The 54,423-nt window shown below is 70.7% G+C and carries 58 protein-coding genes and 1 riboswitch (1 of these 59 only partly in view); of the genes, 21 read left to right on the plus strand and 37 right to left on the minus strand.

Going from position 1 to position 54,423, the window contains the following annotated elements; translation table 11 throughout:
- Positions 1–181: 181 nt before the first annotated feature.
- Positions 182–1,426 (minus strand): IS4 family transposase, encoded by a 1,245-nt coding sequence (locus tag AC5YDV_RS12650; RefSeq protein ID WP_496182899.1) that lies wholly within the window; start codon positions 1,424–1,426, stop codon positions 182–184.
- 133 nt (positions 1,427–1,559) lie between these two features.
- Here AC5YDV_RS12650 and AC5YDV_RS12655 point away from each other — a divergent pair, with 133 nt between their 5' ends.
- A complete protein-coding gene (locus AC5YDV_RS12655; RefSeq protein WP_496183606.1) occupies positions 1,560–1,823 on the plus strand; it encodes an HNH endonuclease in 264 nt (87 codons plus the stop codon).
- Positions 1,824–1,827: 4 nt separating this feature from the next.
- Here the strand turns inward: AC5YDV_RS12655 and AC5YDV_RS12660 are convergent, their stop codons facing one another.
- Genes AC5YDV_RS12660 through AC5YDV_RS12670 form a run of 3 tightly spaced genes read right to left on the minus strand, consistent with a single transcriptional unit; the run spans position 1,828 to position 3,716 of the window.
- Positions 1,828–2,979 carry a class I SAM-dependent methyltransferase gene (locus AC5YDV_RS12660; RefSeq protein ID WP_496183607.1) on the minus strand — a complete coding sequence of 384 codons (1,152 nt, stop codon included), beginning with the start codon at positions 2,977–2,979 and terminating at the stop codon, positions 1,828–1,830.
- A 3-nt stretch (positions 2,980–2,982) separates the two neighbouring features.
- Positions 2,983–3,372 carry a PNPOx family protein gene (locus AC5YDV_RS12665; RefSeq protein ID WP_496183608.1) on the minus strand — a complete coding sequence of 130 codons (390 nt, stop codon included), beginning with the start codon at positions 3,370–3,372 and terminating at the stop codon, positions 2,983–2,985.
- On the minus strand, positions 3,369–3,716 hold the full coding sequence (locus AC5YDV_RS12670; RefSeq protein ID WP_496183609.1) for a hypothetical protein: 348 nt from the start codon (positions 3,714–3,716) through the stop codon (positions 3,369–3,371). The genes AC5YDV_RS12665 and AC5YDV_RS12670 overlap by 4 nt, the downstream gene beginning before the upstream one ends.
- A gap of 87 nt (positions 3,717–3,803) precedes the next feature.
- Between AC5YDV_RS12670 and galE the strand changes: the two genes are divergently transcribed.
- On the plus strand, positions 3,804–4,820 hold the full coding sequence (galE, locus tag AC5YDV_RS12675; RefSeq protein WP_496183610.1) for a UDP-glucose 4-epimerase GalE: 1,017 nt from the start codon (positions 3,804–3,806) through the stop codon (positions 4,818–4,820).
- Positions 4,821–4,940: 120 nt separating this feature from the next.
- A complete protein-coding gene (locus AC5YDV_RS12680) occupies positions 4,941–7,766 on the plus strand; it encodes an aconitate hydratase (protein ID WP_496183611.1) in 2,826 nt (941 codons plus the stop codon).
- Here AC5YDV_RS12680 and pdxT read toward each other — a convergent pair.
- Positions 7,735–8,355, minus strand: a complete 621-nt coding sequence (gene pdxT, locus AC5YDV_RS12685) for a pyridoxal 5'-phosphate synthase glutaminase subunit PdxT (RefSeq protein ID WP_496183612.1) — start codon at positions 8,353–8,355, stop codon at positions 7,735–7,737. The two genes, AC5YDV_RS12680 and pdxT, sit on opposite strands and share 32 nt — an antisense overlap.
- Positions 8,352–9,260 carry a pyridoxal 5'-phosphate synthase lyase subunit PdxS gene (gene pdxS / locus AC5YDV_RS12690; RefSeq protein WP_496183613.1) on the minus strand — a complete coding sequence of 303 codons (909 nt, stop codon included), beginning with the start codon at positions 9,258–9,260 and terminating at the stop codon, positions 8,352–8,354. The genes pdxT and pdxS overlap by 4 nt, the downstream gene beginning before the upstream one ends.
- A gap of 94 nt (positions 9,261–9,354) precedes the next feature.
- Between pdxS and pdxR the strand changes: the two genes are divergently transcribed.
- A complete protein-coding gene (gene pdxR, locus AC5YDV_RS12695) occupies positions 9,355–10,776 on the plus strand; it encodes a MocR-like pyridoxine biosynthesis transcription factor PdxR (protein ID WP_496183614.1) in 1,422 nt (473 codons plus the stop codon).
- On the opposite strand, the gene AC5YDV_RS12700 is transcribed toward pdxR, so the two are convergent.
- The 7 genes from AC5YDV_RS12700 to tsaE are packed head-to-tail and all read right to left on the minus strand — an operon-like array spanning position 10,766 to position 17,125.
- Positions 10,766–12,481 (minus strand): NAD-dependent malic enzyme, encoded by a 1,716-nt coding sequence (locus tag AC5YDV_RS12700; RefSeq protein ID WP_496183615.1) that lies wholly within the window; start codon positions 12,479–12,481, stop codon positions 10,766–10,768. The two genes, pdxR and AC5YDV_RS12700, sit on opposite strands and share 11 nt — an antisense overlap.
- A gap of 28 nt (positions 12,482–12,509) precedes the next feature.
- Entirely contained in the window at positions 12,510–13,007 is a 498-nt protein-coding gene (locus AC5YDV_RS12705) for an NUDIX hydrolase (protein WP_496183616.1), read from the minus strand.
- Entirely contained in the window at positions 13,007–13,975 is a 969-nt protein-coding gene (locus AC5YDV_RS12710) for a DMT family transporter (RefSeq protein ID WP_496183617.1), read from the minus strand. The genes AC5YDV_RS12705 and AC5YDV_RS12710 overlap by 1 nt, the downstream gene beginning before the upstream one ends.
- Positions 13,976–13,981: 6 nt before the next feature.
- Positions 13,982–15,025, minus strand: a complete 1,044-nt coding sequence (gene tsaD / locus AC5YDV_RS12715; protein WP_496183618.1) for a tRNA (adenosine(37)-N6)-threonylcarbamoyltransferase complex transferase subunit TsaD — start codon at positions 15,023–15,025, stop codon at positions 13,982–13,984.
- The gene (locus AC5YDV_RS12720; RefSeq protein ID WP_496183619.1) at positions 15,022–15,468 is read right to left on the minus strand and encodes a GNAT family N-acetyltransferase; all 447 of its coding nucleotides are present in this window, start codon (positions 15,466–15,468) and stop codon (positions 15,022–15,024) included. Before AC5YDV_RS12720 ends, tsaD begins: the two co-directional genes overlap by 4 nt.
- The gene (tsaB, locus tag AC5YDV_RS12725) at positions 15,465–16,109 is read right to left on the minus strand and encodes a tRNA (adenosine(37)-N6)-threonylcarbamoyltransferase complex dimerization subunit type 1 TsaB (protein ID WP_496183620.1); all 645 of its coding nucleotides are present in this window, start codon (positions 16,107–16,109) and stop codon (positions 15,465–15,467) included. Before tsaB ends, AC5YDV_RS12720 begins: the two co-directional genes overlap by 4 nt.
- Positions 16,106–17,125, minus strand: coding sequence for a tRNA (adenosine(37)-N6)-threonylcarbamoyltransferase complex ATPase subunit type 1 TsaE (tsaE, locus tag AC5YDV_RS12730; RefSeq protein ID WP_496183621.1), 1,020 nt, complete (start codon positions 17,123–17,125; stop codon positions 16,106–16,108). Before tsaE ends, tsaB begins: the two co-directional genes overlap by 4 nt.
- 155 nt (positions 17,126–17,280) lie before the next feature.
- On the opposite strand from tsaE, the gene AC5YDV_RS12735 reads away from it, so the two are divergent.
- The gene (locus AC5YDV_RS12735; RefSeq protein ID WP_496183622.1) at positions 17,281–18,456 is read left to right on the plus strand and encodes a glycosyltransferase family 4 protein; all 1,176 of its coding nucleotides are present in this window, start codon (positions 17,281–17,283) and stop codon (positions 18,454–18,456) included.
- On the opposite strand, the gene AC5YDV_RS12740 is transcribed toward AC5YDV_RS12735, so the two are convergent.
- The gene (locus AC5YDV_RS12740; protein WP_496183623.1) at positions 18,453–18,800 is read right to left on the minus strand and encodes a holo-ACP synthase; all 348 of its coding nucleotides are present in this window, start codon (positions 18,798–18,800) and stop codon (positions 18,453–18,455) included. The two genes, AC5YDV_RS12735 and AC5YDV_RS12740, sit on opposite strands and share 4 nt — an antisense overlap.
- Before the next feature lie 4 nt (positions 18,801–18,804).
- Positions 18,805–20,649, minus strand: a complete 1,845-nt coding sequence (glmS, locus tag AC5YDV_RS12745; RefSeq protein ID WP_496183624.1) for a glutamine--fructose-6-phosphate transaminase (isomerizing) — start codon at positions 20,647–20,649, stop codon at positions 18,805–18,807.
- Between the two features lie 4 nt (positions 20,650–20,653).
- On the opposite strand from glmS, the gene coaA reads away from it, so the two are divergent.
- The gene (gene coaA, locus AC5YDV_RS12750) at positions 20,654–21,640 is read left to right on the plus strand and encodes a type I pantothenate kinase (protein WP_496183694.1); all 987 of its coding nucleotides are present in this window, start codon (positions 20,654–20,656) and stop codon (positions 21,638–21,640) included.
- Between the two features lie 148 nt (positions 21,641–21,788).
- Here the strand turns inward: coaA and AC5YDV_RS12755 are convergent, their stop codons facing one another.
- From AC5YDV_RS12755 to rplM, 4 genes are all read right to left on the minus strand, one after another.
- The gene (locus AC5YDV_RS12755; RefSeq protein ID WP_496183625.1) at positions 21,789–22,769 is read right to left on the minus strand and encodes a hypothetical protein; all 981 of its coding nucleotides are present in this window, start codon (positions 22,767–22,769) and stop codon (positions 21,789–21,791) included.
- Between the two features lie 194 nt (positions 22,770–22,963).
- Positions 22,964–24,316: a phosphoglucosamine mutase gene (glmM, locus tag AC5YDV_RS12760; protein WP_496183626.1), complete on the minus strand. Its 1,353-nt coding sequence runs from the start codon at positions 24,314–24,316 to the stop codon at positions 22,964–22,966.
- A 5-nt stretch (positions 24,317–24,321) separates the two neighbouring features.
- Positions 24,322–24,840 carry a 30S ribosomal protein S9 gene (gene rpsI / locus AC5YDV_RS12765; protein WP_496183627.1) on the minus strand — a complete coding sequence of 173 codons (519 nt, stop codon included), beginning with the start codon at positions 24,838–24,840 and terminating at the stop codon, positions 24,322–24,324.
- 14 nt (positions 24,841–24,854) lie between these two features.
- Positions 24,855–25,298, minus strand: a complete 444-nt coding sequence (rplM, locus tag AC5YDV_RS12770; RefSeq protein WP_496183628.1) for a 50S ribosomal protein L13 — start codon at positions 25,296–25,298, stop codon at positions 24,855–24,857.
- Between the two features lie 233 nt (positions 25,299–25,531).
- Between rplM and AC5YDV_RS12775 the strand changes: the two genes are divergently transcribed.
- A complete protein-coding gene (locus tag AC5YDV_RS12775) occupies positions 25,532–27,616 on the plus strand; it encodes an elongation factor G-like protein EF-G2 (protein WP_496192502.1) in 2,085 nt (694 codons plus the stop codon).
- 60 nt (positions 27,617–27,676) lie between these two features.
- On the opposite strand, the gene AC5YDV_RS12780 is transcribed toward AC5YDV_RS12775, so the two are convergent.
- The 3 genes from AC5YDV_RS12780 to AC5YDV_RS12790 all read right to left on the minus strand — a co-directional run bounded on the left by AC5YDV_RS12780 (position 27,677) and on the right by AC5YDV_RS12790 (position 29,339).
- Positions 27,677–28,174: a GtrA family protein gene (locus AC5YDV_RS12780; RefSeq protein ID WP_496183695.1), complete on the minus strand. Its 498-nt coding sequence runs from the start codon at positions 28,172–28,174 to the stop codon at positions 27,677–27,679.
- Between the two features lie 110 nt (positions 28,175–28,284).
- Positions 28,285–28,896, minus strand: coding sequence for a MarC family protein (locus AC5YDV_RS12785; RefSeq protein ID WP_496183630.1), 612 nt, complete (start codon positions 28,894–28,896; stop codon positions 28,285–28,287).
- A 32-nt stretch (positions 28,897–28,928) separates the two neighbouring features.
- A complete protein-coding gene (locus AC5YDV_RS12790; protein ID WP_496183631.1) occupies positions 28,929–29,339 on the minus strand; it encodes a YccF domain-containing protein in 411 nt (136 codons plus the stop codon).
- A 120-nt stretch (positions 29,340–29,459) separates the two neighbouring features.
- On the opposite strand from AC5YDV_RS12790, the gene trmB reads away from it, so the two are divergent.
- The 11 genes from trmB (at position 29,460) to AC5YDV_RS12845 (ending at position 39,565) form a co-directional block, all read left to right on the plus strand.
- The gene (gene trmB / locus AC5YDV_RS12795; protein WP_496192503.1) at positions 29,460–30,197 is read left to right on the plus strand and encodes a tRNA (guanosine(46)-N7)-methyltransferase TrmB; all 738 of its coding nucleotides are present in this window, start codon (positions 29,460–29,462) and stop codon (positions 30,195–30,197) included.
- Positions 30,194–31,003 carry a tRNA pseudouridine(38-40) synthase TruA gene (truA, locus tag AC5YDV_RS12800; protein WP_496183633.1) on the plus strand — a complete coding sequence of 270 codons (810 nt, stop codon included), beginning with the start codon at positions 30,194–30,196 and terminating at the stop codon, positions 31,001–31,003. Before trmB ends, truA begins: the two co-directional genes overlap by 4 nt.
- Positions 31,000–31,614 (plus strand): class I SAM-dependent methyltransferase, encoded by a 615-nt coding sequence (locus tag AC5YDV_RS12805; RefSeq protein WP_496183634.1) that lies wholly within the window; start codon positions 31,000–31,002, stop codon positions 31,612–31,614. Before truA ends, AC5YDV_RS12805 begins: the two co-directional genes overlap by 4 nt.
- Before the next feature lie 49 nt (positions 31,615–31,663).
- Positions 31,664–31,867 (plus strand): CsbD family protein, encoded by a 204-nt coding sequence (locus AC5YDV_RS12810; protein WP_496183635.1) that lies wholly within the window; start codon positions 31,664–31,666, stop codon positions 31,865–31,867.
- A 62-nt stretch (positions 31,868–31,929) separates the two neighbouring features.
- A riboswitch (cobalamin riboswitch) is annotated at positions 31,930–32,085 on the plus strand.
- A 79-nt stretch (positions 32,086–32,164) separates the two neighbouring features.
- Entirely contained in the window at positions 32,165–33,391 is a 1,227-nt protein-coding gene (locus tag AC5YDV_RS12815; RefSeq protein WP_496183636.1) for an LPXTG cell wall anchor domain-containing protein, read from the plus strand.
- Positions 33,388–34,281 (plus strand): hypothetical protein, encoded by an 894-nt coding sequence (locus AC5YDV_RS12820; RefSeq protein WP_496183637.1) that lies wholly within the window; start codon positions 33,388–33,390, stop codon positions 34,279–34,281. The genes AC5YDV_RS12815 and AC5YDV_RS12820 overlap by 4 nt, the downstream gene beginning before the upstream one ends.
- An 8-nt stretch (positions 34,282–34,289) precedes the next feature.
- Positions 34,290–35,399 carry a CbiQ family ECF transporter T component gene (locus AC5YDV_RS12825; protein WP_496183696.1) on the plus strand — a complete coding sequence of 370 codons (1,110 nt, stop codon included), beginning with the start codon at positions 34,290–34,292 and terminating at the stop codon, positions 35,397–35,399.
- Positions 35,396–36,976 carry an ABC transporter ATP-binding protein gene (locus AC5YDV_RS12830; RefSeq protein WP_496183638.1) on the plus strand — a complete coding sequence of 527 codons (1,581 nt, stop codon included), beginning with the start codon at positions 35,396–35,398 and terminating at the stop codon, positions 36,974–36,976. Before AC5YDV_RS12825 ends, AC5YDV_RS12830 begins: the two co-directional genes overlap by 4 nt.
- 80 nt (positions 36,977–37,056) lie before the next feature.
- Positions 37,057–37,788 carry an ECF transporter S component gene (locus AC5YDV_RS12835; protein WP_496183697.1) on the plus strand — a complete coding sequence of 244 codons (732 nt, stop codon included), beginning with the start codon at positions 37,057–37,059 and terminating at the stop codon, positions 37,786–37,788.
- A 102-nt stretch (positions 37,789–37,890) separates the two neighbouring features.
- Positions 37,891–38,502: a superoxide dismutase gene (locus AC5YDV_RS12840; RefSeq protein WP_496183639.1), complete on the plus strand. Its 612-nt coding sequence runs from the start codon at positions 37,891–37,893 to the stop codon at positions 38,500–38,502.
- 178 nt (positions 38,503–38,680) lie between these two features.
- Positions 38,681–39,565, plus strand: coding sequence for a resuscitation-promoting factor (locus AC5YDV_RS12845; RefSeq protein WP_496183640.1), 885 nt, complete (start codon positions 38,681–38,683; stop codon positions 39,563–39,565).
- 492 nt (positions 39,566–40,057) lie between these two features.
- Here the strand turns inward: AC5YDV_RS12845 and rplQ are convergent, their stop codons facing one another.
- The 8 genes from rplQ to AC5YDV_RS12885 all read right to left on the minus strand — a co-directional run bounded on the left by rplQ (position 40,058) and on the right by AC5YDV_RS12885 (position 44,480).
- Entirely contained in the window at positions 40,058–40,714 is a 657-nt protein-coding gene (rplQ, locus tag AC5YDV_RS12850) for a 50S ribosomal protein L17 (protein ID WP_496183641.1), read from the minus strand.
- Between the two features lie 20 nt (positions 40,715–40,734).
- Complete coding sequence (locus tag AC5YDV_RS12855; protein ID WP_496183642.1) at positions 40,735–41,748, minus strand: DNA-directed RNA polymerase subunit alpha; 1,014 nt, start codon at positions 41,746–41,748, stop codon at positions 40,735–40,737.
- Between the two features lie 128 nt (positions 41,749–41,876).
- On the minus strand, positions 41,877–42,482 hold the full coding sequence (gene rpsD, locus AC5YDV_RS12860; protein ID WP_496183643.1) for a 30S ribosomal protein S4: 606 nt from the start codon (positions 42,480–42,482) through the stop codon (positions 41,877–41,879).
- 32 nt (positions 42,483–42,514) lie between these two features.
- On the minus strand, positions 42,515–42,937 hold the full coding sequence (gene rpsK / locus AC5YDV_RS12865) for a 30S ribosomal protein S11 (RefSeq protein ID WP_496183644.1): 423 nt from the start codon (positions 42,935–42,937) through the stop codon (positions 42,515–42,517).
- A gap of 35 nt (positions 42,938–42,972) precedes the next feature.
- Positions 42,973–43,347 (minus strand): 30S ribosomal protein S13, encoded by a 375-nt coding sequence (gene rpsM, locus AC5YDV_RS12870; RefSeq protein ID WP_496183645.1) that lies wholly within the window; start codon positions 43,345–43,347, stop codon positions 42,973–42,975.
- Positions 43,348–43,577: 230 nt separating this feature from the next.
- Positions 43,578–43,691: a 50S ribosomal protein L36 gene (rpmJ, locus tag AC5YDV_RS12875; RefSeq protein ID WP_020575560.1), complete on the minus strand. Its 114-nt coding sequence runs from the start codon at positions 43,689–43,691 to the stop codon at positions 43,578–43,580.
- Positions 43,692–43,767: 76 nt separating this feature from the next.
- Positions 43,768–43,989, minus strand: coding sequence for a translation initiation factor IF-1 (gene infA / locus AC5YDV_RS12880; RefSeq protein ID WP_131167419.1), 222 nt, complete (start codon positions 43,987–43,989; stop codon positions 43,768–43,770).
- A 119-nt stretch (positions 43,990–44,108) separates the two neighbouring features.
- Positions 44,109–44,480, minus strand: a complete 372-nt coding sequence (locus AC5YDV_RS12885; protein WP_496183646.1) for a hypothetical protein — start codon at positions 44,478–44,480, stop codon at positions 44,109–44,111.
- A 137-nt stretch (positions 44,481–44,617) separates the two neighbouring features.
- Here AC5YDV_RS12885 and AC5YDV_RS12890 point away from each other — a divergent pair, with 137 nt between their 5' ends.
- The 3 genes from AC5YDV_RS12890 to AC5YDV_RS12900 are packed head-to-tail and all read left to right on the plus strand — an operon-like array spanning position 44,618 to position 47,309.
- Entirely contained in the window at positions 44,618–45,616 is a 999-nt protein-coding gene (locus AC5YDV_RS12890) for an ABC transporter substrate-binding protein (protein WP_496183647.1), read from the plus strand.
- Positions 45,617–45,619: 3 nt separating this feature from the next.
- Positions 45,620–46,531 carry an ABC transporter permease gene (locus AC5YDV_RS12895; protein ID WP_496183648.1) on the plus strand — a complete coding sequence of 304 codons (912 nt, stop codon included), beginning with the start codon at positions 45,620–45,622 and terminating at the stop codon, positions 46,529–46,531.
- Positions 46,524–47,309, plus strand: a complete 786-nt coding sequence (locus tag AC5YDV_RS12900; protein WP_496183649.1) for an ABC transporter ATP-binding protein — start codon at positions 46,524–46,526, stop codon at positions 47,307–47,309. The genes AC5YDV_RS12895 and AC5YDV_RS12900 overlap by 8 nt, the downstream gene beginning before the upstream one ends.
- Positions 47,310–47,322: 13 nt before the next feature.
- Here AC5YDV_RS12900 and AC5YDV_RS12905 read toward each other — a convergent pair whose 3' ends face one another.
- The 7 genes from AC5YDV_RS12905 to AC5YDV_RS12935 form a co-directional block, all read right to left on the minus strand.
- A complete protein-coding gene (locus AC5YDV_RS12905) occupies positions 47,323–49,008 on the minus strand; it encodes a formate--tetrahydrofolate ligase (RefSeq protein WP_496183650.1) in 1,686 nt (561 codons plus the stop codon).
- Positions 49,009–49,104: 96 nt separating this feature from the next.
- On the minus strand, positions 49,105–49,941 hold the full coding sequence (gene map, locus AC5YDV_RS12910; RefSeq protein ID WP_496183651.1) for a type I methionyl aminopeptidase: 837 nt from the start codon (positions 49,939–49,941) through the stop codon (positions 49,105–49,107).
- Complete coding sequence (locus tag AC5YDV_RS12915; RefSeq protein WP_496183652.1) at positions 49,938–50,525, minus strand: adenylate kinase; 588 nt, start codon at positions 50,523–50,525, stop codon at positions 49,938–49,940. The genes map and AC5YDV_RS12915 overlap by 4 nt, the downstream gene beginning before the upstream one ends.
- Positions 50,522–51,859 carry a preprotein translocase subunit SecY gene (secY, locus tag AC5YDV_RS12920; RefSeq protein ID WP_496183653.1) on the minus strand — a complete coding sequence of 446 codons (1,338 nt, stop codon included), beginning with the start codon at positions 51,857–51,859 and terminating at the stop codon, positions 50,522–50,524. The genes AC5YDV_RS12915 and secY overlap by 4 nt, the downstream gene beginning before the upstream one ends.
- Positions 51,860–51,979: 120 nt before the next feature.
- Positions 51,980–52,693 (minus strand): SOS response-associated peptidase, encoded by a 714-nt coding sequence (locus tag AC5YDV_RS12925; protein WP_496183654.1) that lies wholly within the window; start codon positions 52,691–52,693, stop codon positions 51,980–51,982.
- 43 nt (positions 52,694–52,736) lie between these two features.
- Complete coding sequence (locus AC5YDV_RS12930; RefSeq protein WP_496183655.1) at positions 52,737–53,414, minus strand: potassium channel family protein; 678 nt, start codon at positions 53,412–53,414, stop codon at positions 52,737–52,739.
- Positions 53,407–54,423: the 3' portion of a TrkH family potassium uptake protein gene (locus AC5YDV_RS12935; RefSeq protein WP_496183656.1), read on the minus strand. Its footprint extends 330 nt past the window's final position; the window shows 1,017 of its 1,347 coding nt (coding positions 331–1,347); its start codon lies off the right edge, out of view — the gene reads right to left on this strand; its stop codon occupies positions 53,407–53,409. Before AC5YDV_RS12935 ends, AC5YDV_RS12930 begins: the two co-directional genes overlap by 8 nt.

Consider the following 54,423-nt stretch of genomic DNA (forward strand, 5'->3'; position numbering starts at 1 on the left):
GCAATGCCGTTAAGTTAGCTGGGGCTGGCGAGTGTGGATTCGTGGTAGGTGTTCCTGCTTTATTCCGCGGTGTTGTGCACGTTTTGTGTTGTGGTAGGCGGCGAAGTGTCGCTTGACGACCCGCGGGTAGCTCCTGTGTCGTCGGGGAGGATTCGGGTGCGTTACGAGTTCGTCGACTATTTCATTCAGGATCGAGGGGGGAAAGTTCCGCGCCGCTGGAAATGTGGCGTCGGATGATTCTGAGAGCGCGAACGAACGATAATCGGTCGGGGTCGATCTCGGCGAGGTCGGAAGCGTTATGCACAAGTTTTCGGATCGCGTAGTGCGCCAGGAGGAGTCCCCAGATCTCTTGTTTGACAAGTTCGGGTGAGCGAGACCGTAGGACCCGGCCATGCGCGATCTGGTGGACCTCGATCTCATCAAAGACGTTCTCGATTTCCCAACGTTCGTGATAGAGGGCGGCGATTTCATCGGCGGGATAGCGGTCGTGGTCCAAGAGAGTGGTGATAATGCGGTACGTCGCCGAAGACCCCTCGATTGTGTATTCGACGACCCGGCAAGCGGTACCGTTATCGAGTAGCCACTGATGCTCGGCCCGCTTGTTATCGCGCCCATGGACGCGGGAGGATTGCCTCACTGCGCTTTGACGTGCGGGCGCCAAAAGGACGGACAGATACGATCCGTCGGGGTATTCGGTGATGGGGGGAAGGTTCAGGGTGCTCGCGACACGAAACGCGGCGTCCACCTTGCCCGCGATCAGCAATTCCCAGATCTTGTACGAGTAGAAGCCACGATCGGCAAGCAGGAGCGTTCCTTGCTCTAGCCGGCCGACCAGCCGCTCAGCCAGCGGCCGTTCGCTGGAGCCGAGGTCACCGATCACCGCGTGCGTAATGGCGTGAGTCCCACACTCGGCAACCGCTACCACCTGCACGCGCGGGAACACGCTGGCCCCACGTCCTCCCACGCTATAGCCGAACGTGGCGGCGTTGCCCGGCGACTCAGGAGCGTCCAGCACCACTCCATCAATAGCCATCACGCGTTGCCCGTGGAACCACGCCGACGGCGTCGCTGAGGAAGCCAAAGGCTGGGCAACACGCTCGAAAAGTAACTTCATGGGTTCTTCACCCAGGCGGGCCCGGGCCTGCGTGATTGCACTGGGCGTGGGAACATGCCAACTGGATAACCATCCACCGATGAATCTCAGACCGTTGACGAGCCTTCGCATGACTTCGTCATAGCTCTCCCCGAAGAACAGTCCCAACGCGATCACGTAGTAGACCACGACTCGGGCCGGAAGGAGACGCGAACGTTGCTCCCGCCGATTAGCCAGATCAATTGCCGTCTCGACCTCGTCCCGCGGAATACACTCCGCCAACACGCCCACAGGAAGATGATCCGTGAATTTCCGCGAAACGGATTCGTTCATAGCCCCACACTAGAAGAATCACCCCGGAGCGTCACGAACATAATCCCGCGAGTCGCACAAACCTCCGCAGACCACACCAACAAATCTCGAAAAATGCCGCAAGCATCCTCAAAGACCACTCACCCGCGAAGCAGTGCCAGCGGCTAACTTAACGGCATTGCACCACATCGTCCCGTGGTGGGACGGCGGCGAGACCGCGCTCTCAAACATGGTGACCTTGTGTCCTCACCACCACGCCCTCGTGGAGCCGCCCCGCTTCTGGAACGGGCCGCCGCCGGACCGATGGGAGGTCCGGCTCGATCACGCTGGGTTCCCCGAGTTCCTCCCGCCTCGACGGCAGGATCGGCTCCGCACTCCCCTGCCCGGCAACCGGCCGCCGCCGGGCTTGGTGGCTTGACGTGTCAGGGCATCCGTTCGCAGACGATCGCCACGGCCCCGCGGGGGGTGGGCGTCAGCACGAGGGTCGCCGATGCCTTCCCTTTGGGCTTGAGACGCCGCCGCAGCTCGGCCGGGTCGACGTCGAGGCCGCGCTTCTTGATCTCGAGCGTGCCGATCCCCCGGTCGCGCACCCAGGCGCGCAGCACCTTCTCGTCGTAGGGCAGCACCTCACGGACGGCGAAGACGGACGCGAACGGGGTCGGCATGTGCCACGGCGCGCTCAGGTAGGCGATTCCCTCGGCGACCCGGTGGGCGCGGACGAGCCCGGCGAACCGATCGACCAGGCCGGCCCGGACGACGGCGCCGTCGGGCTCGTACAGGTACTCGGCGATGGGGCCCACGCCCGCCTCCTCGCGACGGGTGCCGGTCAGCTCGGCGCCGTCCACGACAGCGCTGCGGCGTCCGGGCGTGGCGCCCGGCCCGGCCCACAAAGCGCACTCGACCACGGTGCCGGCGTCGGAGACCCACTCGGCCTCCACGTGGTCACCGATGAGGACGTGTGGCACGCCCGGCCCCAGCTTCACGCACGCCGGGCGGTCCCCCGCCAACAGGGACGACACGAACTCCCACGACGGGGAGAGGTCCTCGACCCGCCACGTCCGGCCGGACGCCGTGCGCCGGGCCGGGTCGGCGAACACCGCCACGCCGTCGGACGCCAGCGCCGGCCACTCCTGCTCGGCGTCCCCCACCACGACCGGACGCCCGAGGTTCGCCGAGGCCAGCACGGCGGTGACGGGGTCGCGCTCGACGGCGGTCACCGTCAGGCCCGCGTCCTGCAGGGCCAGGGCGTCCGCGCCGATGCCGCACCCGAGGTCGACGACGGCCTCGGCGACGCGGGCGAACCGGGCCGCGCGGCGGGCGGCGACGCCGGAGCGCGTCGCCTGCTCCAAGGTGTCGGCGGTGAGGAAAAGGTCAGCCGCGCGGGGGCCGAACTTGCCGACGGCCCGGCGGCGCAGGGCCACCTGGTCCAGTACGGCGGCCGCTTGGTCGGGTGCGACGAGGGAGCGCAGGCGCGTGGCTGCGCCGAGCGAGTCGGGATCGGGCTCCGCCGAGGCCGCGGCGAGGGCCCGGGCGGCATCCGGCGAGGTGAGCCAGTGCGCGGTGGTGAGGTCCACGAGCTAGCCCACGATGTGGATGACGACGACCCCGTCGGGGGTGTGCGTGCCGCCCACCTCCCACGCCCAGTCGACCGCACGGACGACATCAGCCGCCAGCCCGTACTTCTCGCGGGTGCGGGTGGCCGCCGCCTCGAGCTCGGGCCCCTCGGTGCGCAGTTCGGCGCGTCCCTCGAAGACGGGCTCGGTGCGCAGCGCCTTGCCGGACGCGGACGCCGCCTGCACCGACACCACCGGGCTCAACCTGAGCCGCTCGACCCAGGGGGAACTGTGGGGCGTCCAGACGCCGACGGTGTCCTCGCCCAGGGCCACGACGAACTCCGACGACGCCGTGCCGTTGCCCGCCGCGTCGAACGTGGTGACGACGATGCGGTCGGCGTCGGCCAGCCTCATGCCCGGTCCTCGGGGCCCTCCGGCAGCGCGGTGCGCTCGGCGGCCTTGTCGGCGATGGCCTTGCTGCGGCCGGCGTTGACGTCGTCCAGAGCCGAGCGACGGATCTGGCCCGAGGTGCGGACGGGCAGGCCCAGGCCGAGGCCGAGCAACAGGCCCGCTGCGAGCGCGACGCCCGCGATCGACGCCGTGGTGGTGACCGGGTTGGCGATCACCCGGGCGCTGTCATACCGCTGGGCGGCGCCGATGATCTCCTGCATGTCCCAGCCGAAGCGGAACAGCCAGAAGCCGGCGACAGCGACGGCTGCGACGCCCAGGAGGGCCAGGATCCACTTGAGTGGCTTCATGTGAAGCAGCGTAGCGTTGCACGGCGCGGCGCCTCACCCGCACCCGAGACCGGCTAACGTGGGGGCGACCCCCGGAAAGGACTCTTCATGCGCGTTCTCGTGACCGGCGGAGCCGGCTACATCGGCTCCCACACGACGCTGGCCCTGCTGGAGGCCGGCCACGAGGTGTTGGTCGTCGACGACCTCTCCAACAGCTCGGAGGAGTCGCTGCGTCGCGTCGCGGAGCTGACCGGGCGCGAGGCTCGGTTCGTGGAGGCGAACGTGCGGGACGCGGAGGCCCTCGACGCCGCGTTCGCGTCGTTCGAGCCCGAGGCCGTCATCCACTTCGCGGGCTGGAAGGCGGTGGGCGAGTCGACCCAGATCCCGCTGACCTACTACCGCGAGAACCTGGGCTCCACCTTCACGCTGCTGGAGGTGATGGCCAACCACGGATGCCACCGCATCGTGTTCTCGTCCTCGGCGACCGTCTACGGCGAGGAGTCCGAGCCGCCGTTCACCGAGGACGCTCCCACCGGGGCCACCAACCCGTACGGCCGCACCAAGCACATGATCGAGCAGATCCTGGCCGACGTCGCGGTCGCCGACCCGGAGCTCGCCGTCGGTGTCCTGCGGTACTTCAACCCCATCGGCGCCCACGAGTCGGGCCGGATCGGCGAGGATCCGAAGGGCATCCCGAACAACCTGCTCCCCTTCGTGGCGCAGGTGGCGTCCGGACGCCGCGAGAAGCTGATGGTCTTCGGCGACGACTACGACACGGCGGACGGGACGGGCGAGCGCGACTACATCCACGTCGTCGACCTCGCCGCGGGCCACCTGGCCGCCCTCGACTTCCTGGCGGACAAGGCCGGGTACCACGTGTGGAACCTCGGCACCGGCAACCCGACGTCCGTGCTCGCGATCGTGAAGGCCTTCGAGAAGGCGTCGGGGGTCGCGATCCCGTACGAGGTCGTCGCCCGCCGCCCCGGCGACGTCGCGGCGTCCTTCGCGGACCCGACGAAGGCCCACGAGGAGCTCGGCTGGCGAGCCGAGTTGTCGGTCGAGCGTGCCTGCGCGGACACCTTCCGCTGGCAGTCCGCCAACCCGAACGGCTACGCGGACGCCTGATCGGGCCCTCGCCTGAGCGTCGGGCGACCACTGGTCCATCCGCCTGAAGTGTCTTAGGCTGCCTGAACCGAGTGCGGCCTGCAGGCCGAGTGGGCCGCCCCCCGTCGAGGGAGTGAGCCCATGAGCACCACGAACGACACGCTGAGGGTGGCCGGAGCCACGTACGACATCGTCCGGCTCGACCGGGTCAGCGGTGCGGAACACCTGCCGTTCAGCCTGAAGATCCTGCTCGAGAACGTGCTGCGCGGGGCCGGTGAGGCCGGGGCCGAGGCGGACGCCGTCCGCGCCATCGCCGACTGGGACCCGACCGCGGTCCACGGCGCCGAGGTCCCCTTCTCCCCGTCGCGGGTGCTGCTGCAGGACTTCACGGGCGTCCCCTGCGTGGTCGACCTGGTCGCCATGCGCGACGCGATGGCCGAGCTGGGTGGGGACGCGGCGTCCATCAACCCGCACATCCCGGTGGAACTCGTGATCGACCACTCGGTGATCGTCGACGTCTTCGGCCGTCCGGACGCCTTCGCCCGCAACGTGGAATTCGAGTACCAGCGCAACCGCGAGCGCTACCAGCTGCTGCGCTGGGGGCAGGCCGCCTTCGACCGCTTCAGCGTGGTGCCGCCCGGCACCGGCATCTGCCACCAGGTGAACCTGGAGTACCTCGCGCGCGTCGTCGACACCACCGAGCGTGACGGACGCCGCATCGCGCACCCCGACACCCTGGTCGGCACCGACTCCCACACCCCGATGGTGAACGGGCTCGGGGTCCTGGGCTGGGGCGTCGGGGGCATCGAGGCCGAGGCCGCGATGCTCGGACAGCCGGTCAGCCTCCTCGTCCCCCGCGTGGTGGGCGTGAAGCTGGTCGGCGAGCTCGTCGAGGGCACCACCGCCACGGACCTCGTGCTCACCGTTGCCGAACTGCTGCGCAGCGTCGGCGTGGTCGGCAGCTTCGTGGAGTTCTTCGGCCCCGGCATCGGAGCCGTCCCCCTCGCCGACCGGGCCACGCTGGGCAACATGTCCCCCGAGTACGGCTCGACGGTGTCGATCTTCCCGATCGACCGGGTCACGCTCGACTACCTGCGCCTGACCGGACGCCCCGACGAGCGGATCGCGCTGGTCGAGGCGTACGCCAAGGAACAGGGGCTGTGGCACGAACCCGACCACGAGGCGCGGTACTCCCAGGTGGTCGAACTGGACCTCTCCACCGTGGTCCCGTCCATCGCCGGACCCAAGCGGCCCCAGGACCGCATCGCGCTGGCCGACGCCCAACGCGAACTGGGCGAGCTCCTCGCGGCGGGGTTGGAGGGCGACCAGCCGCTGACCTTCCTCGACCGCGCCTCCGAGCACTCGTTCCCCGCGAGCGATCCCATCGCTCTGGACGGGCTGGACCCGGCCAACGCGCCGGTCCCGATGCGTCCCCACGGGCGCCCCCACCCCGAGACGGCGGAGGGCGACGACCGGGTCGTCTGGGCGTCGGCGTCCGTCCCCATCACGCTGGCCGACGGCACCGAGTCCCACGTCGACCACGGCGACGTCGTGATCGCGGCGATCACCTCGTGCACCAACACGTCCAACCCGTCGGTGATGGTGGCGGCGGGGCTCGTCGCCCAGAAGGCGGTCGAGCGTGGCCTGACCACCCCGCCGTGGGTGAAGACCTCGCTGGCGCCCGGATCCCGGATCGTCACCGACTACCTGGAGGCGTCCGGCCTGACCCCGTCCCTGGACAAGCTGGGCTTCGAGCTGGTCGGCTACGGGTGCACCACCTGCATCGGCAACTCCGGCCCGCTCATCCCGGCCGTGGAGAAGGCGGTGACGGACCACGACCTCACCGTGTGCGCCGTGCTCTCGGGCAACCGCAACTTCGAGGGGCGCATCCACTCCTCGACCGCGATGAACTTCCTGGCCTCCCCGCCGCTGGTGGTGGCGTACGCGCTGGCCGGGACGATGAACATCGACCTCACCGCCGACCCCATCGGCAACGACCCCGACGGCCGGCCCGTGTACCTGCGCGACCTGTGGCCCACGGCGTCCGAGGTGGCCGACGTGGTCGGCCGGCACCTCCAGGCGTCCCTGTTCACCCAGGGCTACAGCGACGTGTTCGCGGGTGACGACAACTGGCGGGCCCTGCCGGTGCCCGACGGGAAGCGCTTCGCGTGGGACGACGACTCCACCTACGTGCGCAACCCGCCGTACTTCGTCGACCTGGCCCCGGAGCCCGCTCCGCTGCGGGACATCGAGGGCGCGCGCGTCCTGGCGCTCCTGGGCGACTCGGTGACGACGGACCACATCTCCCCCGCCGGCTCGATCCGGGCCGACTCCCCCGCGGGCCGGTACCTGCAGGGGCTCGGCGTGCAGCCCGCCGATTTCAACTCGTACGGCTCACGGCGCGGCAACCACGAGGTGATGGTCCGCGGCACGTTCGCCAACACGCGCCTGCGCAACCGGCTGGTCGACGTGACCGGCGGCATGACACGGGTGTTCCTGCCCGGGGCAACAGCCGACCCGGTCAGCATCTTCGACGCCGCGATGGCCTACCAGGAGGCGGGCACTCCCCTGGTGGTGGTCGCCGGCAAGGAGTACGGCTCGGGCTCGTCGCGGGACTGGGCCGCCAAGGGCACCCTGCTGCTCGGCGTCCGTGCCGTGCTCGCCGTGTCGTACGAGCGGATCCACCGGTCCAACCTCATCGGCATGGGGGTCCTCCCCCTGCAGTTCGCCGAGGGCGAGGACGCGGGCACGCTCGGCCTGACCGGTGCGGAGACCTTCACGATCCGCGGCCTCGCCGGGGAGGGCCCGCTGCCGAAGCAGGTCACCGTGATCGCCGACGACCGCGAGTTCACCGCCGTGGTGCGGCTCGACACCGCCACCGAGCAGGAGTACTACCGGCACGGCGGCATCCTGCCGTACGTGCTGCGGGGCAGGCTCACGGGTTCCGGCGGCCGCCCCCCACGCTGAGGCGTGACGCGTCCACCAGCAACCGCCGGTGGAACAGCGGCTCCCCGGTGAGCTCGGGGTGGAACGACAGGCCCGTGATGCGGCCCTGGCGGACGCCGACGACGCGGCCGTCGTGCCGGGCGATGACCTCCACGCCCGGCCCGACGCGCTCCACCGCGGGAGCGCGCACGAAGGCGACGTCGGCCGGTCCCCACGCCGTGTCGAGGTGCACCTCGGCGGAGTCGAGTTGCCGGCCGAACGCGTTGCGGCGGACGGCGACGTCGAGCACGCCGAGCGACCTCTGACCGGGAGCCGGGTCGAGCACCTCGGTCGCCAGCAGGATGAGGCCCGCGCACGTCCCCAGGGTGGGCAGGCCGTCCGCGATCGCCGCCCGCAGCGGCTCCCCCAGGCCGAACACGCGCAGCAGCCGGTCGATGGCCGAGGACTCCCCGCCCGGCAGGACCACGGCGTCCACCCGCGGGCCGTCCGGGCCGCTGAGGTCGTCCGGACGCCGCAGGGGGACGGGGGTGGCGCCCAGCGCGTCCAGCAGTCGGACGTGCTCGCGGACGCCGCCCTGCAGGGCCACGACGCCGACGCGCGGCGGGGTCACCAGCCGCGCTCGGCGAGGCGGTGCGGTGCGGGCAGGTCGGCCACGTTGATGCCGACCATCGCCTCGCCGAGCCCGCGGGAGACCTCGGCGATGACCTCGGGGTCGGAGTACATCGCGGTGGCCTTGACGATGGCGGCGGCGCGGCGAGCCGGGTCCCCGGACTTGAAGATCCCCGAGCCGACGAACACACCGTCGGCGCCGAGCTGCATCATCATCGCGGCGTCCGCGGGGGTGGCGACGCCACCGGCGACGAACAGCACGACGGGCAGGGCGCCCCGCTTCGCGACGTCGAGCACCAGCTCATACGGGGCCTGCAACTCCTTGGCCGCGACGTGCAGCTCCTCGGGATTCGCCTCCAACGTCGCCCTGAGCACCGCGATCTCCTTGCGGATCGTGCGGATGTGGCGCGTCGCCTCGGACACGTCGCCCGTGCCGGCCTCCCCCTTCGAGCGGATCATCGCCGCGCCCTCGCTGATGCGTCGCAGCGCCTCACCGAGGTTGGTCGCGCCGCACACGAACGGGACGGTGAACCGGTGCTTCTCGATGTGGTGGGCGTAGTCGGCCGGCGACAGCACCTCGGACTCGTCGATGTAGTCGACGCCGAGGTGCTGCAGCACCTGCGCCTCGACGAAGTGGCCGATGCGCGCCTTGGCCATGACCGGGATCGACACTGTCTCCATGATCGCGGTGACGAGGTCGGGGTCGCTCATGCGCGCCACACCACCCTGGGCGCGGATGTCGGCGGGCACCCGCTCGAGCGCCATGACGGCGATGGCGCCGGCGTCCTCGGCGATGCGGGCCTGCTCGGGCGTGACGACGTCCATGATGACGCCACCCTTGAGCATGTCGGCGAGGCCGGTCTTGACGAGGTGGGTGCCCGTACGGGGCGCGATGGTGTCAGTCATGGGACGAGTGTGGCTTGCAGAGTGGTCCCCAACAAGATCCACTAGTGGGCCACTTCACTGGACCGCTTTGCGGAGTCGTGCGAAGCTGGACGCCGTGCGCACCACGACCCAGGTGACCCTGCCCCTCACCCTCGACCGTGGCGACACGCGCCCGCTCCCGACCCAGGTGGCCGACGGCCTGCGGGCGCTCGTGGCCCGAGGCGTCCTCGCCCCCCACGACACGCTGCCCTCGACCCGCGCGCTGGCCGCCCACCTGGGCGTCGCGCGCGGCACGGTCGTCGTGGCGTACGAGCAACTGATCGCCGAGGGCTACCTCCGGGCGGCGTCCGGGAGTGCCACCCGGGTCGACCCGGGCGCCGGCGCCCTCCACCCGCGGACGCCCTCCCCGCCTTCGGCGTCCACGACCCCTGCCCGGAGCGAGACGCCGGCGTCCGGGCTGCTCGACCTGCGGCCGGGGCAACCCTGGTTGGGCTCCCTCGCCACCCCGGCGTGGCGGCGGTCGTGGCGGGACGCCGCTGCCCACCCGGACGCCCGGGGCGCGCAGGGCCTGGGCCTGCCCGACCTGCGGGCACAACTCGCCGACCACCTGCGGCAGATGCGCGGCGTGGTCCGCTCCCCGGAGCACGTCGTGGTCACGGCCGGGGCGCGCGAGGGGCTCGCCCTGCTGCTCACGGCCCTGGGGCTGCCCCCGCGGGTGGGTGTCGAGGTGCCGGGTTATCCGTCGCTGCGTCGCGTCCCGGAACGGTTGGGCGCCCAAGTCGTCGGGCTGCGCGTGGACGACCAGGGGCTCGTCACCGACGACCTGCCCTCCCACGACGTCCCGCCCGTCGTGCTGGTGACCCCCAGCCACCAGCACCCGCTGGGCGGCTCCCTGCCGGTCGGGCGTCGCCGGGCCCTGCTCGCGTGGGCCCGGGCGCACGGCGTGTGGGTGGTGGAGGACGACTACGACTCCGAACTGCGCTACACCTCCGAGCCCCTCCCCGCGCTCGCCGCCCTCGACGACCCGCTCCAGGGCTGCGTCGTGACCCTCGGCACCTTCGCCACAACGCTCACGCCGGGATTGGGCGCGGGGTTCCTCGTCGCCCCGGAACCCCTGCTGCCCCGGCTGGCGGCCACCCGTGCCGACCTCGGACAGCCCGTGTCGGCGGTGACGCAGCGGGCCCTGGCGGGCTACCTCGCCTCCGGCGAGCTCCGACGCCACACCCAACGGATGCGCACCCTGTACCGGCGCCGGCGACGCTGGGTCGCCGAAACCCTGTCCGGGCTCCCCGGCGTCCGGGTCTCACCCATGGACGGCGGCCTCCACGCCGTGGTGCAGACCGAGCGGCCCGAGGCCGACGTGCTGACGGACGCCGCCGCGGCGGGCGTCCTCGTCACCGGGCTGTCGGCCTACTGGGCCGGCGCCGAACCGGACGCCTCGGGCGTCGTCCTCGGCTTCGGTGCGGCCACGGACGCCGACCTCGCCCGTGGGCTGGAGGTCCTGGCCGCAGCCTGCACCGGAGGGGTCAGTCCGTGATCAGCTCGGGGTAGACGGGCTGCCACATGGCGTCGAAGACCTGGGCGACCGGGTCGTGCAGCGGCTGCTCGGCCACCCCCTCCGCCTCGGCGGCCTTGGCCACCGCGATGGCGACCGTGGCGGACACGCGACGCAGGTCGTCCAGCGCCGGCAGCAGCGACTGGCCGGGGCGCGTCATGCGCACCAGCGAGGCCAGCGCTTGGGCGGCCGCGCCGATCATGCCGTCGGTGACGCGCGTGGCCCGGCACACGGACACGCCCAGCCCGAGCCCCGGGAAGATGAAGGCGTTGTTGGCCTGCGCGATGACGTGCTGGACCCCCTCGTGGGTCACCGGCTTGAACGGCGACCCGGTCGCGATCAGGGCGCGTCCGTCCGTCCATTCCAGCAGTTGCGTCGGGGTGGCCTCGACGAGCGTGGTGGGGTTCGACAACGGCATGATGACCGGCTGCTCGGTGTGCGCGGCCATGTCGGTGACGATCTCCCGGGTGAACGACCCCGGCTGCGCCGAGGTGCCGATCAACAGGGTCGGGTGCACGTTGCGCACCACATCCGCGAGGCCGATGCGGCCCGGCTCGTCGAGCGTCCAGTCCTCCACCTCGCCGTACGGGCGGCCGTAGGGACGCTGGAAGTCGCGGAACCGGGCGCCCGGGGCGTCCGTCACGAGCCCTCGGCTGGAGGTCGCCCAGAACCGCTCGCGCGCCTGCACGGGCGACAGGCCCTCGGCCACCATCAGGTCGACCAGCAGGTCCGCGACGCCGATGCCGGCCGTTCCGGCGCCGTGGATGACGACGCGCTGGTCGGAGAGCTTCTCCCCCTTGCTGCGGACCGCAGCCAGCGCCGCCCCGGCGACGACCGCCGCGGTGCCCTGGACGTCGTCGTTGAACGTGCAGATGCGGTCGCGGTAGGTCGCAAGGATGCGGTGGGCGTTGTCCGCGCCGAAGTCCTCCCAGTGCACCATCGCGTTGGGGAACACCTTCTGGACGCCCTGGACGAACGTCTCGATGAACTCGTCGTAGCGCTCGCCGCGGACGCGGGCCTGGCGCCTCCCCAGGTAGAGGTCGTCGTTGAGGAGGTGGAGGTTGTCGGTGCCCACGTCGAGGACCACCGGCACCATCCGGTTCGGGTCGACGCCCGCCGCCGCGGTGTAGAGGCTCTTCTTGCCCAGGCAGATCTCGATGCCGCCCACGCCCTGGTCGCCGATGCCGAGGATGCCCTCGGAGTCGGTGACGATCACGATGTCGATGTCCTCGGCGTGCCGGCCGATGCTGCGCAGCGACTTCTCGACCGCCTCGGGGGCGTCGATCGAGAGGAACACGCCGTGGAGGCGCTGGAACCACAGGCTGAACTCCTGGATGGCGTCGCCGATCGTCGGCGTGTAGATGATCGGCATCATCTCCTCGAGGTGCTCGCTCACGAGCCGGTAGAACAGCACCGTGTTGCGGTCGCGTAGGCCGCGCAGGTAGGCGAACTGCTGCAGCGGGTCACCGGCTGCCAGGAACCGCTTGTAGGTGCGGTGGAGTTGGCCCTCCAGCGGTGTGCTCCCGGCCGGCAGCACCCCGACCAGTTCGAGCCGCTCGCGCTCCTCGGGGGTGAAGGCCGTGCCCCGGTTCAGCCGCGGGATCCGCAGGACGTCGGCCCCCCGCACGTTCACCTTGATGCGAGAACCGTGATTGCCCGGCAGGGTCTCATACGCGCGTTCAGCCATGCCGCCCACCCTAGTCCCGGCGACCACCTCAGGGAGCGTTCCCGATCGTGGTCACCTGCCAGCTTGCCGGCCGCCCGTCGCGGTAGGGCATGACCCCGTGGAACTGGTCGATCCGCTCGTCGAACACGAGCGGCAGCCACGTGTGGTCGCCCTCCCACAGGGGCAGGTCCCGCGACAGGAGTCGGGCGCGGGGCACCCAGTGCAGGGTGCCCTCCGCGTTCGAGGCGGGCGGCTCGCCGGTGAAGGCGTCCACGACGAAGACGAAGCCGAACCAGTCCACGCCACCCGCGCCGAAGCCGGGCCAGCTGATCGTGCCGCGCAGGCGCACCGAGGTGGCCTCGATGTCGGCCTCCTCGCGCAGTTCGCGGCGGATGCAGGCCACGACGTCCTCGCCGGGTTCGAGCTTGCCGCCGAGTCCGTTGAACTTGCCGAGGTGGGCGTCGTCGTCGCGGAACGTCCGGTGGACCAGCAGGACGTCGTCGCCGCGCAGCACGTAGGCCAGCGTGCCGATCACGGGGGTGAACATCAGTCGCCCCGCAGGGCCGTGGAGGGCGGCTCGGGCACCGGCACCGCACTCGGGCGGCCGGACGCTGCGAGCGCTGTCTCGCTGGCCCGTTCTGCGCGCGTCGGCACCTGGGCGAGCAGGATGCCCGCCATCATGAGCGTCGCCCCGAGGAAGCCCTGCGGCGTGAGCCGCTCTCCCAGGAACATCGCCCCGCCCACAGCGCCCCACATGGCCTCCAGCGACATGATCATCGCCGCGATGGACGCCCGGGCGTGCACCTGCGCTACGACCTGCAGCGTGAAGCCGACGCCCGTCGACAGCAGGCCGGCGAACAGGACTGCACCCAGGGCGGGCAGGAGCCCGGCGAAGGGGGCGTCCTCGGCGAAGGGGGCCACGAGCGCCGACAGAGTGGCCATGACCAGGAACTGGACGACCGAGAGTCGGATCGGGTCCACGTGCGGTGCGACGCGGCCCACCCCGAGGATGTGGAACGTCCAGAACAGGGTCCCCACCAGCACGAGCAGGTCGCCGGGGCCGATGCCGGTGCCCGTCCAGGTCAGCAGGAACAGGCCCGGCACGGCCAGGACGATGCCCACGGCCGTGAACACCGTGGTGTGCTGGCCGAAGAACCGGCCCGTGATGGGCACCAGCACCATGTAGAGGCCGGTCACGAACGCCGCGTTGCCCGCCGTCGTCCGCTCCACGCCGAGCTGCTGCAGCGTCTGCCCGCCGAAGAACATCAGGCCGATGAACACGCCCGGCCTCACCACACGGAGCCAAGCCTGCCGCGCCTCGGACGGGCTCAGCCGAGCACGCCGGTCCAGGAACCACACCAGGGGGAGCAGGGCCGCCGCGCCGAGGACCCCGCGGGAGGCGTTGAACGAATAGGCCCCGAGGTGCTCCGACCCCAGGCGCTGGGCCACGAACGCGAAGCCCCAGATGATGGAGCAGAGCAGGAGCAGCAGGTAGGAGCGCGTCTCCTTGGACATGCCGGCTCAGACCAGGACGGTCGAGATCGGCAGGCTGGAGTCGGCGCTGATCGACAGCGAGCTGGGCCGGTGCCCGCGCCGGACGACCTCGGCACCCAGGGCGGCCATCATCGCCCCGTTGTCGGTGCACAGGCCCGGGCGCGGACGCCGCACCGTCACCCCGTGCTCCTCGGCGCGCTCGCCCAGCAGCCCGCGCAGGCGCGAGTTCGCCGCCACGCCGCCGCCCAGCAGGATCGTGTCGAGCCCGAAGTGGTCGCACATGTCCATGGCCTTGGCGGTCAACACGTCGGCGACCGCCTCCTGGAACGAGGCCGCCACGTCGGCGTCCGCGAACGGACGCCCGGCGCGGCGCTCGGTCTCCACCCAGCGGGACACGGCGGTCTTCAGGCCCGAGAAGGAGAAGTCGAAGCGGTGCTTCTCCAGGTCGTGCTTCGCGGTCAGCCCGCGCGGGAACGCGATCGCTCTCGGGTCGCCGTCCGCGGCCGCGCGGTCGATGACCGGACCCCCCGGGTAGCCCATGCCCAGCAGGCGGGCGACCTTGTCGTAGGCCTCGCCCGCGGCGTCGTCGATCGTCGACCCGACCTCGGTGATGGCGGACGTGATGTCGTCGACGACCAGGAGCGAGGTGTGCCCACCCGAGACGAGCAGCGCCCCGAAGCGCTCGGGCAGCGGCCCGTGGTCCAGCAGGTCGACGGCCACGTGCCCGACCAGGTGGTTGAGGCCGTACAGGGGCTTGTCGAGCGCGACGGCCAGCGCCTTGGCCGCGGACAGCCCGACGACCAGCGCGCCCATCAGGCCCGGACCCGCGGTGACGCAGACGCCGTCCACCTCGGACAGGTCCACGTCGGCGGCGGCCATCGCCCGCTGCAGCGTCGGGACCATCGCCTGCAGGTGCGCGCGGGACGCCACCTCGGGGACGACCCCGCCGAAGCGGACGTGCTGCTCGACGGAACTGGCGACCTCGTTGGCCAGCAGTTCGTGGCCGCGGACGATCGCCACGCCCGTCTCGTCGCAGCTCGACTCGATGCCGATGACCAGCGGTTCGCTCATGATTCACCCTCCAGGGGCAGCGCCATGACCAGGGCGTCCAGCCCGGCGCCGTAGTAGTTCGCGCGGCGCGCCAGCACCGCGAAGCCCAACGACTCGTACAGGGTCACGGCCGGGACGTTGTCCGCCTCGACCTCCAGCAGGACGCGCTCCGCCCCCACCTGCCCGGCCCACTCGAAGCCGGCGGCGAGCAGGCGCCGGGCGATCCCGGAACGACGGTTGCGGGGGTCGACCACGACACGGTTCAGGTCCGCGACGTCCTCGACGCAGCTCAGCGTGGCCACGCCCAGGAGGCGGCCCCAGGCGTCCTTGGCCACGAGCGTGAGGCCGCGGTCGGCGACCAACTCGTCGGCCCACGACTGGGCGCTCCACCGCGCCTCGGTGAACTGCTCCTCCAGCGCCACGATCTGGGCCAGGTCGTGGCGACGGGCCAGGGTGATCGTCACCGGGCCCGTCGCAGGGCGAGCTTCGGTTGGGGCAGGGCCGACTTCACCCGGGTGGGCACCTCGGCGTCCGGACGCCGCAGGTACAGCGGCTCCAGCCCCGCGTCGACCAGGTCCGCGGCAGCGAGCCAGCCGGCGTCCAGGTGGACGGGGCCGGAGGCCGGCCCGACCAGGTGCGCGCCCGGTCCGGCCAGCGGAAGGGCCGGAAGGGTGTCGGGCGCTGAGACCTCCGGTCCGGCCAGGCGGTGGCCGCCCCCGTCGTAGCGGGCCCAGAACACCTCCTTGCGGCGCGCGTCCGACACGACGAGGAACTCCTCGGGCGCACCGTCGGCCGCCCAGGCCGCGGCCACGGCGTCCAGCGAGCAGGCGCCGGAGACGGGGACGCCCAGCACCTCGCCGAGGGTCAGCGCGGTGACGACACCGACCCGCAGGCCGGTGAAGGGGCCGGGGCCGACCCCGGCGACGATGCGGTCGACGTCCGCGAGCGTGGTGCCGGCCTCGGCGACCACGCGCTGCACGAGGGGCATCAGCTCCTCGGCGTGCGCGCGGGTGTCGTCCACGCGCGCGGACGCGATGATGCGGCCATCCACGGCGACGCCGGCTGCTACGACGGTCGAGGTGTCCAGGGCGAGCGTGGTGGTCATGGGGTCTCCCTCGATTCTTGGGGCTCCGTCCCTCCCGCCGAGGCGGTCGACGGGAGCGCGGCGGCCGCGAGCCGGGTGCGACTCCAGCGCGGCCCGATGGGGGTGAGGAACACCCAGCGGGTGTCGTCGTCGGGGTCGATGCCCCGCCGGATGTCGATCTGGAGCCGGTTCTCCGCGAGGCCCTCCGCGACGCCGACACCCCACTCGACGAGGGTGACGGCACGGTCGAGGGACTCCTCGAGGTCGATGTCCTCGAGTTCGGCGAAGGAACCGAGGCGGTAGGCGTCGACGTGGACGAGGGCGGGGCCCTCCCCCGACGGGCGGTGGACGCGCGACAGCACGAAGGTGGGCGAGAGGATCGGACCGGACACGCGCAGCCCGGCGCCGATGCCCTGGGCCAGGGTCGTCTTGCCGGCACCCAGGTCGCCGGAGGCGATGATGAGGTCGCCGGCGCGCAGGACGCCGGCGAGCCGCTCCCCCAGCGCGCGCATGGCGTCCGCGTCGGGCACCTCGACGGCGACCGGCAGCGACCGCGTCATGACGATGCAGTTGCCCTCCTCGTCGTCGGGCGCGAACCCCTGCTTGGCCCACCACGCCTGGATCTGCGGGAACTCCTTGCGCGCCAGCAGGTGCACGTGCTCCTCACCGACGGACGCGAGGTGCTCCAGCACCACCTGGACGAGGAAGCCCGCCACCCCCTGCTCGCGGTACTCGGGGAGGACCCCCACCCGGCCCAGCCGCATCGCGCCGTGCTGGCGGGCGGCCATCACCAGCCCGACGGGCACCTCCTCGATGAAGGCGAGGTACCCGGTGCCGTGCGTGATGCGGGCGCGGACCGAGGCCACGTCGTCCTGGAGTGCCTCCGCCGGCTTCCCCAGCACCGGGCGCGCCCGGAACGCGGCATGCATGAGCTCGAGCGCGACCTCGACGTCCGACAGGTCGGCCAGGCGCACGGTGAGCGCGCGGCCGTCGGGGAGCACGGCCGCGGCGAGCTCAAGGGCGGCGTCGTCTGACATGGGAACCTTCAGTGGTGGGAGAGCGGGCAAAATCCGACCCATTCTAGCCCGGCGCCCGCCCTCAACGAACCTCGCGCCCGAAGGGTAACCCTGCGTTCACCGACATGTCATGCAACTCGGGGAATGCGTGCACGTTGACACGGTGTTCTGTCAACGTGCGAGTGGCGATCATCACCGAGTCCTTCCTCCCCGAGGTCAATGGCGTGGTCAACTCCGTCCTGAAGGTGTTGGACCACCTGATCGACCACGGGCACGAGGTCCTGCTGCTGGCCCCCGAGGCCCCCGGCGCCCCGACCTCCTACCGCGGCGCCCCCGTGGTGCACATGGGGTCGCTGGGGTTCCCCGGCTTCATGCAGGTGCGGGTGTGCACGACACCGCAGATCTCCCTGGAGTGGACGCTGTCCGACTTCAACCCCGACGTCGTGCACCTGGCCTCGCCGATCAACGTCGGTTACCGCGGCGCGCTGGCCGCGCGGCGCCTCGGCATCCCGAGCGTGGGCGTGTTCCAGACGGACGTCCCCAGCTACGCCAGGCGCTACGGCATCCCCGCCCTCGAGGCGTACCTGTGGCAGCGCGTCCGCTGGACGCACCAGGCCGCCACCCTGAACCTCGTGCCGAGTTCGGCCAGCAGGGCCCAGCTCGACGCCCTCGGGGTCTCCGACCTGCACGTCTGGGGCCGCGGTGTGGACGCCGAGCTGTTCCACCCGGCCAAGCGCTCGGACGAGCTGCGCTCGGCCTGGGCGCCCCACGGCGAGCGGGTCGTCGGCTACCTCGGACGCCTCGCCCCCGAGAAGCAGGTGGAGGACCTGCACGTCCTCGCGGGCCTGCCCGACACCCGCGTCGTGATCATCGGCGAGGGTCCCTCCCGCGACGCACTCCAGCGGCGACTGCCGGACGCCGTCTTCACCGGCAAGCTCAAGGGCGAGGAACTGGCCCGCACGCTGGCCAGCTTCGACGTCTTCGTGACCCCCGGTGAGCTGGAGACCTTCGGGCAGACCATCCAGGAGGCCATGGCGTCCGGGCTGCCCGTGGTGGCCCCGGCGTCCGGTGGTCCCATCGACCTGGTCGACCCCTCGCGCACGGGCTGGCTGTACGAGCCGGGCGACCTCCTGGGCCTGCGGGACCACGTCCGCGACCTGGTGGGCGACGACGCCAAGCGCGTCGCGATGGGCCGCGCGGCCCGCGAGGCGACCGCCCCCCGCACCTGGGACGGCATCTGCACCCAGCTCATGGGCCACTACGACCACGCGATCGCCCTGAAGCGCGAACAGCTCCACACGGAGCGCCAGATGGCCCACGTCCGGCGGACGGGGCGCAGGCTGCGCGTCTAGCCCTCGCAGACCACCATCGCCACGGCGACGCCGGCGTCGTGGCTGATCGACACATGGGTGCGCGAGACGCCGAGTTCCTCGAGCCGCGTCGCCACCGTGCCGGTGACGACCAACGAGGGACGTCCGGTCTCGTCCGACAGGACCTCGCAGTCGTCCCACCGCAGGCCCCCGGGTGCGCCCAGCGCCTTGGCGAGGGCCTCCTTGGCCGCGAAGCGTCCGGCCAGCGTCTGGTCGGACCCCTTCTGCTCGGCGAGGGTGAACACGCGGTCGGTGAAGCCCGGCCGCCCGCACGCGTCGGCGATGCGTTGGACCGAGCAGACGTCGACACCGATCCCGATGATCACCGCGTCACTCGACGGTGACGGACTTGGCCAGGTTGCGCGGCTGGTCGGCGTCGTGGCCGAGCAGCGTCGCGAGTTCACAGGCGAACAGCTGGAGCGGAACCGTCGCCAGGAGCGGCTGCAGCAGCGTGGACGCCTGGGGAAGCGTGATCAGGACGTCGGCGTAGGGCTCCACCTCGGTGTCGCCCTCCTCCACGAGGACGATGGTCCGGGCGCCCCGGGCGCGCACCTCCTGGATGTTGGAGATGACCTTGTCGTGCAGTTGGTCGCGACCCTGGGGGGGCACGATGACGAACACGGGCAGGTCCTGCTCGACGAGCGCGATCGGGCCGTGCTTGAGCTCGCCGGCCGGGAAGCCCTCGGCGTGCAGGTAGGCGATCTCCTTGAGCTTCAGCGCGCCCTCGAGGGCCACCGGGTAGCCGACGTGCCGTCCGAGGAACAACACGGTGCGGGCGTCCTTCAGGTCGGCGGCCAGGTCGAGGACCTGCTGCTGGGCGTCCAGGACCCGCTGGATCTTGGCGGGCATCGACTCCAGCTCCCGCATGATGGCGGCGATCTCGTCGCCGTACTTGGTTCCGCGCACCTGGGCCAGGTAGAGGCCCAGCAGGTAGCAGGCGGCGACCTGGGTCAGGAAGCCCTTCGTCGAGGCGACGCCGATCTCGGGACCGGCGTGGGTGTACAGGACGGCGTCCGACTCGCGCGGGATGGTGGAGCCGTTGGTGTTGCAGATCGCGATGACCTTGGCACCCTGCTCGCGGGCGTGGCGGACGGCCATCAGCGTGTCGGCGGTCTCACCGGACTGCGAGATGGTGACGACCAGGGTGCGGCCGGTGATGATCGGGTCGCGGTAGCGGAACTCCGAGGCGATCTCGACCTCGCACGGGATGCGCGTCCAGTGCTCGATCGCGTACTTGGCGACCAGGCCGGCGTAGAACGCGGTGCCACAGGCCACGATGACGATCTTGTCGATCGTGCGGAGCTCGGCCTCACTGATGCGGACCTCGTCCAGCGTCAGGTGCCGCTCGGAGTCGAAGCGGCCCAGGAGCGTGTCCGCCACGGCCTGCGGCTGCTCGTGGATCTCCTTGCGCATGAACCAGTCGAAGCCGCCCTTCTCGGCGGCCGAGAGGTCCCAGTCGACGTGGTAGGGCCGGCCCTCGGTCGCGTTGCCGTCGAAGTCGGTGACCCGGTAGCCGTCGGCCGTCACCTCGACGACCTCGTCCTGGCCCATCTCGACGGCCTCGCGCGTGTGCTCGATGAAGGCGGCCACGTCGGAGGCGACGAACATCTCACCGTCGCCGACGCCCACGACGAGCGGGCTGTTGCGGCGGGAGGCCACCAAGGTGCCGGGCTCGGCGCTGTCGACGGCGACGAGGGTGAACGCACCCTCCAACCGACGCGAGACGAGGCGCAGCGCGTCAGCCAGGCCATGGCCGGCCTCGACCTCGCGGCCGAGCAACTGGGCGGCGACCTCGCTGTCGGTCTCGGAGGAGAACTCGATGCCCTCGGCGACCAGCTCGTCCCTCAGCGACGCGAAGTTCTCGATGATGCCGTTGTGGATCAGCGCCACACGGCCGTTGGCGGACAGGTGCGGGTGAGCGTTGGCGTCCGACGGGGCGCCGTGCGTGGCCCAACGGGTGTGCCCGATGCCGAGGTGCGCGTCCTCGATCGGGTTCGCCTGGAGTCCGTTCTCGAGGTTGACGAGCTTGCCGGCCTTCTTGGCCGAGGAGATCCCGTCGGGCCCGACCAGCGCGATGCCGGCCGAGTCATAGCCTCGGTACTCCATGCGCCGCAGGGCGTCCACGAGGACCTTCTGCGCACCTTGGGGGCCGACATAGCCGATAATTCCGCACATGGGAATCAGCGTAGCGCCCACCCAACCGTCGGCCGAAAGCCCGTTGGGCGGCGTCGACGAGTTCGGTCCGTACATCCTCGCCGACCGGAGGAAGTGGGCCGAGCTGGCCGAGCAGATGCCCGTCCACCTGACCGAGGAGAAGTTGCGACGGATCAGGTCGCGGCTCGACACCATCGACATGGCCCAAGTGCGCGACGTCTATGTCCCGCTGACGGAACTCGTGGCGCTCTACGTGGCCCAGACCGGCCTGCTCTACCGCAACACGCACGCCTACCTCGGCCTCTCGGAACGGAAGACCCCCTTCGTGATCGGGGTGGCCGGCTCCGTGGCCGTGGGCAAGTCGACGACGTCGCGCCTGCTGGTCGAGTTGCTGTCCCAGCTCCCCGGACACCCGCGCGTCGACCTGGTGACCACCGACGGCTTCCTTCTGCCCAACGCGGAACTCCAGCGCCGCGGCATCATGGAGCGCAAGGGCTTCCCCGAGAGCTACGACCGCGGCGCCCTGCTCGGGTTCGTGATGGACGTGAAGTCTGGCGTCCCCGAGGTGCACGCACCGCTGTACAGCCACCTCGTCTACGACATCGTGCCGGACGAGTTCATCACGGTGAACTCCCCCGACATCCTCATCGTCGAGGGCCTCAACGTCCTCCAGCCGGCGCGGCGGCGCAAGTCCGGCCAGTCATCGCTGGCGGTCAGTGACTTCTTCGACTTCTCCGTCTACGTGGACGCCGACGAGGAGGACCTGCGCTCCTGGTACCTGGAACGCTTCATGGGCCTGCGCGAGAGCGCCTTCCGGGATCCGCGCTCCTACTTCGCCCGCTTCGTCAACATGGACGCCGACACCGCCCGCGCCTACGCCGAGGGCATCTGGGACACCATCAACGGCCCCAACCTCGTCCAGAACATCCTCCCCACGCGGGGACGGGCGACCGTCATCCTGCGGAAAGACAGGTCCCACGACATCGAGTGGATCCGCATCCGCAAGGTGTGAGTCAGCCGGTGATGCCCAGCCGGGCCCCCCGCCAGTCCACCGGGTCGGCCAGGGCCCGGGGGTGAGCCTTCGACCGCCCTTCTTCGCGCCGGGGCGCGAGTTCGGGTGGTCGAGGAGTGCCGGTCGTCTCCGGTATGAGCCATTGGCGTCACCGCCCCGGGTGCTCCGACCGGAGGCGGCGCCTCCCCTCGGCCAGGGCCCGCTCGACCTGGCGCATGAACCCCTCCGGATCCACCCGCAGCCCCAGCACCGGGATCTCCAGCGCGATGCCGGCGACCCCGGCGATAGCGAGGTCGTTGGCCCGCAGCGCGTCCCGGACCGGTGCCAGCCCGTCCTCGTGGTGCGCCCCCTGGATCTCCACCCGGACGCCCTCGGCCTCCCAGAGGGCGTCGAGGTACACCGCGCCCTTGTCCCCGGTGCGCAGGACCTGCCGCGAAGGTTCAGGGAGGCCACGTTCCCGGCAGAGCCGGGCGAAGTCCAGCTCCCCCAGTGAGTGGGCACCGTTGCACAGGTCCTGAATGACCGCGTCCAGGAGCGCCCTCCGGTTGGACCTGCCCACCGCCTGCCAGCGCGCCAGCATCGCCGCGGCGGTGCACAGGCGCTGCTGCACCGTCATCGCCAGGATCGTCGCGGCCTCGGCGTCCGAGACCGCCCACTGGGCCGCCCGGATCGCGGCCACCTCCGGACGGGTGCGCCGCAGAGCCCCGCCGGTGGTCGGTGCACGCTCGCGCAGGCGATGGTGGCGGACTCCCTCGATGGCCCGCACCTTCGCCCGGTTGGGGACGGTGACATCGATGGAGCGCGGCTCCCAGCCCTTGAGACCGGCCGCGACGAGGGCCACGGCACCGTCGAGGACCGCGCCGCTCCCGGACTCCCACAGGGCCCGCCACCATGCGGCGCGTCCGTCGACGTCGGGTCCCAGCACGCTCACGGTGTGGTGGCCGACCCTGTGCCAGGCCCCGTGCTCGACGTGGGTCTGGACCTGCCCGCGGGTCAGGCCGGCGTCCAACAGCGCCGCGAGGGTGGTGACGCCGTCATGCGGAGCGGCGAGGTCGGCTCCGATGCTCAGCCGGCGTTGTCGTTCGCGTTGGGCTGCGCGGGCCCGGAGGGCGCGGGGCGTTGGTGTCATGCCGCGGACGATGGGCGCTCGGATGCGAGATCGAGCACCCCGAGCAAGGCGTCCACAGGATCGGCGTGATTCTCCACACGCCCTCGATCAGGTGACCGAAATCCTTGACCACCAAGACTCGTGCCCCGGCGGCAACTCGGGAGGTCAACAAGGGGCGGTCACCCAAGGAAGGACGACCACCCCCACGATGCCGATCAGAGCGCCAAGCGCTCCCGCACGACCGCGGCCAGACCCTCGGCCACCTCGGTGGCGCGCTCGGTGGTCTCCGCCTCGACCATGACCCGGACGACGGGCTCCGTGCCGGACGGACGCAGCAGGACGCGACCGCCGGCACCCAGTTCGCGGCTCGCCGCGGTCACGGCCGAGTTGACCTCGGGGTCGATGCCGGCGCGGGCCTTGTTGACGTTCTTGACGTTGATCATGACCTGCGGCAGGCGGGTCATGACCGAGCCGAGGTCGGCGAGCGTGCGTCCCGACGACACGACCTGCGCGGCCACGTGCAGGGCCGTCAGGACGCCGTCGCCGGTGGTCGCGAACTCGCTCATGATCACGTGGCCGGACTGCTCGCCGCCGAGGGTGAAGCCGTTGGCGTTCATGGATTCCAGCACGTAGCGGTCGCCCACCTTGGTCTGGTCCACCCGGATCCCGTTCGCGGTCATGGCTTGGACGAAGCCCAGGTTGCTCATGACCGTGGCCACCACGGTGTCGGAGTGCAGGGCGCCCGACTCCTTGAGCGCCAACGCCAGGATCGCGAGGATCTGGTCGCCGTCGACGACGTTGCCCGCGGCATCAACCGAGAGGCAGCGATCGGCGTCCCCGTCGAACGCGAAGCCGAGGTCGGCGCCGTGGTGGACGACCGCGGCGCGGAGACCCTCCATGTGCGTCGAACCGGCGTTCTCGTTGATGTTGGTGCCCGACGGCTCGGCGTTGATCGCGACGACCTCGGCGCCCTGCGCCGCGAAGGCCGCGGGACCCGTCATGAAGGCGGCACCGTTCGCGCAGTCGAGCACCACCTTGAGACCGTGCAGCGAACCCTCGTCGCCGAGCGAGCTCACCAGGTGGGCCACGTAGGCCTCGACGAGTTCGGGACGGTCGTACACCCGCCCGACGCGATCGCCGGTCGGCCGCTCCCACTCCTGGCCCAGGCGAGCCTCGATCACGTCCTCGAGGGTGTCATCGAGCTTGACGCCGCCGCGGGCGAAGAACTTGATGCCGTTGTCGGGCATGGGGTTGTGCGAGGCCGAGAGCATGACCCCGAGGTCGGCGTCCAGGTGGTTGACCAGGAAGGCCGCGCCGGGGGTCGGCACGACGCCGACGCGGATGACGTCGACTCCCGCCGAGGCGAGACCGGCCACGACGGCCGACTCGAGGAATTCGCCGGAGGCACGGGGATCACGCGCAACGAGGGCCACCGGACGGTGACCCTCGAAGGCCCCGGACTCGCCGAGGACGTGCGCGGCCGCCACCGAGAGCTCGAGAGCGAGCTCCGCGGTGAGGTCCACATTCGCCTTGCCCCGGACCCCATCGGTACCGAAGAGCCGTGGCACGACGATCAACGCTTGCTGTACTGAGGCGCCTTGCGGGCCTTCTTGAGACCAGCCTTCTTGCGCTCCTTGACGCGAGCGTCACGGGAGAGCAGACCGGCCTTCTTGAGCGCCGGGCGCGAGGCCTCGACGTCGATGGCGTTGAGCGCGCGCGCGATCGCGAGGCGCAGGGCACCGGCCTGGCCGGTCACGCCGCCGCCGATGATCTTCGCGATCACGTCGTACGAGCCCTCGACGGCCGCGGTCACGAACGGCTCGTTGATGGTCTGCTGGTGCAGCTTGTTGGGGAAGTACTCCTCCAGCGTGCGGCCGTTGATCTTGAACTGGCCGGTGCCGGGGACGAGGCGCGCACGGGCGATGGCCTCCTTGCGGCGGCCGGTGGCAGCGCCGGGTGCGACGACGGCGGGACGGGAGCCCGGGGTCGCGCTGGACGGGGTGGCCTCCGCGCGGTACGCGATCTCGCGGTCACCCTCCTCAAAGGGAGTGATCTCGTCGGCGAGGACGTCTTCAGTGGTGGTGTCGGTCACGATGGTTCCTTGGCTCACTGGGCGATCTGGGTGATCTCGTACGGCTGCGGCTGCTGCGCGGCGTGGGGGTGCTCGGGGCCGGAGTAGACCTTGAGCTTCTTGATGACCTGACGGCTCAACTTGTTCTTCGGCAGCATGCCCCAGACGGCGCGCTCGACGGCCTTGCGCGGGTCGGTGGCGAGCAGTTCACCGTACGGAACGGCGCTGAGGCCGCCCGGACGACCGGAGTGGCGGTAGGCCATCTTGGTGGTGGCCTTGTTGCCGGTCAGGGCGATCTTGGAGGCGTTGACGATGATGACGAAGTCGCCACCGTCTACGTGGGGAGCGAAGCTCGGCTTGTGCTTGCCACGCAGGAGCGTGGCGGCAGTGACGGCCAGGCGGCCGAGGACGACGTCGGAGGCGTCGATCACATGCCAGTTCCTGGTGATCTCACCAGGCTTGGGAGTGTACGTGGACACGCGGGTAACCCATCTGTCATCGGGGAGCTGCAGGGGCTACCGCTGGACGCCTCCCCGGACACGTCACAGCGCAACAGCGACCCAGATTACCCCGGTTCGGGCTGGCCGGTCAAAACCACAGCAGGGCGGGCGAACCCCCTTGCCCCGGGCTCAACGACAGCCCGTAGGAGACATTGGCGCAAACCTTCCCGCGGCGTCGGCACCAGTGGCAAGGTAAGCCCATGAGTTCAAGGGTGAACAACGGACAGGTTCAGGTGAACAACCCCGACGAAGTGCGCAACGTGGTGCTGGTCGGCAATGCGGGGTCGGGCAAGACGTCGCTGTTCGAGCAGTTGCTGCGGGCGCGAGTCGCCGGCTACAGGGGCGAGAAGGACGACGCCGAGCGCCTTTCCCAGCTCTACCTCGCGTCCCTCGTCACGGGCGACGTGTTCGTCAACCTCCTCGACGCCCCCGGCCACCCGGACTTCGTCGGCGAGCTCCGCGCCGGTCTCCGTGCCGCGGACGCCGCGATCTTCGTCGTGAGCGCGGCCGACGGCATCGACGGCGCGGCCCAGGCCCTGTGGGAGGAGTGCGCCGAGGCGGGACTCCCCCGCGTCATCGCCCTCACCAAGCTCGACGCCGCGCACTCCGACTTCGACACTGTCGTGGATGACCTGAAGCAGAAGTTCGGCGAGGGCGTCCTGCCCACGCACGTGCCCGTCGGGTCCGGCACCGGCATCACCGGAACCGTCGGCGTCCACTCGCGACGCTTCCGTGACTACTCCGGCGGCGGCGAGCCCGTCCTGCACGAGCAGGACGGCACCCACGACGACCTCATCGAGCCCCACCGCGGCCCGCTCATCGAGGGCCTCATCGAGGAGGCCGACGACGCCGAGCTCATGGACACCTACCTCGAGGGCGACGACCCCGGTCGGGACAAGCTGCTCGACGACCTGATGAAGGCGACGGCGGGAGCGAACCTGTTCCCCGTCGTACCGGTCGTCCAGTCGAGCGGTCTCGGGACCGAGGAGTTGCTCAGCCTCATCGAGCACGGCTTCCCGACCCCGAGCCTCCACCCGAACCCGAGCCCGGTGAAGCTGAACGGCGAGGTGCTCGACCCCGCGCCGTCCGACCCCGGCGCCCCCCTGGTCGCCCAGGTGATCCGCACGACGACGGACCCCTTCGCCGGCCGCCTGTCGATGGTTCGGATCTTCTCCGGCACGCTGCGCACCGACGACCTCGTCCACATCTCCGGCCACCGGTCGTTCTTCGAGGGCGACGAGGACGGCGCTGAGCACGACCACGACGACGAGGAGCGGATCGGCATCATCCAGGAGGCCGTGGGCACGGAACTCAAGCCCCAGTCGTCCGCCATCGCCGGTGAGATCGTGATGTTGCCCAAGCTGACCACCGCCGAGACCGGCGACACGATCTCCGCACCGGGGAACGTCGTGGTCGTGCCGAACTGGAAGATGCCGAAGGCGCTGCTCCCGCTGGCCATCAGGGCCGCCACACGCAACGACGAGGACAAGCTGTCCACCGCCCTGCAGCGCCTGGCCGTCGAGGACGCCACGGTGAAGCTCGCCCGGGGGGCGTCCGACCAGCTGGTGCTCTGGACGACCGGGCAGGCGCACGCGGACCTGCTCCTCAACCGCCTGAAGGAGCGCTACGGGGTCAACGTCCAGCAGGAGGAGGTGAAGATCGCCCTGCGCGAGACCTTCACCGCCAAGGCGACGGCGGTCGGACGCCACGTCAAGCAGTCCGGCGGGCACGGCCAGTACGCCGTCGTGAACATCGACGTCGAGCCGCTGGAGCGAGGCGCGGGCTTCGAGTTCGTCGACAAGGTGGTGGGTGGCGCGGTGCCGCGCAACTTCATCCCCTCGGTGGAGAAGGGCGTCAAGGCCCAGCTGGAGAAGGGCGTCATCGCCGGCTTCCCGATGGTGGACGTCCGCGTGACCCTCTTCGACGGCAAGGCCCACTCGGTGGACTCCTCCGACATGGCGTTCCAGATGGCGGCCGCCGCCGCGCTGAAGGAAGCCGCGATCATCGGCAGGAACGTCGCGCTCCTGGAGCCGGTCGACCTGGTCACGGTCACCGTGGGCGAGGAGCACATGGGCGCGGTCATGACCGACCTCTCCGGGCGCCGCGGCCAGGTCCAGGGCACCGACACCGACGGCCGCAAGGTCGTCATCAGGGCCGTCGTCCCCCAGCTGGAGATGTCCCGCTACGCGATCGACCTGCGCAGCCTCGCCCAGGGTGGCGGCACGTTCACCCGGGCGTTCCACGGCTACGAACTGCTGCCCCCGAACCTGGTGGAGAAGTTCGCGCGGAAGGAGTGACCGACCGCCCGACCGTTCGACCCGCGTGAGCCCGCCCTCCGGGGCGGGCTCCCGTGCCTCTCAGGCAGCGACGTCGGGGGTGGCCGACCGGATCTCGGCCACGTGCGTCCGCGGCTCGACGACGCCGCCCACACCGTGACGGCGCGGGAAGACCCACAGGCGCAGCAGCAGGTAGATGTAGAGGCCCTCCAGGCAGGCGGCCATCACGCGGGCCACCATCACGTGGACGCCGATCCAGTCGAGTAGCGACCCGAACCCCAGGATCCAGATGACGTAGTTGCTGATGATGACGAAGGTGTACTTGCCCGTCTGCTTGCCGAGGTCCCCGTGTTCCCGGAAGTTCAGCCAGCGGTTCAGGAAGAACGCGTAGATCGACGCCAGGCTGTAGCCGATGGAGAAGACGATGCCGTAGGGGAGCCTCCAGAAGTTGGTGATGACGGCCAGCAGCCCCATGTCCAGCAGGAAGGAACTGCCGTTGATCATCGCGTAGCCGATGAAGGTGGTCGGCAGGACCCGCTGCACCGCGTGCGGAAGGGCACCGCGGACGCGTGTGGTCATCTCGGCGAACCACCGAGCCGCCGCGCCGTTGCCCTCCTCGTCCCGCATGGAGGAAGAATAGGGCCTCCATGCAAGTCCGACACACCGGTTGCCGCCAGGTTGGCGAGGGGTCAGACCTGGCGCAGGAAGGCCAAGGTCCCGTCGGCGAACATCTGGACCGCGATCGCCGCGAGCAGCATGCCGGCGACGCGGGTCAGCAGGACGGTCCCCGAGTGGTGCAGGACCCGCTGGATCGCTCCCGCGAAGCGCAGGAACACCCAGACCAGCACCAGGGCGGCGACCAGCCCGAGCCCGACGGTGACGTAGCCCCACACCCCCGCCGATCGGGCCTGCTGGACGGCCAGCATCATGGCGACGATAGAGCCGGGCCCGGCCAGCAGGGGGATCCCCAGCGGCACGATCGCCACGTTGGTGCTCACGTCGGTGACCTGCCCCTCCCCCACCCCCGTGAGCAACTGCATGGCGACCAGCAGGAGCAACAGCCCGCCGGACACCTGGAGCGCCTCGATGGTGATGTGCAGGTAGTCGAGGATGAGGCGTCCGAAGATCGCGAACATCCCGATGACACCGAACGCCACCATGGACGCCCCCAGGGCGGCCCGGTTGCGCTGCCGCTGGTCCATGCGCCCGGTGAGGCCGAGGAAGACGGGCAGCAGGCCGGGCGGGTCGAGGATGACGAACAGCGTCAGGAGCGTTGAGGTGAAGAGGAAGGCGTCGACCACCTCACCACGCTACATCTTTCTGCGATGCGCTGTCAGATCCGGAAGATCGGTTGCATTCCCGCCGGAATGGCGTGAGAATCCACGATCTGCTTGCCGAACGGGAAGCACGTGACCGGGATCATCTTGACGTTGGCGATGGCCAGCGGGATGCCCACGATCGTGACCGCCTGCGCGGCTGCGGTCGTCAGATGGCCCAGCGCGAGCCAGAGCCCCCCGATGACGAACCAGAGCCCGTTCATGATGGCCGACCCGGCGCCCGCCCCGGGCTTGGACACCACGGTCTTCCCGAACGGCCACAGCGCATACGCCCCCATGCGGAACGACGCCACCCCCACCGGGATCGTGACGATGAGGAGGCAGGCCAGCAGCCCGAAGAAGAAGTAGCCCAGGGCGAGCCAGAGGCCGCCGAGGAGAAGCCAGATGACGTTCAGCAGGAACCGCATGGAGGTGCTCCTTTCCGTTCTCCCCTCACGGTACCGGGCCGGTATCCTCGGTGGGTGCCGCGCCCCGATCGTCCTCGCATCCACCGTGAGGTGGTGTCGTACGTGCGCCGTTCCGCGCGCATGAACGCGTCACAGGAGAAGGCATGGACGACGCTGGCCGAGAAGTTCGTCGTGGACGTGCCCGCCCGGGAACTCTCCACCTCCGTCCACCCCGACGCCCAGGTCGACTGGGCAACCGAGTTCGGACGCCGCGCCCCCCTCTTCGTCGAGATCGGCTCCGGACGCGGTGAGGCGCTCGTCGCGCTGGCCGAGCGGCACCCCGAGGCGGACGTCGTGGCCTTCGAGGTGTTCCAGCCCGCCGTGGCGTCCACGCTGAGCCGCATCAACCGGCACAACGTGACCAACGTCCGCGTCGTGCTGGCCAACGGCGTCGAGGGCCTGGAACACCTCTTCGGGCCCGCGAGCATCACCGAGTTGTGGACGTTCTTCCCCGACCCCTGGCACAAGCCGCGGCACCACAAGCGTCGCCTCGTCAGCCCCGAGTTCGCTGCGCTGGTCGCCTCCCGCCTCACCCCGGACGGCCTCTGGCGCCTGGCCACCGACTGGCAGGACTACGCGGACGCGATGCGTGAGGTCCTCGACGTCGCCCCCGGGCTGGTCAACATCCACGGCGGTTGGGCGCCGCGCTGGACCGAGCGTCCCCTCACCAAGTACGAGCAGCGCGGCCTGGACGCCGGGCGCGAGGTGCGCGACCTGACGTACGCCTGCGCCGACACGGCCACCGGCGAGGTCCCCACGGTGGGTGACCTGCTGTACCGGGAGCCCTTGGCCGAGCCCGCCGGGGAGATCCCGCTGTGACCACCCGGTACCGCCTCGACCTGGCCTACGACGGCCGGGACTTCCATGGTTGGGCGGCCCAGGACGGCCTGCGGACCGTCCAGGGCACCCTCGAGCACTGGATCACCACCGTGCTCCGCCTGCCCGAGCCCGTCCGCCTCACCGTGGCCGGCCGCACGGACGCCGGCGTCCATGCCCGCGGGCAGGTCGCCCACGTCGACCTCCCCGGCCCGGATGTCGCGGCCGAACTGCTCCGACGGCTGGATCGCGTGCTGCCCGAGGACCTCGTCGTGAGCCGCGTCACGGTGGCCCCGAACGGATTCGACGCGCGCTTCGCCGCGATCTGGCGCCGCTACGTGTTCCGGTTGGCCGACAGGGCACCCGACCCCCTGCAGCGCCACATGGCCGTCCGCGTGCGCGGCCCGCTCGACGTCGCCGCGATGGACGCCGGCGCCCGCTCGCTGGTGGGCCTCCACGACTTCGGGGCCTTCTGCAAGCGCCGCGAGGGGGCGACCACGATCCGCGAGATGCTCGAGTGCCACGCCGAGCGGTCCCCCGCCACCGGGCTGGTCGAGGTCACGCTGCGCGCCGACGCGTTCTGCCACTCGATGGTCCGCTCGGTGGTGGGCGCCCTGGTCGCCGTCGGCACCGGCCAGCGGGACGCCGCCTGGCTCGCGGGCCTGGTCGACCAGCCGACGCGCGCCGGGGACGTCACCGTCCTCCCCCCGCACGGCCTGGTCCTGGAGGAGGTCGGCTACCCCGCCGACGACCAGCTTTCGGCCCGCCAGGCCGAGTCCCGTGCCCGCCGCGACGAGAGGCAGCCATGACGCACTACTTCGAGACGCCCACCTCCGACGAGCGGCGCCGCACCATCGGCGTCCGCTTCTGGGACACCGACTGGACCTTCACGACGGCGGCCGGCGTGTTCTCCGGCGACGGCCTCGACCTCGGCACGGCCGTCCTGCTGCGCACGCACACCCCGGACGCCGGCGCCCGACGCATCCTCGACCTGGGCTGCGGGTACGGCGTCCTGGCGGTGGCCGCGGCATCCGCGGCGCCGGACGCGCGGGTGGACGCCGTCGACACCAACGAGCGGGCCCTCGCCCTCACCCGGCTCAACGCCGCGGCCAACGGCGTCGGCGACCGCGTACACGCGTCGCTGCCGGACGAGGCCGACCCCGAGGCCCGCTACGACGAGATCTGGTCGAATCCGCCGATCCGCATCGGCAAGGAGGCCCTCCACGCCCTGCTGTTGCACTGGCTGGCGCGGCTGGCCCCGGGCGGCGTCGCCCGGCTGGTGGTCGGCCGCAACCTGGGCGCCGACTCGCTGCAGCGCTGGCTGGGCGAGCAGGGCTACCGGTGTGACCGGACGGCGTCGGCGAAGGGATTCCGCGTGTTCGAGGTGGCACCCCTTGCGTCGGAAAGCACCTCCAACTAGCCTCGATCCATGTAAGCGCTGGGAACACCGGGGCTGGAGAGGAGTGCTCATGGGTATCGGAGACAAAATCTCGAACAAGGCCGAGGAGCTTGGCGGCAAGGTCAAGGAGACCGCCGGCGACCTGACCGACAACGAACGCCTCGAAGCCGAGGGCAAGGCCGACCAGGCCGCCGCCAAGGCGAAGCAGGCGGGCGAGAACGTCAAGGATGCCGGTCGCGACGTCGCCGAGGGTGTCAAGGACGCCTTCAAGTAACAGCACTCGTCCACCACGACGACCCAACCGGGGTGCGGGAACCACGTTCCTGCACCCCGGTTGCTTGTTGGCGGACGATTGGTCCGCGCCGTTCCCGGGGGGTTAAGGTGTCCCCGGACCCGCGTGGGGGAACTCCGGTGCAAGACCGGGACTGACCCGCAGCCGTGACATCGCCCGTTCGATGGAGTCGGAATGCCCGCCGGTGCCACGGAAACCATTCAACCCGTCGAGGCACGCGGGTGGGGACCGGTCCCAGTCGGGACCCGTCGCACCCTGGGTGCCCCAGTGAGGACCACGATGTATCGCCTCTGGAAGTTGCTCGTGATCGGGCTCGTCACGATGCTGGCGCTCACCACCGCCGCCCTCCCCGCCCACGCCACCACGGACGCCGCGCGTGCGACCGCCCGCTGGGTCGCCGCCAACCTCGAAGCCAACGAGGTCGCGAGCTTCCCGTCCTCGACGGCCGACGCCCTCATCGTCTTCGCCGCCGGCCAGGACCCGACCACCGTGGACGAGGTCGCCACCCTGCTGGAGGCGCTGCAGACCACGGGCCCTGAGTACGCGCAGGGCGCCCCCGACGGCGCGGCCAAGCTGGCGATCGCGCTGGACGCCGTGGGCGAGGACCCGCGCACCTTCCTCCCGGGCGTCGACCTCATCGACATCGTCGAGAACGGCATCGCCGAGGACGGCAGCATCGGCGAATGGCCCGGCCCGTTCGCGAGCGGCCTGGCCGCCGTGGCGCTGGACCGCGCCGGCGAGGAGGTCCCCGCGAACCTGATCGATTACCTGGTCACGTACCGCAACGCCGACGGCGGCTTCGGCTTCGCTCCCGGCGTCGCGTCGGACGCCGACAACACGGCCCTGGCCCTCCTGGCCCTCCTCGCCGCCGGCCGCACCGACCTGGCCGCCGACGCGATCGCTTGGGCGCACGACGCGCAGGCCGACGACGGCTCCTGGGACGGCTGGGTCCCCGCCAACTCGACCGCGATCCTCGGCGCCTCCCTGGCCACCGCCGGTGAGCCGGTCGACGAGGCGCTCGCCTTCGTGCTGGCCGCACAGGATGCCTCCGGCGCCTTCCTCGTGGACGGCAAGGCGGACTGGTTCCTCACCACGCAGGCCATCCTGCTCGTCGCCGGCGTCTCCTACTACGACGTCGCTTGGGACCTGACCGCGCAGCCCACCCCCTCGGCCTCCGCGACCCCGTCCGCCTCCGCGACCCCGTCCGCCTCCGCCACCCCGTCCGCGTCCGCGTCGGCGACCCCGTCCGCCTCGGCCACTCCGTCCGCCTCGGCCACCCCGGAGCCGACCGTGACCCCGGAGCCGACCGCGACCCCCGGGCCCAGCGCGTCCGCCGAGCCGACCGCGTCGGTGACCCCGGCCCCGGTGGCCACCTCCGTGGCCCAGCCGGGTGACCGCCTGCCGCAGACGGGCACCGGGACCGAGCCGTGGTTCGTCGCTGCTGCCTCGCTGCTGGCGCTGGTGGGCGCCGGCCTGCTCGTCGCCCGCCGCCACGTGACGCGATGAACCGCCTGGTCCGCGGTCTCGCCACGCTCGCGGTCGGCCTGATCGCCGCTGCCGGGGCCCTCGTGGCCCCGGGAGCGGCGACCCCGGCCGAGGCCGCGGCCTCCTGCGACGGCGTCTGGGTCGTCGTGGGCGGGCAGGGGACGGGGTGCGCCACCAGCTACAGCACCGGCAAGGTCGCACTGCAGAGCGCCGGGTTCACCGTCCGCGACAAGAGCCCCGGCTTCCTGTGCCAGATCAACGGCTATCCGTCGACCTGCACCGTCACGAACGACGCCCACTGGTCGTACTGGCAGGCCAGCCGCAACGCGGACGGGTCGTGGGGTCCGTGGCGCTACTCGAGCCTGGGCTACACCTCGACCTCGCCGAGGAAGGGCGACGCGGAGGGGTGGGCCTTCGGCTCGGGGCAGACCGGTCCCCGCCCGCCCGCCCCGCCGGCCGCTCCTGCGCCGGCTCCGACCCAGCCCCCGGCACCGGCCCCGACCCGGGCCCCCGCACCGGCGCCCACGACCCAGGCCCCCGCGCCGACCCAGGCACCCACCAGGGCCTCCACGCCTGCCCCGGCCTCCAAGGCACCGCGGGCCACGGCATCGACCACGCAGGGGGCGGCCTCGAAGGCGCCCGCCTCGCCCGCGCCCGCCGGCACCGAGGCTGTCCTCCCGGCGGACGCCCCGACCCCGGACGCTGCGCCGTCCGAGACGCCCGTCGTTGAGCCGTCGCCCGCGATCTCCTCGGCGACACAGACGGCCCAGGCCGCTCCCCCGGCGTCCGCGACCCCGGTCGGCGACAGCTCCGGGGGCACCCCGGTTGGCCTGCTCGCGACGGCGGGCATCGTCGTCGCCGGGGGTGGCGCCCTGGGTGGTTGGGCCCTCATGCGCCGGCGAGGGATCTGACGCCCTTGATGCACCCTTGGGCGTGGTGGGCGTGGGCCCTCGGCGTGGCGGCGGCGGTGTCGCTGACCACGAGCCCACTCCTGCTCGCCCTGGTGGCGCTGGCGGTCACCGCCGTCGTCCTGCTTCGCCGGACCGACTCCCCTTGGGCCCGCTCCATCGGCGCCTACTTCGCCCTGGCCGGGATCATCATCCTCATCCGGCTGTTCTTCCAGCTCGTCGTGGGCGCGGGGATGGGGTCCACCGTCCTGTTCACGCTGCCCGAGGTCGAGCTGCCGGCCTGGGCGGCCGGCATCCGCCTGGGTGGGCCGGTCAACGCGGAGGGCCTCGTGTACGCCACCTACGAGGCGCTGCGCCTCGGGGTGATGCTCCTGTGCCTGGGCGCCGCGAACGCCCTGGCCAACCCGCGTCGCGCCCTGCGCAGCGTGCCCGCCGCCCTCTACGAGGCGTCCGTGGCCATCGTCATCGCCCTGTCCGTGGCGCCCCAAGTCGTCCAGTCCGTGCAACGGGTCCGGCGGGCGCGACGCCTCCGCGGAGGCGCCTCGTCCGGCTGGCAGGCGGTCAAGGCGGTCGTCATCCCGGTGCTGGCGGACGCCATCGACCGGTCCCTGGCGCTGGCCACCAGCATGGAGGCCCGCGGTTTCGGCCGGACACGCGACCAGTCCTCACCGCACCCCCTGCTCGTCGTCGGCCTCCTCGTCGCCATGATGGCGGCGACGGTCGGCGTCTTCCTCGTGCTCGGGTCACCCGAGACGGGCCTGACCGGCGGCGTCCTCCTCGCACTCGGGGTGGTCGGCACCATCCTCGGCCTCCGGGTGAGCGGACGCCGCCTGTCGGTGACCCGCCATCGCCCCCAGTCCTGGACGCTCCGCGACACCGCCGTCGCCCTGTGCGGGCTGGCGGCGCTCACGGTCGCCGTGCTCGCGAACAGTCCCACGGTCCCGGGCGCCTTCGACGCGTTCCACCCGTCCATCGACCCCATCGCCTGGCCCGCGCTCCATCCCCTGATGCTGGTCGTCGCGGCCCTGGCCGCCGCCCCCCTGCTCCTGTCGACGGCCCCGGCGCTCGCCGTGACCCGGCCCGCCCACCAGCCTGACGCCGCCCTCGGGAGGACCCCATGATCACCTTCGACGACGTCACCATCACCTACGCGGACGCCGCCGCGCCCACCCTGCGGGGCGTGACGCTGCACATCCCCGAGGGCGACCTCGCCGTCGTCGTCGGACGCACCGGCACGGGCAAGTCGACGCTGCTCGGCGCCATCAACGGCCTGGTGCCCCACTTCACGGGCGGAACCCTGGCCGGTGATGTCTCCGTGGCCGGTCGGTCGACGCGCACCTCCCGCCCGCGCGACCTCGCGGACGTCGTGGGCTGGGTGGGGCAGGATCCCCTCGCCGGCTTCGTCACCGACACCGTCGAGGAGGAGGTCGCCTACGGCATGGAGCAACTGGGCATGGCCCCCGCGGCCATGCGCAAGCGTGTCGAGGAGACCCTCGACCTGATGGGCATCGCGGACCTGCGTCGCCGTCCCGTGGTCGACCTCTCCGGTGGACAGCAGCAGCGGGTGGCCATCGCGTCCGTGCTGGCGGCGCAGCCGCGAGTTCTGGTGCTCGACGAACCGACGTCCGCACTCGACCCGACGGCCGCCCAAGACGTGTTGTCGGCCATCACCACGCTCGTCCACGAGGTCGGCCTCACCGTCGTCCTGGCTGAGCACCGACTCGAGCGCGTGCTCCACCAGGCCGACACGCTGGTCTGGCTCCCCCAGGGCCGCGGCGACGTGGTCGTCGGGCCGCCCGCCGAGGTGCTCGTCGCCTGCGACGTCCGCCCCCCGCTGGCCCGCCTGGCCGCCGCGCTCGGCTGGGACGCCGTCCCCGGCTCGGTGCGGGACGCCCGCCGCCGGGCGCAGCGCGAGGCGATCCGGGTCACCGCCCCCTCCGATCCGCCACGTCCGGACGCCGTGCGCGCCGGCGTCCGGGACCTGCGCGTCGCGTACGGCGACACCGTCGCCGTGGACCGGGTGACGCTCGACCTGCACGGCGGGGAGGTCACCTGCCTGATGGGTCGCAACGGTGCCGGCAAGTCATCGTTGCTGTGGGCGGTTCAGGGCGGTACCCGCAGCACCGGGGACGTGGTCGTCGACGGGTGCGACCCACGCCCCCTGAAGGCCCCCGAGGCCCGCACGCTGGTGAGTCTCGTCCCCCAGACGGCCGCCGACCTGCTGTACCTGCCGCGCGTGGCGGAGGAACTTGACCAGGCCGACCGGGAGACCCGTTCGGCACCGGGAACAGCCGCTGCGATGCTCGCCCGCCTCGGCGCCGACCTGCCGCCGGACGCCGACCCGCGCGACCTCTCCGAGGGACAGCGACTGGCCCTGGTCCTCGCCCTCCAGCTGACCGCGGGCCCGGGCGTCGTGCTCCTGGACGAGCCCACCCGTGGCCTCGACTACGCCATGAAGGACCACCTCGGTGTAATCCTGGCGGACCTCGCCGCGGAGGGCCGCGCCGTCGTCGTCAGCACCCACGACGTCGAGTTCGCCGCCGGCTTCACCCAGCGGACGATCGTCATGGCCGACGGTGAGGTCATCGCTGACGGGCCAACCCGGGCGGTGCTGACGAGTTCCCCCACGTTCGCACCGCAGACAGCCAAGGTCTTCGCGCCCGTTCCGGTGCTGGTCCCCGGTGAGGTGCGGCGGTGACGACCCCGCACCGCGCCATCGGCCCACGCACCGAGTCCACCCCGGTGGACGCCGTCCACCTGGCGCCCCGCGCCGTCGCCATGCTGGCGGTGGCCTGCATCGCTGGGCTCGCGGCGTTCGCGTGGCCGTTGTTCCTGCGCCCCGACTCGGCGGTGAACCCGGTGCAGGCCCCGCTGCTGTTCGCGGCCGTGCTCCCGTTGGTGCTGGCGGTGGTGGTGTCCGAGCTGACGGGCAACGGCATGGACGTGAAGGGGCTGGCCCTCCTGGGCGTCCTGAGCGCCGTGGGAGCCGTCCTGCGCCCACTCGGGGCGGGGACGGCCGGGCTGGAGCCGATCTTCTTCCTGCTGATCATCGGCGGCCGGGTCCTCGGGCCCGGCTTCGGCTTCGCCCAGGGGGCGATCACCCTGTTCGCGTCCGCTCTGCTGACCGCCGGCGTGGGCCCTTGGCTCCCGTACCAGATGGTGGCCGCCGGGTTCGTCGGCCTGGGGGCCGGTTTGCTGCCGCGGGTCCGCGGGTGGGCGGAGATCGCCCTGCTCGGAGTGTGGGGTTTCGCGTCCGCGTTCGCGTACGGCTGGCTGTTGGACTTCGCGTTCTGGCCCTTCGGGATCGGCAACACGACGCAGTTGTCGTTCGACCCGTCCGCGAGCGCGCTGGAGAACCTGCACGTGTTCGCGCTGTACAACCTCGTCACCTCGATGGGCTGGAACCTGGGGCGCGCCCTCACCAGCGTCGTCCTGATCGTGGTCATCGCGCCGGGGCTGCTCCACATCCTGAGACGCGCGGCACGCCGAGCCGCGTTCGCACCCCGCTGACCCCGGGCGTCCGACGCCGCGCTTGCCCTGCCGGTCCCGGGGAATAGGGTGGTGACGTTCGCCGTTGGACCCAACAGGACCACCTGAGAGGATGAAGTAACGATGACGTACACCCTTCCGGAGCTCGACTACGACTACAGCGCGCTCGAGCCCCACATCTCCGCCCAGATCATGGAGCTGCACCACAGCAAGCACCACGCCACCTACGTGGCCGGCGCGAACACCGCGCTCGAGAAGCTGGCCGAGGCCCGTGAGTCCGGCAACTTCGCCGCGATCAACAAGCTCGAGAAGGACCTGGCCTTCCACCTCGGAGGCCACGTGAACCACTCCGTGTTCTGGAAGAACATGTCCCCCGACGGTGGCGGTCAGCCCGAGGGTGAGGTCGCGGCCGCGATCGACGAGTTCTTCGGCTCGTTCGAGGGGTTCCAGAAGCAGTTCAACGAGGTCGCCAACGGCATCCAGGGCTCCGGCTGGTCGATGCTGGTGTGGGACACCCTGGGCCAGCGCCTCAACATCAACCAGCTCTTCGACCAGCAGGGCAACCTGCCGGTGGGTCAGCTGCCGATCCTCCAGCTCGACATGTGGGAGCACGCGTTCTACCTGCAGTACAAGAACGTGAAGGGCGACTACGTCAAGGCTTGGTGGAACGTCGTCAACTGGACCAACGTGTCGGAGCGCCTTGCTGCCGCTCGCGCCACCCAGGTCGCCTACTGAGGTAGTTCGGCCCCCCGCCTTTCCCTGCTGGGCGGCGTCCGAATGCGGACGCCGCCCAGCGGCTTGTCCGGACGATTCGCATGGCAACCTGACGAAACCCTGAGAACTGACTTGAGAAATTCTCAGCGTGGGCACAGACTGGACCAGTACCAGCAGTCGCACGTCAGGAGTTCCTCCGTTGCCCATCTCGACCAAGCTCGTCGCAGCCGTCTCCAGCGCAGTCATGCTGGTCACCGGAGCAGGCGTCGCACTGGGAGCCACCCAGCAACTCAACGCGCCCACCGCCACCGCGGCCATCGCCCCCGTCGTCACCTCCACCGAGGTCCGCGTGTGGGCCGACAACACCACCACGGCGGTCACCCTGGGCGCCGACGCCACCGTCGCCGCCGCCATCGAGGCTGCCGGCATCACGCTCGGTGAGCACGATCGCGTCTCCCCCGGATGGTTCGCGACTCTCACGTTGGGCGACACCGTCATGGTGAGCCGCGTCTCCAAGACGCAGGAGAAGAAGTCGGTTGCGCTCGAGTTCGTGACCACCGAGGTCCAGGACGATTCGCTCCCTCGCGGCGAGCGCAAGGTCAAGACCAAGGGCGTCAACGGGGTCCGCGAGGAGGTCGTCGAGGTCGTCACCGTCGACGGGGTCGTCGAGAGCACGACCACCGTTTCCCAGACCGTCACCCAGGAGCCCGTGAACCAGGTCGTCCGAGTGGGCACCAAGGTGGCCCCGAAGGTCACGTCGCGCTCCGCCGACCGACCGGCCCCCAAGCAGACGTCGGCCCCGAAGCCGACGGCCGCACCCGAGCCGGCCCCGCAGGGCGGTGCGATCAACCTCGCCCGCGCCGACATGTGGGACCGCATCGCCCAGTGCGAGTCCGGCGGCAACTGGTCCATCAACACCGGCAACGGCTACTACGGCGGCCTGCAGTTCAACCTCGCCACGTGGCGGTCGGTCGGCGGCACGGACTTCGCGGCGTACCCGCACCAGGCATCGCGCGCCGAACAGATCACGGTCGCCAACCGCCTGTACGCCCAGCGTGGCCTGCAGCCCTGGGGCTGCGCGTAGCACTCGGGGCCCGATCGGCCCTTCGCACCTCACGACCCCGCGAGCTCCTGCTCGCGGGGTCGTTTGGCGTCCGTGATCACGATCATGTGGCGTCCGGGGCCGTTTGGCGTCCGGGGCCGTTTGGCGTCCGGCGACGGCACCGCCCCGTGAGACAGGACTGGGTGACCCCCTCTGCGCCCCGGCGTCCTCTTGTCAGATACGCCGGATCCCCCGTCCGACGCCGCTTGCTGGCGACGTTCGGAGGGGGATCCGGAGTGCGTGCATCTGGCGTCCGGACTCACCCCGCCTCGTGCGACAGGTCTGGGTGACCCCCTCTGCACCCCGGCTCTTGATCGTCGATACGCCGGATCCCCCGACTGACGCCGTTTGCTGGCGGCGTCCAGCGGGGAATCCGGGGTGCGTGCATCGCCGCCGGCCGCGCGCCCGGTCCAGAGACACGAACGCCCGGCCCCCACGGGGACCGGGCGTTCGGGAATCGCCAAAGGGCGAGGATCAGGCCTGAGCCTTCTCCCCAGCCGGGGCATCCTCAGCCGGGGCCTCGTCGGCGTCCGCAGCATCGGCCTCGTCGGACTCCGCCGTCACGGGGGTGCCCTCGTCGGTCAGCTCGATGTCCTCAGCGGCGACGTCCTCGGGATCGACGACCTCGGGGTCGACGGCCTCGGCCGAAACGACCTCGTCCTCGACAGCCTCGTCCTTGGCCGGCTTGGCGACCTTGGCGGCAGGCTTGGTGGACGCCTTGGGCGCGGCCTTCGTGCCGGACGCCTTGGCCTTGGTCTTGCGGGACTCCTCGACGGTCTCCGACACGATCTCGATGACCGCCATCGGCGCGTTGTCGCCCGAGCGGTTGCCGATCTTGGTGATGCGGGTGTAGCCACCCTCACGGTCGGCCAGCTTCGGCGCGATCTCGGTGAACAGGACGTGCACGACGCCCTTGTCCGTGATCGTCTTCAGCACGATGCGGCGGCTGTGCAGGTCGCCACGCTTGGCCTTGGTGATCATCTTCTCGGCGAGCGGGCGGACGCGCTTGGCCTTGGTCTCGGTGGTGGTGATCCGGCCGTGCTCGAAGAGCTGGCTGGCGAGGTTGGCCAGGATCATCCGCTCGTGGGTCGGGCTGCCGCCGATGCGGGGACCCTTGGTGGGCTTGGGCATGTCGTGAATCTCCTGGTTTGTCAGAACTGGTTGTCGTCGTCGTCGAAGTCGGCCTCTTCGTCGTAGCTGCCGAGGGCAGCCAGCGGGTCGAAGCCGGGAGCGCTGTCCTTCAGGGCCAGGCCCATCTCGTGGAGGCGGAGCTTGACCTCCTCGATGGACTTGCTGCCGAAGTTGCGGATGTCGAGGAGGTCCTGCTCGGAGCGGGAGACCAGCTCGGACACCGTGTGGATGCCCTCGCGCTTGAGGCAGTTGTAGCTGCGCATGGTGAGCTTCAGCTCCTCGACCGGCAGGGCGAGGTCGGCGGCGTACTGCTCATCGACCGGCGACGGGCCGATCTCGATGCCCTCGGCCTCGACGTTGAGCTCACGGGCCAGGCCGAACAGCTCGACGAGCGTCTTGCCGGCGGACGCCACGGCGTCGCGCGGGCTGATCGCCGGCTTGGTCTCGACGTCCACGATGAGGCGGTCGAAGTCGGTGCGCTGCTCGACACGGGTGGCCTCCACCTTGTAGGTGACCTTCAGCACGGGGCTGTAGATCGAGTCGACCGGGATGCGGCCGATCTCGGAGTCGGCGCTCTTGTTCTGGGCGGCGGACACGTAGCCACGTCCGCGCTCGACCACGAGCTCCATGTCGATCTTGCCGGACGCGTTGAGCGTCGCGATGTGCAACTCCGGGTTGTGGATCTCAACCCCGGACGGCGGGGCGATGTCGGCGGCGGTGACAGCGCCCGCGCCGGCCTTGCGCAGGTACATGACGACGGGCTCGTCCTCCTCGGAGGAGAGCACGAGCTGCTTCACGTTGAGGATGATCTCGGTCACGTCCTCGACGACGCCCGGTAGCGTGGTGAACTCGTGCTGGTTGCCCTCGATCTTGATGCTGGTGACCGCCGCGCCCGGGATGGACGACAGCAGCGTGCGGCGGATCGAGTTGCCCAGGGTGTAGCCGAAGCCCGGCTCGAGGGGCTCGATGACGAAGCGCGACCGGGTGTCGTTGACGACGTCCTCGGTCAGCGTCGGACGCTGTGCGATGAGCATGTTGTTCCTTCCCACCGCCCACTATTTGACGGTGTCAAGAGGGCGCGGCACCGTGCCGCACCCGATGGATGGGGAGACCACGCAAGGCGTCCGTGGGGTGGGATCACCTCACGGACGCCTCGACGGGATCACTTCGAGTAGAGCTCGACGATCAGCTGCTCGGCGACGTCGACCACGATCTGCTCGCGCGTGGGCAGCTGGTGGACCAGGATGCGCATGCGGTTCGGGCGGACCGTGAGCCACGCGGGGACGACGCGCTCGTGGTGCGTCTCGCGGGCGATGACGAACACGTCGAGGTTCAGCGACTTCGGCCTGACGTCGATGATGTCGTACGGGGTCACCCGGAAGCTCGGGACGTTGACCTTCTTGCCGTTCACCAGGAAGTGGCCGTGGACGACCAGCTGGCGGGCCTGACGACGCGTGGACGCGAAGCCGGCACGGTAGATCACGTTGTCCAGACGGGACTCGAGGATCTGCAGCAGGATCTCACCGGTCTTGCCGGACTTGCGCTGCGCCTCCTCGTAGTAACGACGGAACTGCTTCTCGAGGACGCCGTACGCGAAACGGGCCTTCTGCTTCTCGCGGAGCTGGAGCAGGTACTCCGACTCCTTGATGCGGCCGCGGCCGTGCATGCCCGGCGGGTAGGAGCGGCGCTCGAACGCCTTGTCGCCACCGACGAGGTCGGTACCGAGTCGACGCGACTTGCGGGTGATGGGTCCGGTGTAACGGGCCATGGTTCTTCAGTCTCTCTCTCTTCGGCTCGGGCTCAGACGCGACGGCGCTTGGGCGGACGGCAGCCGTTGTGCGGCACGGGGGTCACGTCGGAGATCGGGCCGATCTCCAGACCCAGCGCGCCCAGCGAGCGGATCGCGGTCTCACGGCCGGAGCCGGGGCCCTTGACGAAGACGTCCACGCGCTTCATGCCATGGTCCATGGCGCGGCGACCCGCGGCCTCGGCGGCCATCTGCGCGGCGAACGGAGTCGACTTGCGGGAGCCCTTGAAGCCGACGGTGCCGGCGGACGCCCACGCGATCACAGCACCGGTCGGGTCCGTGATCGAGATGATGGTGTTGTTGAACGTGCTCTTGATGTGGGCCTGCCCGGAGACGATGTTCTTCTTCTCCTTGCGGCGAACCTTGGACTTGTTCGCGGCGGCGGCCTGAGCCTTGGTGCGGCCTGCTTGTGCCATGTGTTCAGATTCTCCTGGTCTTCCTCAGGCCCGCGTCAGCGGACCTTCTTCTTGCCGGCGACAGCCTTCTTCTTGCCCTTGCGCGTACGAGCGTTGGTCTTCGTACGCTGGCCATGGACCGGGAGGCCCATGCGGTGGCGGCGGCCCTGGTAGGAGCCGATCTCGATCTTGCGACGGATGTCCGCGGCGACGGTACGACGGAGGTCACCCTCGGTCTCGTAGTTCGCCTCGATGAAGTCACGCATCGCGACGAGCTGCTCGTCGGTCAGGTCCTTCACGCGGACGTCACCGCTGATGCCGGTGGCGGCCAGGATCTCCTTGGCGCGGGTGCGACCAATGCCAAAGATGTAGGTGAGGCCGATCTCCAGACGCTTCTCGCGCGGAAGATCGACACCGATGAGACGTGCCATCAGGCGTTCCTTTCATTGTTCGACCCGAAGGCCGCGAAGGTGTGTGGCGTGCGGCGTCCCGTGCGCCTGAGCGCGGGCCCCGGCCTTCGTACCGGGGGTGGTCTCGCCAGGGCTGGCGTGCGGACCCACGATGCGGTCCGCGCCCTGACGGGTTTGCCGTCACGTTCTTGAGTTGTGTTGGAGGGGCTCCAACAGTGATCGTGTCCCTCCGGCCGTCGCAGCGGGCTGGATCAGCCCTGGCGCTGCTTGTGGCGCGGGTTCTCGCAGATCACCATCACGCGACCGTGCCGGCGGATCACCTTGCACTTGTCGCAGATCTTCTTGACGCTCGGCTGAACCTTCATCGAGCTACTTTCTTGACTCGCGCCGGGCGCAGGGGTGTCCCCGGACCCGACTGGATGGAAACTTCGAGAACGACGGTCACTTGTGGCGGTAGACGATGCGCCCGCGCGTGAGGTCGTACGGTGACAACTCCACGACGACCCGGTCACTGGGGAGGATGCGGATGTAGTGCTGCCGCATCTTGCCACTGATGGTCGCCAGAACGCGGTGCCCATTGGTCAACTCAACGCGGAACATCGCGTTGGGCAGAGCTTCGACGACGGAGCCCTCCATCTCGAGGGCGCCTTCCTTCTTGGCCATGATCTCCTAAGGGAACGCTTCGCCACCTGAGGACACAGGTGACCGACGTCCCATGCTACTCCAGAGCCCCGTGCGCTCCAAATTGCGGGCGCAGGTTACAGCACGATGCCGTCAGGGCGTCACAGCACCAGGGCGAGGATGATCACGAGGAGCAACACGACGGCGACGACGCCTCCGGCGATCACCTTGCCCATCAGGGCCGCGCTGGGCTGGCGCGCCTCCGACAACTCGCCGGGACGCCCGGTGCCCTGCTCGATGATCGCCGGCACGTCGTGGGTCGCGACGCCGGGCACGGCCTCCACCACGGGGACCACCTCACCCAGGGTCGAGGCCCCGAACAGCGTGTCCAACAAGCCCGGGTAGTCGTCGGGCGACACGTCACCCCTCTCGTACGCCACGTTGAGTCGATCGACGAGGCGGTTGCGCTCGTCGTCGGTCAAGGGCTCGCCGGGCGTGGCCCGGTACTTCGAGGATCGCGGCAGCTCGGGCATGCGCCCAGCCTACCGTCCGGGTCCGGACGCAATTCGTTGAGACTGCCGCCGAGGCGTCCGACGTGCTGGGTATCGTGTGCAGGTCCCGCGCCCGTGCCTGGTGGACAGGCGGCGCCCAGGAGTTAGGAAGTCCCAACGTGAAGCGCAACCCCGTCATCGCCGTCGCGGGCACGGTCGTCGCCCTGTCCCTCGCCCTGGCCGGCTGTGCGACCGGCTCGGCCGCGTCCCCGTCGTCGTCTGGCGGCGCCGCCCCCGCCGAGACCTACAAGGTCGGCATCAGCCAGTACGTCACCCACCCGTCCCTCGACGCCGCTCGCGACGGCTTCAAGCAGGCGCTGGCCGACGCCGGCCTGAAGGTGACCTACGACGAGAAGAACGCGCAGGCGGACGCCGCGACGAACACCGCGATCGCCACCACCTTCGCGACGTCGGACGTCGACCTGGTCCTGGCCATCGCCACGCCGAGCGCGCAGGCGACCGCCCAGGCCATCGCGGACAAGCCGATCCTGTTCACCGCCGTCACCGACCCGGTCGCCGCCAAGCTGGTCACGTCCGCGGACGCCCCGGGCGCCAACGTGACCGGCACGTCCGACATGAACCCGGTCGCCGAGCAGATCGCGCTCGTCAAGAAGCTCAAGCCCGAGGCCAAGACCGTGGGCATCGTGTACAGCTCGGGCGAGGTGAACTCCGAGGTCCAGGTCGCCGCCGCGAAGAAGGCCGCTGCGGCCGAGGGCCTCACGGTCGTCGAGAAGACCATCACCGAGACCTCCGAGGTGCAGCAGGCGGTCACCTCGCTGGGTGCGGTCGACGCGATCTACGTGCCCACCGACAACAAGGTGGTCTCCGCCATCGAGTCGGTCGTCCAGTACGCCGAGACCCAGCAGATCCCCCTCGTGGTCGGCGAGGGTGACTCGGTGAAGAAGGGCGGCATCATCACCTACGGGCTGGACTACACCAAGCTCGGCCGCCAGACCGGCGAGATGGCCGTGAAGGTCCTGAAGGGCGAGGCGAAGCCGGAGACGATGCCCGTGGAGACGCTCAAGGACCTCTCCGTCTACGTGAACAAGGCAGCCGCCCAGCGCATGGGCATCACCATCCCCGAGGACCTCCTCAAGGGTGCGGAGATCGTGGGGTGACCCATGCTGTCCGCTCTTGACCTGGGCCTGATCTATGGCCTGATGGCGCTCGGGGTGTACATCACGTTCCGCGTGCTGGACTTCCCCGACCTCACCGTCGACGGCAGCTTCACGACCGGGGCCGCCGTCACGGCGTCGCTCATCATCGCCGGCCAGTCCCCCTGGCTCGCCACGGCGGCCGGAGCCGTGGCGGGCGCCATCGCCGGGACGGTCACGGGCCTGCTGCACACCAAGGGCAGGATCAATCCGCTGCTGGCGGGCATCCTCACCCAGATCGCGCTGTACTCCATCAACCTGCGCATCATGGGGCGCGCGAACCTGCCGCTGCTGCGCACGGACACGCTGTTGTCGGGCATGCGGGACGACCGCCTGCTGGGCACCTGGACGTCCATCGCCGTGTTCGCCCTCGTCGCCCTGGTGTTCGTCCTCGTGCTGGACTGGTTCCTCAACACCGACCTGGGCCTCGCCCTGCAGGCCACGGGTGACAACGAGCGGATGATCCGCGCCCAGGGAGTCTCGACGGACAACACCAAGATCCTCGGCCTCGCGCTCTCGAACGCGCTGGTGGGTCTGGCGGGCGGCATGATCGCCCAGTACCAGGGCTTCGCCGACATCGGCATGGGCATCGGCCTCATCGTCGCCGGCCTCGCCTCGGTCATCATCGGGCAGGCGATCATTCCGGGACGCCGGTTCATCTTCGCCACGCTCGCCGTGGTCGTCGGCTCCATCGTCTACCGCATCGTGATCCAACTGGCGCTGCAGGCGGGCGCCAATCCCAACGACATGAAGCTGGTGTCGGCGTTGCTCGTCATCGCGGCGCTGCTGCTGCCCCGACTCGACGTGTTCCGTCGCCTGCGAGCGCAGCGGCGCAGGCGTCTGCTCGCCCAGGCCCAGACAGGAGAGGCCCGTGCTTGAGGTCCGCGGCCTGCGCAAGGTCTTCTTCGCCGACACCCCCAACGAGAAGGTCGCCCTCGACGGGGTGGACCTGACCCTCGCCGAGGGGGACTTCGTCACCGTCATCGGCTCCAACGGCGCCGGCAAGTCGACGCTGCTGAACGTCGTGGCCGGCGAGTTCCGTCCCGATGCCGGGAGCGTCCACATCGACGGGGTGGACGTGACCAGGTTGCCCGTCCACAAGGTGGCCCGGTGGGTCGGGCGCGTCTTCCAGGACCCGATGGCCGGCACCACGCCGCACGGCACCATCGAGCAGAACCTGGCCATGGCGTTCGCCCGCGGCAAGAGGCGCGGTCTCCGGACGGCCGTCACCCACGCCAAGCGGGAGATCTTCCGCGAGGAACTCGCCCGCCTCGAGCTGGGCCTGGAGCACCGGCTGCGCACGGACGTGGGCCTGCTGTCGGGGGGCCAGCGCCAGGCGCTGTCCTTGCTGATGGCAACCTTCAGCGGCCCGAAGCTGCTACTCTTGGACGAGCACACCGCCGCCCTCGACCCCGCCCGCGCGGCCCTGGTCACCCGCCTGACGGACGACTCCGTCAAGCGTCACGGCTTGACCACGCTGATGGTGACGCACAACATGCACCAGGCCCTGGCCATGGGCAACCGGCTGATCATGATGCACGAGGGGCGCATCATCTACGAGCTGTCCGGTGAGGACAAGGTCAAGGCGACGTCGGAGGACCTGCTGCACCAGTTCGAGAAGCTCAAGGCCGTTTCGGACCGCACTCTGCTGGCCTGACCCGCCCGCCGGATCAGAACAGCCCGACGATCCGTCCGTCCTCGGCCAGGTCCATGCGTTCGGCGGCCGGGTGCGACCCCAGTCCGGGCATGGTCTGCATCTGGCCCGACAGCACGTACACGTACCCGGCGCCAGCCGCCAGGCGCACCTCGCGGATCGGCAACATCCACCCCTTGGGCGCGCCGCGGTCGGTGGGGGTGGCCGTCGTCGACAGGTGCGTCTTGGCGACCAGGACGGGCAGTCCGCCGAAGCCGAGGTCGGTGAGCCGCTTCAGCTCGGACGCCGCGGCGGGCGCGTAGTCCACCCCCGCCGCGCCGTACACGCGGGTGGCGAGCGCGTGGAGCTTGTCGGTCAGCGACGCGTCCAGGTCGTAGGTGTAGCGCAGGCGCGTGCCCGCCTCGCACGCCTCCAGGACAGCCCGGGCCAGCGCAGTGGCCCCCGCTCCCCCGTCCGCGACGTGGGTCGACACCGCGCACCTCACGCCGCGCTGCTGGGCGAACCGCTGGACGACGGCGTGCTCGGACGGGTGGTCGTCCGGGAAGGCGTTGATCGCCACGACGGCCGGCACACCGGTGCCCGCGACGATGTCGAGGTGGTGGGCCAGGTTGGACAGTCCCGCTGCCACGTCGTCCGGGCTCTCCTGGAGCAGGTCCGGCGGCAGGGGCTTGCCGGCGACGACCGTGAATCGCCCCGAGTGCACCTTCAGGGCTCGGATGGTCACGACCACCACGGCGGCGTCCGGGACGAACCCCGACGTCCGGCACTTCACGTTGACGAACCGCTCGTAGCCCAGGTCGGCGCCGAAGCCCGCCTCCGTCACCACGATGTCGGCCCGCGACAGGCCCACCTGGTCGGCGAGGATCGAGGAGTTGCCCGTCGCGATGTTGCCGAAGGGACCACCGTGGATCAGGGCCGGCTGCCCCTCCAGGGTCTGCAGCAGGTTGGGTCGGACGGCGTCCTTCAGCAGGACGGCCATCGCCCCGGCGGCCTTGAGGTCCTCCGCCGTCACCGGGGTGCCCTCACTCGTGTAACCCACGACGATGCGGCCCAACCGCTCGCGGAGGTCGCGCACCGACGTCGACAGGGCGAGGATCGTCATGACCTCGGACGCCGCCGTGATGTCGAACCGGGCCTGCCGCGGGACACCGTCGAGCCGTCCGCCGAGGCCGACGACGATGTTGCGCAGGGCACGGTCGTTCATGTCGAGGACGCGGCCCCACGTGATGGAGTGTTGCGCGATGCCCAGGGCGTTGCCGTGCTGGAGGTGGTTGTCCACCATCGCGGACAGCAGGTTGTGGGCCGCCGTCACCGCGTGGAAGTCACCCGTGAGGTGCAGGTTCATCGTCTCCATGGGGACGATCTGCGAGCGGCCCGCACCCGCGGCCCCGCCCTTGATGCCGAACACCGGACCCAACGACGGCTGCCGCAGGACCGCAGTGGCGCGCTTGCCGAAGGTCCCCAGGCCCTGCACGAGGCCCACCACGGTGGTGGTCTTGCCCTCCCCCAGCGGGGTCGGCGTGATGGCCGTCACCACGACGTACTTGCCGGACGCCTGCCGGGCGCCCACGGCGTCCAGTTCCACTTTGGCGACGTGGCGCCCGTAGGGCTCCAGCTCGTCGGGCCTCAGCCCCAGGACGGCACCGATGTCGGCCATGGGCCGCAACACTGCGGCTTGGGCGATCTCAAGGTCAGATGGCACGTGCCCCATTCAACACCGAAGACGGACGCGGTGCGTGCGAGCCGCCTCGGAGTGAAGAGTTGCGCCCTGCCCGTCGGGGCCGGTGGCGGCGGGGCGTCAGTCCGCCAGCGGACCGAACGGGAGCCCGCGTGCGGTGAGTTCGGCCTCGCCGCCGTCCTCAGCGGTCAGCACCCAGAGGCCGTGCTCCGTGACGGTGATCGTGTGCTCCCAGTGGGCGGCCCTCGAGCCGTCCTTCGTGACGACCGTCCACTCGTCGTCGAGGGTCAGGCCGATGGACGACCCCAGGGTCACCATCGGCTCGACGGCGAGGACGAGGCCGCGCTCGATCCGAGGACCGCGCCCGGGGCGTCCGGTGTTGGGCACGTCGGGCGCCTGGTGCATCTCGGATCCGATGCCGTGCCCGGTGTAGTCCCTCAGGATGCCGTAGCGCTCGCGACGCCCACGGATGCTCTTCTCGATCGCGTGCGAGATGTCCGTGACGCGCCCACCGAGGTGGGCCGCACCGATACCCGCCCACAGCGACTCCCGCGTGACGTCGGAGAGGCGTTGGTCCTCGGCGGACAACTCCCCCACCCCGAACGTGATGGCGGCATCGCCGTGCCAGCCCTCGACGATCGCCCCGAAGTCGTACGACACGAGGTCGCCCTCCACGAGCACCCGGTCGCCGGGGATGCCGTGCACGACCTCCTCGTTGACCGAGATGCAGGCCACACCGGGGTAGGGCGGGTACCCCCACGCGGCGCCGTAGTTCAGGAATGACGAGCCGGCACCGTGGCGGGCCAGGATGTCACGGCCCAGCGCGTCCAGTTCGCCGGTGGTGATGCCCGGTGCGGCCGCCTCACGGACGGCGCGGTGCACCTCCGCGACGACGAGGCCCGCGCGGCGCATGACCCGCAGCTGGTCGGGGTTCTTGAGCTCGATGCCCCCACTCACGAGGCGCGTCCGAGCTTGGCGTCCAGGGCGTCCGTGATGCGGCGGCGCACCTCCTCGACGTCACCCATGGCGTCCACCTCGACGAGGAGGCCGCGCTCGCGGTACACGTCGAGCAGCGGCGCCGTCTCGGCGTGGTACACCTCGATGCGCTGGCTGATCGACTCGGCGTTGTCGTCCGCGCGCCCCTCGATCTCGGCGCGCTTCAGGAGCCGTTCGACGAGCTGCGTGGGCTCGGCCATCAGGGCCACGACGGCGTCCAGCTTGCGGCGGCTGCGCACGAGCTCGCCGTCCAGCGCGGACACCTGCTCCAGCGTGCGGGGATAGCCGTCCAGCAGGAAGCCGCCGCGCTTGCGGACGTCGGGGCTCGCCAGGCGCTGGAACACCATCTGGTTCGTCACCTCGTCGGGCACGAGGTTGCCCGCGGCGATGAGCGCCTCGATCTGCTTGCCCAGCGCGGTGCCGAGCTGGATGTTGTCGCGGAAGAGCTGGCCCGTGGAGATCGTGACGATCCCGTAGTGGTCAGCGATCGATCCCGCCTGCGTGCCCTTTCCCGCCCCGGGCGGGCCCATGATGAGCAATCTCACCTCAGGAATCCTTCGTAGTTGCGTTGCTGGAGTTGGCTCTGGATCTGCTTCACGGTGTCGAGGCCGACGCCGACGACGATCAGCATCGACGTTCCGCCGAACGGCATCTGCTGCGACGTCCCGAGGAACAGGAACGCCAACGACGGCATGAGCGCGATCAGGCCGAGGTAGAGCGAGCCGGGGGCGGTGAGACGGCTCAGCACGTGGGCCAGGTACTTCTCGGTCGGCTTGCCCGCCCGGATGCCCGGGATGAAGCCGCCGTACTTCTTCATGTTGTCCGCGACCTCTTCGGGATTGAAGGTGATGGCCACGTAGAAGTAGGCGAACGCGATGATCAGGACGAACATCAGGGCCGAGTACCACAGGCCCGTGCCGTTGAAGTTGGCGGCGATCCAGGAGGAGGCCGGGTTGTCCGGCGCGAACTGGGCGAACATCAGGGGCAGGTACAGCAGCGAGCTGGCGAAGATCACGGGGATGACGCCCGCCTGATTGACCTTGATCGGAATGTAGGTCGTGGACCCCCCGACCAAGCGGCGTCCCACCATGCGCTTGGCGTACTGGACCGGGATGCGGCGCTGCGCCTGCTCGACGAACACGACGCCCAGCATCACGAGGAACCCGACGAGCAGGACGGCGAGGAACGTCAGCCACCCATTCGCGTTCGGCAGCGTCAGGCCGTTCCACTGGATGGTGCCACGGGAGAGCGCGATGCCCCACAGCTGGGCCGGGAAGGCCGCCGCGATCTGGGTGAAGATCATCACGGACATGCCGTTGCCCACGCCGCGCTCGGTGATGAGCTCGCCCAGCCACATCACGATGCCCGTGCCGGCGGTCATGGTCAGGATCATGACGATGATCGGGAAGATGGTCAGGTCGTAGACCAGCGGGAGCGTGCAGCCCTGGAAGAGCTGGCCGCTGATGGCCATGGTCACGAACGCCGAGGACTGCATCACGGCGAGGACGATCGTCAGGTAGCGCGTGTACTGCGTGATCTTCTGCTGGCCGGCGCCGCCCTCCTTCTTGAGGGCCTCCAGCCGCGGGATCACCACCGTCAGCAGCTGCAGGATGATGGACGCCGTGATGTAGGGCATGATGCCGAGCGCGAAGATCGCCAGTTGCAGGAGCGCACCGCCCGAGAACAGGTTGATCATCGAGTAGAGGCCCGCCGCCGAGCCGGTCGTCGCCTGGAGGGTGCATTCCTGCACGTTCTGCATGTTGACGTTCGGCGTGGGCACGACCGAACCGAAGCGGAACACGGCCAACACCCCGAGGGTGAACAGGATCTTCCGACGCAGGTCAGGAGTCCTGAGCGCGTGGGCGAAGGCGGAGAGCATCCGGGTCCAATCATGGGAGACAGCACAAGGTGGTCAGGACCGAAGGCCCCAACCGGTCAGACTCTAGCAAGCGCGGGGCCGATGCCGCGCATCCGCCCGAACCGCCTCGGCCGTGGGCGTTCAGGCGAGGGGCTGGACCAACTCCGGCCCGTCGTTGCGGACGCTGTTGACCAGGGGCGCGACCGTGAAGGTGTCGATCTCGGGCCCCTCCGCGGCGTGCAGGAGGGGCAGCGCCTGCTGGGGATCGGTCAGGCGGGGGTCCAGCCACGCGGCCCAGTCCTCGGGCCGGACGACCATCGGCATCCGGTCGTGGATGTGGCCCAGCGCGTCCGTCGCCCGCGTGGTGATGATCGTGCAGGTGGTGAGCCACGCCGCGTGCCCGGTCAGCGCCGGGTCCTTCCAGAATTCGTAGAGGCCCGCCATCACGAACAGGTTCCCGCTCGCGGGCCGGACGAACCAGGGCTGCTTGGCCGGCTTGCCGCCCGGCCCGGTGGTGGGCGTCCACTCGTAGAAGCCGTCGGCCGGGATCAGGCACCGCCGGGCCGCGAAGGCCTTCGCGAAGGCTGGCTTGGACGCCACCGTCTCGGCCCGGGCGTTGATCATCCGGGCACCGCCCCGGGGATCCTTCGACCACGACGGGACGAGGCCCCACCTCGGGGTCACGAGCTTGCGGACGACCCGTCCCGACTCCTTGTCGAGGCGCTCCAGCACCGCCGGGACGGGATCCGTGGGCGCGGCGTTCCACGTGGGCTCGGGCTCGTCCTCGACGAGTTCGACCTGGAACGTCTCGATGAGGTCCTCGGTGCTGGCCGAGGCCGCGAACCGACCACACATGTCGTCACCCTACGTCGGGACCCGGCGCGGTGCCCCCAGCTCTTCAGGAGATGCGCGCGAACCGCTCCACGTTGCGCTTGGTGCCGGAGACGATCAACTCGTCGCCCTCGAGCACCCGCGTCTCGGGTACTGCGTAGATGAAGTCCTCCCCCGGCCGCTTCAGCCCGACCACGGTGACGTCGTAGCGCGTCCGGATGGCCGATTCGGCCAGTGTCCGGTTCCACGCGAGGGACGGCGCGTGGGTCCTGGCCATGGCGAAGCCGTCCTCGAACTCGAAGTAGTCGATCATGTGCCCGGCGACGGTGTGGGCGACCCGCTCCCCCGCGGACCGCTCCGGGAAGACGATGTGGTCGGCGCCGATGCGCCGGAGGATCTCGCCGTGCTTGCGCGAGGACGCCTTGGCCCACACCTCGGGGACGCCCTGCTCCTTCAGGGTCAACACCGTGATGATCGACGACTCCAGGTGCGCCATGCCGACGATGGCGATGGCGATGTTGTCGAGGCCGAGTTGGCGCAGCGCGTCCGAGTCGGTGGAGTCGAGGCGGACGACGTGCTGGAGGGTGTCCGCGTAGCGGTTGACCAGGTCGAGGTCGGCGTCCACGGCCAGGACGTCCATGCCCAACTGCTGCAGGCGGGCGGCGCACGCGGTGCCGAAACGGCCGAGGCCCAGCACCAGCACGGTGCCCTCGGCGGCGGGGCGTGCGCCCAGCAACTTATCCAACAAGGGGATCCTCCCGGGGGAATTCGTAGTGGCGGTGCCGGGTCGACATCGCGAGCGCGGCGGCGACGGACACCGGTCCGACGCGACCCAGGTACATGAGCCCCATGAGGACCGCCCAGGCGGCCGGGGGCAGGGTGGGGGTGAGGTTCATCGACAGACCGACGGTGCCGAACGCCGAGATGACCTCGAACGTCGTCTCCCGCAACGGCGCCGACCCGAGCGCCGACACGCCGAGGATGCCGAGGAACACCGCGGCGATCCCGAGCACGGTGACGGCGAGCGCCTGACGGGTGACCGCCGAGCTGACCTTGCGGTTGCCGAACACGGTCTTCTCATGCCCACGCACCTCCGTGGACACCGCGAGCAGCAGCACCGCGATGGTGGTGATCTTCAGGCCACCCGCCGTGCCGGCCGACCCCCCGCCGATCAGCATGAGCCCGAAGTTGATCGCGAGGGTCTCGTCCGATGCGAGCGCATAGTCGATCGAGTTGAAGCCCGCGGTGCGGGGGAAGACGGCCCCGCCCAGAGCTCCGAGCACCTTGCCGTCCATACCCTGGCCGCCGAGGGTGGCGGGGTTGTTCCACTCGTACGCGACGAACGTGAGGAAGCCGACCGCGAGGAGGATCAGGGTCCCCCACAGCGTGAGTCGCAGGTGCACCGACCAGAACGTCCGCCCCTGCTGGAGGAGCCGCCGGCCGAGTTCCAGGTAGATCGGGAAGCCGAGGCCGCCCGCCACGACCGCCAGGCAGATCGGCACGATGATGAACGGGTCGGCGTTGAAGCGGACGAGGTTGTCCGGGTACAGCGCGAACCCGGCGTTGTTGAAGGCCGAGATGGCGTGGAAGACGCCGTGGTAGGCGGCCGTCCCCCAGTCCGGCTGGTAGGCGCGCAAGCGGAGCGTCAGCAGGAGGGCGAAGACGACCTCGAACGCCAGCGCCAGCGTGACGATTCGGACGAGCATCCGCCGCAGCCCGTGGCGGGAGCGGGCGCGGGTCTCGACCAGCACCGC

Source organism: Propioniciclava sp. LT432 (assembly GCF_059515965.1).

Bases quoted from the DNA above. Each gene is read 5' to 3' on its own strand.
- AC5YDV_RS12700 (WP_496183615.1), bottom strand. From the start codon at position 12,481: ATGGCTGAACGCGCGTATGAGACCCTGCCGGGCAATCACGGTTCTCGC.
- AC5YDV_RS12705 (WP_496183616.1), bottom strand. From the start codon at position 13,007: ATGTTCACCCCCGTGATCGGCACGCTGGCCTACGTGCTGCGCGGCGAC.
- trmB (WP_496192503.1), top strand. From the start codon at position 29,460: ATGAACGCGTCACAGGAGAAGGCATGGACGACGCTGGCCGAGAAGTTC.
- AC5YDV_RS12710 (WP_496183617.1), bottom strand. From the start codon at position 13,975: ATGTCCAAGGAGACGCGCTCCTACCTGCTGCTCCTGCTCTGCTCCATC.
- AC5YDV_RS12820 (WP_496183637.1), top strand. From the start codon at position 33,388: ATGAACCGCCTGGTCCGCGGTCTCGCCACGCTCGCGGTCGGCCTGATC.
- AC5YDV_RS12780 (WP_496183695.1), bottom strand. From the start codon at position 28,174: ATGACCACACGCGTCCGCGGTGCCCTTCCGCACGCGGTGCAGCGGGTC.
- AC5YDV_RS12810 (WP_496183635.1), top strand. From the start codon at position 31,664: ATGGGTATCGGAGACAAAATCTCGAACAAGGCCGAGGAGCTTGGCGGC.
- AC5YDV_RS12885 (WP_496183646.1), bottom strand. From the start codon at position 44,480: ATGCCCGAGCTGCCGCGATCCTCGAAGTACCGGGCCACGCCCGGCGAG.
- galE (WP_496183610.1), top strand. From the start codon at position 3,804: ATGCGCGTTCTCGTGACCGGCGGAGCCGGCTACATCGGCTCCCACACG.
- AC5YDV_RS12680 (WP_496183611.1), top strand. From the start codon at position 4,941: ATGAGCACCACGAACGACACGCTGAGGGTGGCCGGAGCCACGTACGAC.
- glmS (WP_496183624.1), bottom strand. From the start codon at position 20,649: ATGTGCGGAATTATCGGCTATGTCGGCCCCCAAGGTGCGCAGAAGGTC.
- AC5YDV_RS12670 (WP_496183609.1), bottom strand. From the start codon at position 3,716: ATGAAGCCACTCAAGTGGATCCTGGCCCTCCTGGGCGTCGCAGCCGTC.
- rplQ (WP_496183641.1), bottom strand. From the start codon at position 40,714: ATGCCCAAGCCCACCAAGGGTCCCCGCATCGGCGGCAGCCCGACCCAC.
- tsaB (WP_496183620.1), bottom strand. From the start codon at position 16,109: ATGACCACCACGCTCGCCCTGGACACCTCGACCGTCGTAGCAGCCGGC.
- AC5YDV_RS12790 (WP_496183631.1), bottom strand. From the start codon at position 29,339: ATGCGGTTCCTGCTGAACGTCATCTGGCTTCTCCTCGGCGGCCTCTGG.
- AC5YDV_RS12825 (WP_496183696.1), top strand. From the start codon at position 34,290: ATGCACCCTTGGGCGTGGTGGGCGTGGGCCCTCGGCGTGGCGGCGGCG.
- AC5YDV_RS12835 (WP_496183697.1), top strand. From the start codon at position 37,057: ATGCTGGCGGTGGCCTGCATCGCTGGGCTCGCGGCGTTCGCGTGGCCG.
- AC5YDV_RS12755 (WP_496183625.1), bottom strand. From the start codon at position 22,769: ATGACACCAACGCCCCGCGCCCTCCGGGCCCGCGCAGCCCAACGCGAA.
- rpsD (WP_496183643.1), bottom strand. From the start codon at position 42,482: ATGGCCCGTTACACCGGACCCATCACCCGCAAGTCGCGTCGACTCGGT.
- rpsM (WP_496183645.1), bottom strand. From the start codon at position 43,347: ATGGCACGTCTCATCGGTGTCGATCTTCCGCGCGAGAAGCGTCTGGAG.
- AC5YDV_RS12925 (WP_496183654.1), bottom strand. From the start codon at position 52,693: ATGTGTGGTCGGTTCGCGGCCTCGGCCAGCACCGAGGACCTCATCGAG.
- AC5YDV_RS12650 (WP_496182899.1), bottom strand. From the start codon at position 1,426: ATGAACGAATCCGTTTCGCGGAAATTCACGGATCATCTTCCTGTGGGC.
- infA (WP_131167419.1), bottom strand. From the start codon at position 43,989: ATGGCCAAGAAGGAAGGCGCCCTCGAGATGGAGGGCTCCGTCGTCGAA.
- tsaD (WP_496183618.1), bottom strand. From the start codon at position 15,025: ATGAGCGAACCGCTGGTCATCGGCATCGAGTCGAGCTGCGACGAGACG.
- pdxS (WP_496183613.1), bottom strand. From the start codon at position 9,260: ATGACTGACACCATCGCGCCCCGTACGGGCACCCACCTCGTCAAGACC.
- AC5YDV_RS12855 (WP_496183642.1), bottom strand. From the start codon at position 41,748: ATGCTCATCGCACAGCGTCCGACGCTGACCGAGGACGTCGTCAACGAC.
- AC5YDV_RS12805 (WP_496183634.1), top strand. From the start codon at position 31,000: ATGACGCACTACTTCGAGACGCCCACCTCCGACGAGCGGCGCCGCACC.
- AC5YDV_RS12815 (WP_496183636.1), top strand. From the start codon at position 32,165: ATGTATCGCCTCTGGAAGTTGCTCGTGATCGGGCTCGTCACGATGCTG.
- tsaE (WP_496183621.1), bottom strand. From the start codon at position 17,125: ATGTCAGACGACGCCGCCCTTGAGCTCGCCGCGGCCGTGCTCCCCGAC.
- AC5YDV_RS12895 (WP_496183648.1), top strand. From the start codon at position 45,620: ATGCTGTCCGCTCTTGACCTGGGCCTGATCTATGGCCTGATGGCGCTC.
- rpsK (WP_496183644.1), bottom strand. From the start codon at position 42,937: ATGGCACAAGCAGGCCGCACCAAGGCTCAGGCCGCCGCCGCGAACAAG.
- AC5YDV_RS12665 (WP_496183608.1), bottom strand. From the start codon at position 3,372: ATGAGGCTGGCCGACGCCGACCGCATCGTCGTCACCACGTTCGACGCG.
- AC5YDV_RS12830 (WP_496183638.1), top strand. From the start codon at position 35,396: ATGATCACCTTCGACGACGTCACCATCACCTACGCGGACGCCGCCGCG.
- rpmJ (WP_020575560.1), bottom strand. From the start codon at position 43,691: ATGAAGGTTCAGCCGAGCGTCAAGAAGATCTGCGACAAGTGCAAGGTG.
- secY (WP_496183653.1), bottom strand. From the start codon at position 51,859: ATGCTCTCCGCCTTCGCCCACGCGCTCAGGACTCCTGACCTGCGTCGG.
- AC5YDV_RS12840 (WP_496183639.1), top strand. From the start codon at position 37,891: ATGACGTACACCCTTCCGGAGCTCGACTACGACTACAGCGCGCTCGAG.